Annotated in this window: 49 protein-coding genes and 3 pseudogenes (1 of these 52 running past the window's edge); 25 read left to right on the top strand and 27 right to left on the bottom strand. The window is 70.8% G+C overall.

Translation table 11 applies throughout. From position 1 onward, the window contains the following. The 6 genes and pseudogenes from ATL51_RS00275 to ATL51_RS00240 all read left to right on the top strand — a co-directional run. Positions 1 to 57, top strand: partial view of a PaaI family thioesterase gene (locus ATL51_RS00275; RefSeq protein ID WP_224400935.1) — the final stretch only. It extends 393 nt beyond the left edge of the window; 57 of the gene's 450 nt are visible here — the last part of the coding sequence; its start codon lies beyond the left edge, outside the window; it ends in the stop codon at positions 55 to 57. A 53-nt stretch (positions 58 to 110) separates the two neighbouring features. Beyond that, the gene (locus ATL51_RS00270) at positions 111 to 1,151 is read left to right on the top strand and encodes a BtrH N-terminal domain-containing protein (RefSeq protein WP_208622863.1); all 1,041 of its coding nucleotides are present in this window, start codon (positions 111 to 113) and stop codon (positions 1,149 to 1,151) included. A gap of 417 nt (positions 1,152 to 1,568) precedes the next feature. After that, entirely contained in the window at positions 1,569 to 3,029 is a 1,461-nt protein-coding gene (locus ATL51_RS00265) for a cytochrome P450 (RefSeq protein WP_100877177.1), read from the top strand. A gap of 113 nt (positions 3,030 to 3,142) precedes the next feature. Further along, a pseudogene (locus ATL51_RS29975) lies at positions 3,143 to 3,453 on the top strand (transposase); the annotation flags it as partial. A gap of 846 nt (positions 3,454 to 4,299) precedes the next feature. Beyond that, positions 4,300 to 5,142 (top strand): annotated as a pseudogene (locus ATL51_RS29150) (DUF4158 domain-containing protein). A 54-nt stretch (positions 5,143 to 5,196) separates the two neighbouring features. Further along, complete coding sequence (locus tag ATL51_RS00240; protein ID WP_100877173.1) at positions 5,197 to 5,838, top strand: hypothetical protein; 642 nt, start codon at positions 5,197 to 5,199, stop codon at positions 5,836 to 5,838. Here ATL51_RS00240 and ATL51_RS00235 read toward each other — a convergent pair. The 3 genes from ATL51_RS00235 to ATL51_RS00225 form a co-directional block, all read right to left on the bottom strand. After that, positions 5,801 to 6,286, bottom strand: a complete 486-nt coding sequence (locus ATL51_RS00235; protein WP_100877172.1) for an HIT domain-containing protein — start codon at positions 6,284 to 6,286, stop codon at positions 5,801 to 5,803. The two genes, ATL51_RS00240 and ATL51_RS00235, sit on opposite strands and share 38 nt — an antisense overlap. A 141-nt stretch (positions 6,287 to 6,427) precedes the next feature. Beyond that, positions 6,428 to 6,961 (bottom strand): mycothiol transferase, encoded by a 534-nt coding sequence (locus tag ATL51_RS00230; RefSeq protein WP_208622862.1) that lies wholly within the window; start codon positions 6,959 to 6,961, stop codon positions 6,428 to 6,430. Positions 6,962 to 7,069: 108 nt separating this feature from the next. After that, positions 7,070 to 7,519, bottom strand: coding sequence for a hypothetical protein (locus tag ATL51_RS00225; RefSeq protein WP_100877171.1), 450 nt, complete (start codon positions 7,517 to 7,519; stop codon positions 7,070 to 7,072). Positions 7,520 to 7,698: 179 nt separating this feature from the next. Between ATL51_RS00225 and ATL51_RS00220 the strand changes: the two genes are divergently transcribed. Next, a complete protein-coding gene (locus ATL51_RS00220; protein ID WP_224400936.1) occupies positions 7,699 to 8,910 on the top strand; it encodes a dienelactone hydrolase family protein in 1,212 nt (403 codons plus the stop codon). A 315-nt stretch (positions 8,911 to 9,225) separates the two neighbouring features. After that, the gene (locus ATL51_RS00210; RefSeq protein WP_157818129.1) at positions 9,226 to 10,158 is read left to right on the top strand and encodes a hypothetical protein; all 933 of its coding nucleotides are present in this window, start codon (positions 9,226 to 9,228) and stop codon (positions 10,156 to 10,158) included. A 67-nt stretch (positions 10,159 to 10,225) separates the two neighbouring features. On the opposite strand, the gene ATL51_RS00205 is transcribed toward ATL51_RS00210, so the two are convergent. From ATL51_RS00205 to ATL51_RS27825, 4 genes are all read right to left on the bottom strand, one after another. After that, positions 10,226 to 11,257, bottom strand: coding sequence for an amidohydrolase family protein (locus ATL51_RS00205; protein ID WP_246354011.1), 1,032 nt, complete (start codon positions 11,255 to 11,257; stop codon positions 10,226 to 10,228). A gap of 200 nt (positions 11,258 to 11,457) precedes the next feature. Further along, the gene (locus ATL51_RS00200) at positions 11,458 to 12,486 is read right to left on the bottom strand and encodes a hypothetical protein (protein WP_157818128.1); all 1,029 of its coding nucleotides are present in this window, start codon (positions 12,484 to 12,486) and stop codon (positions 11,458 to 11,460) included. Positions 12,487 to 13,127: 641 nt separating this feature from the next. After that, entirely contained in the window at positions 13,128 to 13,601 is a 474-nt protein-coding gene (locus tag ATL51_RS27830) for a hypothetical protein (protein ID WP_157818127.1), read from the bottom strand. 47 nt (positions 13,602 to 13,648) lie between these two features. Next, on the bottom strand, positions 13,649 to 14,119 hold the full coding sequence (locus tag ATL51_RS27825) for a hypothetical protein (protein WP_157818126.1): 471 nt from the start codon (positions 14,117 to 14,119) through the stop codon (positions 13,649 to 13,651). Between the two features lie 680 nt (positions 14,120 to 14,799). Here ATL51_RS27825 and ATL51_RS00185 point away from each other — a divergent pair. Next, positions 14,800 to 15,024 carry a hypothetical protein gene (locus ATL51_RS00185; protein ID WP_100877164.1) on the top strand — a complete coding sequence of 75 codons (225 nt, stop codon included), beginning with the start codon at positions 14,800 to 14,802 and terminating at the stop codon, positions 15,022 to 15,024. Here the strand turns inward: ATL51_RS00185 and ATL51_RS27820 are convergent. Then, positions 15,009 to 15,443, bottom strand: coding sequence for a helix-turn-helix domain-containing protein (locus ATL51_RS27820; RefSeq protein ID WP_157818125.1), 435 nt, complete (start codon positions 15,441 to 15,443; stop codon positions 15,009 to 15,011). The two genes, ATL51_RS00185 and ATL51_RS27820, sit on opposite strands and share 16 nt — an antisense overlap. Before the next feature lie 726 nt (positions 15,444 to 16,169). Here ATL51_RS27820 and ATL51_RS27815 point away from each other — a divergent pair. From ATL51_RS27815 to ATL51_RS00105, 15 genes are all read left to right on the top strand, one after another. Then, positions 16,170 to 16,688 (top strand): hypothetical protein, encoded by a 519-nt coding sequence (locus ATL51_RS27815; protein WP_157818124.1) that lies wholly within the window; start codon positions 16,170 to 16,172, stop codon positions 16,686 to 16,688. Between the two features lie 23 nt (positions 16,689 to 16,711). Then, the gene (locus ATL51_RS00170; protein ID WP_100877161.1) at positions 16,712 to 18,058 is read left to right on the top strand and encodes a MinD/ParA family ATP-binding protein; all 1,347 of its coding nucleotides are present in this window, start codon (positions 16,712 to 16,714) and stop codon (positions 18,056 to 18,058) included. Continuing rightward, entirely contained in the window at positions 18,055 to 19,335 is a 1,281-nt protein-coding gene (locus ATL51_RS28775; RefSeq protein ID WP_208622861.1) for a glycoside hydrolase family 16 protein, read from the top strand. The genes ATL51_RS00170 and ATL51_RS28775 overlap by 4 nt, the downstream gene beginning before the upstream one ends. Positions 19,336 to 19,402: 67 nt before the next feature. After that, the gene (locus tag ATL51_RS29760; RefSeq protein WP_374107444.1) at positions 19,403 to 21,820 is read left to right on the top strand and encodes a transglycosylase family protein; all 2,418 of its coding nucleotides are present in this window, start codon (positions 19,403 to 19,405) and stop codon (positions 21,818 to 21,820) included. A 45-nt stretch (positions 21,821 to 21,865) separates the two neighbouring features. Further along, positions 21,866 to 22,810 (top strand): trypsin-like serine peptidase, encoded by a 945-nt coding sequence (locus tag ATL51_RS00155; protein ID WP_157818123.1) that lies wholly within the window; start codon positions 21,866 to 21,868, stop codon positions 22,808 to 22,810. Next, a complete protein-coding gene (locus ATL51_RS00150; protein ID WP_100877159.1) occupies positions 22,810 to 23,874 on the top strand; it encodes a hypothetical protein in 1,065 nt (354 codons plus the stop codon). Before ATL51_RS00155 ends, ATL51_RS00150 begins: the two co-directional genes overlap by 1 nt. Before the next feature lie 105 nt (positions 23,875 to 23,979). Then, complete coding sequence (locus ATL51_RS00145) at positions 23,980 to 24,300, top strand: hypothetical protein (protein ID WP_157818122.1); 321 nt, start codon at positions 23,980 to 23,982, stop codon at positions 24,298 to 24,300. Further along, the gene (locus tag ATL51_RS00140; protein WP_100877157.1) at positions 24,300 to 25,160 is read left to right on the top strand and encodes a hypothetical protein; all 861 of its coding nucleotides are present in this window, start codon (positions 24,300 to 24,302) and stop codon (positions 25,158 to 25,160) included. Before ATL51_RS00145 ends, ATL51_RS00140 begins: the two co-directional genes overlap by 1 nt. 11 nt (positions 25,161 to 25,171) lie before the next feature. Next, on the top strand, positions 25,172 to 26,881 hold the full coding sequence (locus ATL51_RS00135; protein ID WP_100877156.1) for a hypothetical protein: 1,710 nt from the start codon (positions 25,172 to 25,174) through the stop codon (positions 26,879 to 26,881). After that, positions 26,878 to 28,410, top strand: coding sequence for an SCO6880 family protein (locus tag ATL51_RS00130; protein ID WP_224400939.1), 1,533 nt, complete (start codon positions 26,878 to 26,880; stop codon positions 28,408 to 28,410). Before ATL51_RS00135 ends, ATL51_RS00130 begins: the two co-directional genes overlap by 4 nt. Further along, positions 28,407 to 30,155, top strand: a complete 1,749-nt coding sequence (locus ATL51_RS00125; protein WP_100877155.1) for an ATP-binding protein — start codon at positions 28,407 to 28,409, stop codon at positions 30,153 to 30,155. Before ATL51_RS00130 ends, ATL51_RS00125 begins: the two co-directional genes overlap by 4 nt. Before the next feature lie 8 nt (positions 30,156 to 30,163). Beyond that, entirely contained in the window at positions 30,164 to 31,318 is a 1,155-nt protein-coding gene (locus tag ATL51_RS00120; protein WP_100877154.1) for a C40 family peptidase, read from the top strand. 64 nt (positions 31,319 to 31,382) lie between these two features. Then, entirely contained in the window at positions 31,383 to 32,759 is a 1,377-nt protein-coding gene (locus ATL51_RS00115) for an alkaline phosphatase PhoX (RefSeq protein WP_224400940.1), read from the top strand. Beyond that, on the top strand, positions 32,756 to 34,645 hold the full coding sequence (locus ATL51_RS00110) for a type IV secretory system conjugative DNA transfer family protein (protein ID WP_157818121.1): 1,890 nt from the start codon (positions 32,756 to 32,758) through the stop codon (positions 34,643 to 34,645). Before ATL51_RS00115 ends, ATL51_RS00110 begins: the two co-directional genes overlap by 4 nt. A 127-nt stretch (positions 34,646 to 34,772) precedes the next feature. After that, a complete protein-coding gene (locus tag ATL51_RS00105) occupies positions 34,773 to 35,519 on the top strand; it encodes a hypothetical protein (protein ID WP_157818120.1) in 747 nt (248 codons plus the stop codon). A gap of 30 nt (positions 35,520 to 35,549) precedes the next feature. Here ATL51_RS00105 and mobF read toward each other — a convergent pair whose 3' ends face one another. Beyond that, positions 35,550 to 39,848 (bottom strand): MobF family relaxase, encoded by a 4,299-nt coding sequence (gene mobF / locus ATL51_RS00100; protein ID WP_167409924.1) that lies wholly within the window; start codon positions 39,846 to 39,848, stop codon positions 35,550 to 35,552. A 1,038-nt stretch (positions 39,849 to 40,886) separates the two neighbouring features. On the opposite strand from mobF, the gene ATL51_RS27810 reads away from it, so the two are divergent. Beyond that, complete coding sequence (locus tag ATL51_RS27810) at positions 40,887 to 41,405, top strand: hypothetical protein (RefSeq protein ID WP_157818119.1); 519 nt, start codon at positions 40,887 to 40,889, stop codon at positions 41,403 to 41,405. Positions 41,406 to 41,610: 205 nt separating this feature from the next. Here the strand turns inward: ATL51_RS27810 and ATL51_RS00085 are convergent, their stop codons facing one another. The 18 genes and pseudogenes from ATL51_RS00085 to ATL51_RS00005 all read right to left on the bottom strand — a co-directional run. Continuing rightward, entirely contained in the window at positions 41,611 to 42,465 is an 855-nt protein-coding gene (locus ATL51_RS00085; protein ID WP_100877147.1) for a hypothetical protein, read from the bottom strand. Positions 42,466 to 42,865: 400 nt separating this feature from the next. Further along, a complete protein-coding gene (locus ATL51_RS00080; RefSeq protein WP_100877146.1) occupies positions 42,866 to 43,147 on the bottom strand; it encodes a hypothetical protein in 282 nt (93 codons plus the stop codon). Positions 43,148 to 43,218: 71 nt separating this feature from the next. Further along, positions 43,219 to 43,374, bottom strand: coding sequence for a hypothetical protein (locus ATL51_RS27805; protein WP_157818118.1), 156 nt, complete (start codon positions 43,372 to 43,374; stop codon positions 43,219 to 43,221). Positions 43,375 to 43,797: 423 nt separating this feature from the next. Beyond that, the gene (locus ATL51_RS00075; RefSeq protein WP_301548827.1) at positions 43,798 to 45,006 is read right to left on the bottom strand and encodes a DUF1173 family protein; all 1,209 of its coding nucleotides are present in this window, start codon (positions 45,004 to 45,006) and stop codon (positions 43,798 to 43,800) included. A 129-nt stretch (positions 45,007 to 45,135) separates the two neighbouring features. Next, a complete protein-coding gene (locus tag ATL51_RS00070; protein WP_224400973.1) occupies positions 45,136 to 46,131 on the bottom strand; it encodes a bifunctional DNA primase/polymerase in 996 nt (331 codons plus the stop codon). Between the two features lie 371 nt (positions 46,132 to 46,502). Beyond that, positions 46,503 to 46,904: a single-stranded DNA-binding protein gene (locus ATL51_RS00065; protein ID WP_100877143.1), complete on the bottom strand. Its 402-nt coding sequence runs from the start codon at positions 46,902 to 46,904 to the stop codon at positions 46,503 to 46,505. Positions 46,905 to 47,327: 423 nt separating this feature from the next. Continuing rightward, on the bottom strand, positions 47,328 to 47,903 hold the full coding sequence (locus ATL51_RS00060) for a hypothetical protein (protein WP_301548826.1): 576 nt from the start codon (positions 47,901 to 47,903) through the stop codon (positions 47,328 to 47,330). Between the two features lie 83 nt (positions 47,904 to 47,986). Then, complete coding sequence (locus tag ATL51_RS00055) at positions 47,987 to 48,580, bottom strand: hypothetical protein (protein WP_100877142.1); 594 nt, start codon at positions 48,578 to 48,580, stop codon at positions 47,987 to 47,989. A 121-nt stretch (positions 48,581 to 48,701) separates the two neighbouring features. After that, complete coding sequence (locus ATL51_RS00050; protein ID WP_100877141.1) at positions 48,702 to 49,175, bottom strand: hypothetical protein; 474 nt, start codon at positions 49,173 to 49,175, stop codon at positions 48,702 to 48,704. 82 nt (positions 49,176 to 49,257) lie between these two features. Continuing rightward, positions 49,258 to 49,689 carry a hypothetical protein gene (locus tag ATL51_RS00045; RefSeq protein ID WP_100877140.1) on the bottom strand — a complete coding sequence of 144 codons (432 nt, stop codon included), beginning with the start codon at positions 49,687 to 49,689 and terminating at the stop codon, positions 49,258 to 49,260. A gap of 290 nt (positions 49,690 to 49,979) precedes the next feature. After that, positions 49,980 to 50,423, bottom strand: a complete 444-nt coding sequence (locus tag ATL51_RS00040) for a hypothetical protein (protein WP_100877139.1) — start codon at positions 50,421 to 50,423, stop codon at positions 49,980 to 49,982. A gap of 101 nt (positions 50,424 to 50,524) precedes the next feature. Further along, on the bottom strand, positions 50,525 to 52,351 hold the full coding sequence (locus tag ATL51_RS00035) for a ParB/RepB/Spo0J family partition protein (RefSeq protein WP_100877138.1): 1,827 nt from the start codon (positions 52,349 to 52,351) through the stop codon (positions 50,525 to 50,527). A gap of 291 nt (positions 52,352 to 52,642) precedes the next feature. Then, on the bottom strand, positions 52,643 to 52,777 hold the full coding sequence (locus ATL51_RS29140; protein WP_255624037.1) for a hypothetical protein: 135 nt from the start codon (positions 52,775 to 52,777) through the stop codon (positions 52,643 to 52,645). A gap of 125 nt (positions 52,778 to 52,902) precedes the next feature. Next, complete coding sequence (locus ATL51_RS00025) at positions 52,903 to 53,889, bottom strand: hypothetical protein (RefSeq protein ID WP_157818117.1); 987 nt, start codon at positions 53,887 to 53,889, stop codon at positions 52,903 to 52,905. Positions 53,890 to 54,207: 318 nt separating this feature from the next. Then, positions 54,208 to 54,594: a hypothetical protein gene (locus ATL51_RS00020; RefSeq protein ID WP_100877135.1), complete on the bottom strand. Its 387-nt coding sequence runs from the start codon at positions 54,592 to 54,594 to the stop codon at positions 54,208 to 54,210. Further along, the gene (locus ATL51_RS00015) at positions 54,591 to 55,796 is read right to left on the bottom strand and encodes a DUF932 domain-containing protein (RefSeq protein WP_224400976.1); all 1,206 of its coding nucleotides are present in this window, start codon (positions 55,794 to 55,796) and stop codon (positions 54,591 to 54,593) included. The genes ATL51_RS00020 and ATL51_RS00015 overlap by 4 nt, the downstream gene beginning before the upstream one ends. 355 nt (positions 55,797 to 56,151) lie before the next feature. Continuing rightward, the gene (locus ATL51_RS00010) at positions 56,152 to 57,096 is read right to left on the bottom strand and encodes a GNAT family N-acetyltransferase (RefSeq protein WP_100877134.1); all 945 of its coding nucleotides are present in this window, start codon (positions 57,094 to 57,096) and stop codon (positions 56,152 to 56,154) included. Then, positions 57,093 to 57,671 (bottom strand): annotated as a pseudogene (locus ATL51_RS00005) (asparagine synthase-related protein); the annotation flags it as partial. The pseudogene ATL51_RS00005 and the gene ATL51_RS00010, both read right to left, overlap by 4 nt.

Below are 57,671 nucleotides of genomic sequence, written 5' to 3'. Positions count from 1 at the left end.
ATCCCAGCTGCGGACACCGACGAACCCGAACTCGTGAAAGGCCAGCCTCTTCCATGACAACGACGACAGACGGGCACGGCTGGATCGGAGTCGAGGACTACCCACATCGTATGGCCGGGCACTGCGGCTCCGGTGCGCTCCGCGACCTGCTCGAGTGGGCCGGTCTGTCCTGGGGCGGCAAACCGCTCAGCGAGGGCACCGTTTTCGGGCTCGGCGGATGCCTCAGCTTCAACTACCTACGCGGACCAGGGCTTGGCACCCCGTTCTACCTCGTCGGCCGTGGCAGCGGTCTGACCGAATCGCTGTCCACACGCCTCGGCATCGCTGGGTTCGCCCATGACACCGACGACCCAGACGAGGGTCGCGCTTGGCTGGACCGCGAGCTCAACGCCGGCCGCCCCCTTCTGTGTTGGGCCGACATGAGCGAGCTTCCCTACCTCCGGGTCCGCATGCAGATGAGCCGCCACGACATCGTCGTCACTGGGTACGAACCTAACCGCCAACAGGTTCGTGTTATCGATAACGACCGTGCCGAACCGCAGGTTATCCCCGCCGCGGCCTTGGCCGCCGCCCGCAGCTCCACAGGCTTCCCCACCCCGACCAGGCACACCTGCTACCCGCTGCGCTTCCCCGACTCCCTGCCCGACCAACGCACCGCCGCCGCGAGCGCTTGCGCGCAATCCGCACAGTCCATGACTGCCCCCACCGACGGCAACATCATCACCGTCCCCGGGGCGCCAGCTGCTGGCCACGGTCTCGGCGGCGTCGCCACCTTCCTCGCCGACCTCGAGGCATGGCCCGACGTCCTCGACCGTACCGGGGAGACCCCCGAGCACGACCTGCACGCCGCCCTGAGCACCCTCGCGGTGTTCATCGAGAAGGCTGGAACCGGCGGCGGCCTATTCCGCCGCCTCCAAGCACAGTTCCTCGCCGAACTCACCGACATCGACGCGCGCGCCCACCCCGCCGCCGTTATCTACGAGGAACTCGCCGGTACCTGGTCAGAGATCGCCGCCCGAGCCGTCGACAAGACGGCGGGTCCCCCGGCCACTCGCTGGCGCAACGTCCAAGACCGCGCCCGCCGCCTGCCACAACTTGAGACCGACGGCGCACATCACCTCCAGGACCTCGCCCGCGTCCTCGCCTCCTGAGGGCTGACCGGCCGCCGCTCGCCGGCCGGACCCCCCTTGGTGCGGTGCCAGGTGGAGGTCACCGACCTTCTGATGATTGGCCATCACGGGCCTGGACGGACAGAGTCGGGTTTCAGGGAATCGGCCGTTCGAGGCGAGATAGGGCGCGCGCAGAAAGGTGCTCATGGGCATCGACTCCGACTAGTTCCACCGCACGAGGGCGCTCGTTGTTCGGCTCAGCTTCAGACAGCGTCGCTCGGTGCCAGGCCCGACTCTTGAAAACAAGTCCGCTGCTCTATCCAGTCTCGGTGATTACTGGGGCGTCGCCCATTCTGGAGGCGGTCGCTACAAATATCCTCCCAGTGCATCGAGCGCATCCGTCCATCTGTTCGCGGTCCAGTTGAAGTCATCGCATGACGTATCGCCGAAGGAGCTCGCATGACCACCCTCACCAACTACGCTCGACGCGCCGTCCGCGAACGAATGTCCTCAGCACTGCTCGCTCCTCTACCTACTGAGATCGATCGGCGCCTGCTCGACCAGGTACGCCATGCGTCGGGCACGCCCCTCGCTGCGCCACCGCCAGGCTCAGGCCTCTTGCCCGTTCTCGGCGATCAGGGCCTGCCTGGGCTCGGCCGCACACTCGAGTACATCCGCTTCGGCTCCGAATTCACTCGTGCGCGATTCGAGCGGTACGGCCCGGTCTCCTGGACCGGGTTCCTAGGTGAGCGCGTCGTCCAGGTCGCTGGACCGGAGGCGACGCACGCTGTACTCACGAACGCCGACAAGGCCTTCTCGCAGGCGGGCTGGCGCTTCTTAATCGACAATTTCTTTCACCGCGGACTGATGCTCCTAGATTTCGATGAGCACCGCTTTCACCGCCGAGTGATGCAGGAAGCCTTCACCGCCGAACGCCTGCGGGGTTACACCGACGAAACCGTTGCCTGCGTCCGGGAGACCGTGCCGACGTGGCGACAAGATGCACCCATCCGCCTCTACCCTGCCCTAAAAAGCCTCACGCTTGATGTCGCCACCCGAGTATTCATGAATGAACGGCCCGGACCGGAAGCCGAGGAGGTCAACAAAGCCTTCGTGGACTGTGTCCGTGCGGCCAGCAGCATCGTGAAATGGGACCTCCCAGGCACACGTTGGCACGCCGGCCTTCGTGGTCGTCGCGTTCTCGAACGGTACTTCCAGGCGAACATCGCCGCCAAACGGGCCAGTAACGGGGCCGACTTGTTCTCAGCGCTATGTCAGGCTCGAACACCGGACGGCGAGACCTTCTCTGATGACGACGTCATCAATCACATGATCTTTCTCATGATGGCCGCCCACGATACATCGACCATCACAAGCTCTGCCGCCGCCTACCTACTCGGCGCGAACCCGGAGTGGCAGGAGCAAGCGCGCGCCGAATCGATTGCGCTCGGAGACGCCCCGCCCGACCGCGCAGCCCTGGAATCGCTGGACACGCTGAACCGCGTGATCAAGGAATCCCTGCGACTTATCGCGCCGGTGCCGGTGGTGATGCGCCGCACCGTGGCGGACACCGCCGTCTGCGGACACCACATACCGGCGGGGCAACTGATCATGGTTGCCGGAGCCGTCAACCATTTCGATCCGTCGTGCTGGAGCGAGCCGGACACGTTCGACCCCGACCGCTTCGCGGAGCCCCGACGCGAAGACAAGAACCACCGAGACGCGTGGATCCCCTTCGGCGGCGGAGTGCACAAGTGCATCGGCATGCTCTTCGGCAGCCTCGAGGTAACCGCCATCATGCACGAGATGCTGCGCGCCCACCGTTGGAGCGTCGACCCCGCGTACCGCCCGCGCTGGGACAACACCTCCCTACCGGTCCCGGCCGACGGACTACTCATGCACCTTCGCCCTCTGCACTGATCACCTCACCTGTCAACCGACCGGCACATGGACGAGCTGCGGTGACTGGGACTGTCCGGTCTTGGATGTAACGGGTCCGACACGCCAAGCGCAGCTCGGCGGGAGGAACAGCTATGACCAGCACGATCGAACTTGTGCCCGACCGCATTGATCAGCGACAACTCGCCCAGCAGCTCGTGGAAGCGGCTCGCGCCGACGGCGTGGAGCTCGTCGGCCGGGCGCGTTGCTCGCCGGGCTGACCAAGGCGGTGCTGGAGACCGCGCTCGAGGCCGAGATGAGCGAGCACCTGGGCTACGAGCCTCACGACCGGGCCAGACACGACAGCGGCAACTCCCGCAACGGCACCCGCGCCAAGACCGCGCTGACCGAGATCGGCCCGGTACGAATCGAGGTCCTGCGCGACCGCGACGCCAGCTTCGACCCGGTCAGGACCCGGGCCACGCACGCCTCCACCACACCGGCCCCGACCAGCAGGAACCACGCTAGCGCGTGATCATCGGCAGCCGACCCCGGCCCCGGACTGGGTCCCCGCACCCCGGACACGCCAGGCAACAACACCAGAGTGCGATAGCTACTCACTTTTCCTTGGTGTCGCGCCCCTTAACGGCACCCCGTCTTGCGGCAACGGTTGGAGCGGTAGCGATGCCGCGGCCAGGACAACACCCGGGCCTCCCACCACTCCGCCGACGACCACTCATCACGGCAGCTCAGCGGCAACCTGTCTCGGTCCCGACGCCACGCCGGGCCCCGTCCAGCTCAACCTGGGGCAGTTGATCTAGCGGGAGTGGAGAGACTCAGTTTGCGCCATCAGGGCTGAGGTCGGGCACGGTGTTCCCGCGATAGATGGCGTGGGCGACCGTCAGGACCAGGACCGCGAGCACGACCAGCTGGACCGTGACCAGGAGCGTCTCATCGTGGCTCTCCCTCGAGTGGCCGGGTGCACGGTGGTGCACCTGTAGGTCTAGCAGATGGGTACGACCGTCACGCCGACCTCGAGCTGTGTCCAGGCGGTGTCGGCGGTGATCGCGGGTCCGGTGAGGCGGGTGGCCAGGGCCAGGCAGCACCGGTCGCCGAGCGAGAGTCCGGCGGTGCGGGTGGCCGGCCACAGGGTGGCGTCGGTGGCGGTGACCGGTTCGATGCCGATCCCCAGGGTGCCTAGCTGGCGCAGGGTGCGGTCGGCGTCGACGCCGCGCTGGGACAGCTTCTGGTAGACGGGTTGCTGTTAAGGAGCGCGACACCAAGGAGAAGTGAGTGGTTATCGCTCCTCTGCGTGATCGGCTGCGTGTCCAGTGAGCGGATCTGCGCTGGGGGCCCGGGATCGGGCACCGGTGATCACGCGCTAGCGTGGTTCCTGCTGGTCGGGGCCGGTGTGGTGGAGGCGTGTGTGGCCCGGGTCTTGGAGCTCGACGAGTTGGTCGAGCACTTCACGTTGCTGGCTGATGAGACGGCGTTGTTGCGCAACAAGGCCGGGGCGACTCGGCTGGGGTTCGCGCTGATGCTGAAGTTCTTCGTGCGCGCGGGCCGGTTCCCGGCGGGGCGTTCGGAGTTCGGTGACGAGGTGGTCCAGTTCGTCTTCGGCCAGGTCGGGGTGCCGGCTTCGGAGCTGGGTTACTACGACTAGTCGAGCCGGACGGCTCGGGTGCATCGGGCCGAGGTGCGCCGGGTGCTGGGGTTTCGGGAGTGCTCGGTGGAGGACTCCGAGAAGCTGATCGACTGGCTGATCGCGCACGTGGCGCGGGCCGAGCGGCGCCCAGAGCTGGTGCGGGAGGTGCTGCTGGGGCGCTGCCGCGACGAACGGATCGAGCCGCCGACACCGGATCGGGTGGGGCGGATCGTGTCGGTCGCGCTGTACCGGGCCGAGGAGACGCTGTTCGACCGGATCGCCGGACGGCTCGCCGCCCCGCAGTCCACGCGAGTTCGCGAGCTCGTCGACGCCGCCGTGGACACCGCGGTGGACGAGGGCGACGCAGCGGCCGTGGTGGAGCTCGACCAGGACGCCGTCGACGACGCAGACGACGCCGGCGCAGCCGGTGATGCGGGCACGGTGACCAGGTCGGACGCGGCGGGTGCGGGTCCGGAGCTGCTGGGATCCGCAGCGAGCAGGGCGCGGTGAGCTTAGAGAGCATGCTCACCGAGATCGACAAGCTGACCGCGGTCCGCCAGGGCCGTGTCGGGTGGGGAGCAGACGCTGCGGGAGCTGGTCCACGAGTACAAGACCAAGGGGCCGGTGTATCAGCACACGGTGCGCACGACGTTGCGCGCCTCGTACACCAACCACCACCGGCGTGGCCTGATCCGGCTGCTCGACGTGCTGGAGTTCCGGTCGTCGAACACCCACCGCCCGGTGCTGGACGCGTTGGAGCTGATCGGGCGGCACGCCGCGTCGGGAAACCGCTCCTACTACCCCCTCGATGAGGACGTCCCGTTCCATCCGGGGCTGGGCGGGAACTGGGAGCCGCTGGTGTGGCGCAGCGACACCCGCGGCCGGCGCCGCGTGGTGCGCAGCGCGTACGAGATCGCGACGTTCCAGGCGTTGCGCGAGCGGTTGCGCTGCAAGGACGTCTGGGTGACCGGGGCGCAGCGGTGGCGCAATCCGGACGCCGAGCTGCTGCCGCGGATCAAGCAGATCAACCGCGTGAAGCTCTACCGCGCTGGCCCCGGACAGACCGACCGCCACCCGAAGCTCGCCCCGGCGATGACCCGCCCGGTCCGCTGGCTCCGGCACCGGATCTGTCCGATCCCGAACAGCGCGATCCGTCCTGAGCAGAGGTTCACACCGGGGAGTCCGACCGTTCCCCCACCGAGGTGAGATGGACGAGTTGCTGGAGCTCGGCGGTCATCGCCTCGCGCAGAAGATGGTAACGATCTGACAGTGCGTAGCGGGGTGACTTGCGGTCGGGGTAGGTCCAGACCGGGCTGTGGCGATGCGCGGGAGGCTCCCACTCGTAACGTGGATGCACGTGTGCGTGAAGATGCTCGAATGAGTTTCCGAGTATCTCGTAGTTGATTCTTCGGTATCCACTGTCGAACCGCTGGCACACGTTCGCCACGGCCTCACCGAGGATGGACATGTCCATCGGGAAATCGGCGCGTTCGACCCTGTCGAGATCACTGAGATGATTGGCCGTGCCTGCATAGAGCAACAGGCTGTAGCCGGGAAGGTGCTGCGTGTCTCCGATGACCGCCCAGCCCGTCGACATACGGATCATGACCGTCGGGTTCTCGCCTCGCTCGGCGGCCGCGATTCTCTCGTACATCCGTCCCCCTTCATGAGGGTTCACCGTTTCGCGCGGATCAGCTTCCACTCTGCCTGCAGTTCCCCGATGCGCAAGGATGCTGACACCCAGCACCGCCGCGCCGGTCCGAGCTCGCGCCAGCTCGAGGTATGCCGGCCGTCGCTATCGACCGACGGAACCGTCGATCTGTTCGCGCAGGATGTCGGCGTGGCCGGCGTGGCGGGCGGTCTCGGTGATCATGTGCTGCAGGATCCAGCGCGCTGTGGCTCTGAGCTCACCGCCCGGCGGCCGCACCTGCACCCGGTCGAGGTCGTCCCAGCAGTCGAGGATCGTCTCGGCTTCGGTGATGGCGTTCCGGTAGTCGGCGATCATGGCGCTGATCGGACGCCCCGCTGGGGGCGCCGACACCGCCGCCCAATCGTCGACGGTCAGGCCGCAGAACCAGAACCGCTCAGACGCTGCGAGGTGAGTGACGATCCAGGCAATGCTGGTTCCAGAGGGAACCCCGGCCCGGCCGCCCGCATCGTCGGAGACATCCAGTGCCTTCCGGATCACTCCGTCCCGCATGTACCCCAGGAACTCCTTCAACGTCGCCAGCTCACCAGCGCCACCGAGAACCTCTGCCGCCTGGTCTCCGGCATCTGCGGCCCAGCTCCGGGTGTCGCCGTCGGCCGGGTCATCCGCGGGGTCGCTCACGCAACGAGTCTGCCTCTACCGGCCAAACATGAGCATCACCCCACTTACTCCTCGATCTCGCCTCGCAGTCCAGGACCCGAAAGCCCCTGACGGTGAGCAGACGCGAGATCAGATGTGGTCGCCCGCGTCCGTCCGGGTCTCCGCGGTCCGGGCGAGTTCGTGCAGGTGGCGGGCGAGTGCGCGGACGTAGTCGCGCAGCTGTTGCTCGTCGAGCTCGTCAGCAGCGCTGAGCAGGCCGTCGCCCAGCCACTGGAATCCCGCCGATGTCGCGAGGTTCGCCGGTACCCGCCCCGGAACGCGCGGTTCGGGGTCGAGGTCAGGCTGGTGTGGCCGCAGCGGGAGAAGTGCGAGCGCGGCGCGGCGCTCGTCGATCAGGCGGCGGGCGATGATCAGCCACACCGTGCGGTAGCCGGGCAGTTCGGTCCCGTGCCCGTCCCACGGGACGAGCTCGGCGGTCTGCTCGCCGGCCTGCTGGTGGAGTTCGGCAACGAAGGCATCGCCTCCGAGAGCCAGGGCGTCCGCGATGAGCGCGTCCTGTTCGTCGGGGGCGTAGTTCATCTCGCGGACCGTAGACCTGCCGCGGGACGGGTCCGCCGCTGCGTCGTCTCGTCGGGGCTCATGTCGCCGAACAGTAGATCTACAAAAATGGATCGACTAGCCTTCTCTGTACCGAAGAATGGATGCAGATGATGCCTGCTTACGGGCGGCGGCGCCGAGTGTCGTCGATCGGTGTTCTGGTGGGGGCTCTCGCGGTCGTCGCGGCCGCGCTGCCCGCAGAGACGACCGGCTCGATGGTGACCCGCACCGCGGGGATCAACGGCGAGAGCCGTCCGGTGTCCGCGGCGGCAGTGGCCCGAGTGGCGGGTCCGCTTGATGACCTGGGTGCCCCGGATCCGCTGATGTCGGACTCCGGTGAGCGGATCACCAGTGCGCGGGCCTGGGAGCAGCAGCGCCCGGAGCTGCTGGCGGCGTTCGAGGAGAACGTCTACGGCACGTCGCTGCCCGCGCCGACGAAAACGACGTTCTCCGAGGCCGGCGGAGGGGGCGGCTCAGCGAAGAAGATCACCATCACGGTGACCGGCCCGGAGGGCGACGCGAGTTTCACGCTGCGGCTGTTCACCCCCTCGTCGGGCACGCCTAAGGGCACGTTCCTGCTGATCGACCACCGCGGCTCGGTCGGGGACGATCCCGGCTCGGGCGGCTACGCGCCCGCGGCGACGATCACCGGCGCCGGGTACGCCCTGGCCGCGGTCAACGCCGAGGAGATCGCCCCCGACGACGCGAGTTCCTACCGCAACGGCGTGATCGACGCCTTCTACCCGGCCGGGCAGGACCTGCCCGCCGACGCCGGGCGCACGATCAGCGCGTGGGCGTGGGGCGCGAGCAGGGCGATGGACTACCTGCAGACCGATCCGGACATCGACCCGAGCAAGGTCGCGGTGATCGGGCACTCCCGGGGTGGGAAGGCCGCGCTGTGGGCCGGCGCCCAGGACCCGCGGTTCCCGGTGGTCATCTCCAACAACTCCGGCTCCACCGGGGCGAAGCTCGCCCGCCGCGACTCGGCGGGGGAGTCGATCTCGGCGATCAACTCCCAGTTCCCGCACTGGTTCCCTGAGACCTACAAGCGCTACGACAGCAACGCCGACGCTCTGCCGGTGGACCAGAACGAGCTGCTCGCGCTGATCGCGCCCGGCCGGGTCGTGGTCGCCTCGGCCGCGGAGGACGGCAACGCCGACCCCCAGGGCGAGTTCCTGTCCTATCTCGGTGCCGCCCCGGTCTACGAGCTCTACGGTCTCGGTGACACCGGGCTGTCCTCGACCAGCTGGCCACCGGCCACCGGCGAGGGCTTCCGCGGGCCGGGCATGAGCTATCACCTGCGATCCGGGGGGCACGGCCTTGAAGACGCCGACTGGGACATCTACCTCGGCAGCGACCTGTTCACCCGCTAGACCACCGCGACGTCGCAGCGCCGCGGCGGTGGCGCTCGTGGTCGCGGCCGTGCTGGCGGGCTGCACCGCGGCGCCCCCGCCGATCCCGGCCGTGCGGCGGTCCCACCTCTCATCAGGCAGGCGTTCGACCCGCCGACCGCGTTCGGGCCACCCGAGCTCACCCTTGGCCGCGACACCGCCATCCCCGTCCCGCAGGTCCTCGACGGCATCCACGGCTGGTCGCTGGCAGAGGGCGGCCTGACCCGCACCGACCTCACCACCGGCGACATGCTCACCGGTGGTCTCCCCCGGTCGCCCTTGTTCGCGGGGCTCGATGTGTCCCGCCCGACCGCGATCGGCGCCCCGGACGTCCTGCGCGCCCCGGTGCTCGCCGATCTGCCCGCCGGGCGACGCGTGCTCGCCGCGTGGCCAGTCGAACAACCCGGCCAGGGCACCACCCCGGCGCGGCGGGGCATCGAGCTGGTCTCGGCCGACCCACAGACCGCCCAGACCCTCACCACGACCACCGTGCCGCTTCCCGACACCTGGCTCGAGGCCTCGCTCACCGGGTTCACCGTCTACGTCGCCGGCGTGGTCGGCACGACCGCGATCGTCAGCGCCGCGGCCACCGACACCGCGCTCACCGCCGCGGTCGACCTGACCTCGGGCAGGCTGGTGTGGTCGGTTCCCGACGTCGCCGCGCAGCTGCTCACCGACGACACCGTCGTGGTCAGGTTCCGTGACCTCGCGAAGAACGAACTACGCGGCCTGGCTCTGGCCGACGGCCGCCCCCGCTGGGCTGGGGTCGCCGGCAGCACCGTCTGGCCGGTCGGGGCGTCGCAGGCGCTGGTGAACCTGCGCACGGTGGAGAACGCCTGGGGCGGCAGCCAGGTCATCGACACCGCCACGGGCCGCCCAGCCGACAGCCCGCTCAACGGGCAACCGGGCTGGTCCTGCCGCTCCGACGAGCAGGACCTGACGATCTGCTCGCTGGCCCCCTACACCGGAACCGACGCCGTTCTCGCCTTCGACGACGACGGCACCGAGCTGTGGCGGATCACCCGCGACTCCGGACGGGCCATCCCGACGGTCACCGCGGCCTGGCACGGGATGATCTACGGCTACACCGACGCCGGGCCGCTGGTGCTCGACGGTCGTACCGGCCAGGACAAGGCCGTTACCGCGTCGACGGCTCCGCTGCTGGTCAACGAGTACTTCGCTGTGGGAGCCGCGAGTCCACCAAGCCCGGAACGGCGACCGAACTACTGAGCCCCGGGGCCGCAGGCCGCGAGCCCCACAGCCGGATGAGGGGTGTCAAGAACGCCACGCTCGACCTCTAGCTCTGCTCGTCACCAAGATCGTGCTGCGAGTACACAACACCCTGAACGATAACCCGATGAGGCCGATGTAAGCAATTGAGGTCGTTGAGCGGGTTGCCGGCCACGATCAGCAGATCGGCCGCCAACCCGACTCTGAGGTCCCCTGTCTTGTGACCGATTCCGAGAGCTTCGGCAGCTCCCGTTGTGACCATGTCGATGATATCGCCACGAGCGAAGCCCAGCTCTTCATATAGCTCCATGCTCAGTTTAAGCTGGTCAAACTTGGTCCCGGGCACTCCCGAGTCTGTTCCAATCAGAATTCGAACATCATTCTCCGCCATCCAGGTGAGCTGACTGCCGAACTTGTACTCTGGAGTTGTGACGTACTTGGCAATGTCGCGCCAAACGGCCGGAGTCGTGTCGCCAGCGACCGTTTTCTGCTGAGCCATCTTTCGAACGGCCGCTTCATTCTGGTCTCTCTGACCGGGGCCCGACCGCCATCCGCAATGCTCGATGGTAGATACACCTGCATCAATGCACCGAACGATCGGCTCGGTACCGTGAGCGTGAGCCGCCACTCGCAGCCCGTATCGGGAAGCATGCTCAACGGCGACCCCAATTAGCTCAGTGGAGTATTGTGCGTCGAACGGGGTAGGCCCCTCTGACGTCACATACCCCCCACCCGCCATGATCTTGATTAGGTCTACATCGTCGGCTGAACGGTCGATTGCAGACCGAATCTCCGCCGCCGAGTCTGCGATCCCGCCTAGATACCAGCAGTGTCCACCTGTGATCGTGATCGGGGTCCCCGCGGAGAGCACCGTAGGTCGCACGCGGTCAGCGTCTGCAGTCGAGTCTCGGAACCTCGCTACGTATCCACCGGCGTCACCGAGGTCTCGGACTGTGGTGCAGCCGGCTCGCAGGCAGCTCCGTGCGTTGGTTCGGATCAGGGCTCGTACGTCGTCGGGCGCGCCAGAGCACAACGTGTCGAACGACGACTTGCTGCAATCGCCACCGAGATGGACATGGCTGTTGATGAGCCCGGGCATAATGCTGTGCCCAGCAAAACGCGAGACGGTCGCCTCGGGATCTGCAGCGATGAGCTCGTTCGCGCTGCCGATCGCGTCGATCCGCCCCTGCGAGACACGCACCGCATCCCCAACTCCGAAATGCTCTCGCCCTCGCGAGATGAGCCGATCCGCTACCAAAATTTGCGCCATCTTGGCACTCACCTTACTGGTTCCTCGCTCTATACTGACTGATTGGATAGCACCTGTGGAACATGGCCCCTCTGAAGCCAGCCCGACACCTCCATAAGGGGCCTGGTCGCGCCAGTCCGTGCCCTCTCAGGCAGATCACTAGGCATCTTCCCGAACTGATCGACAACGACCGTCACATCGTCGCGACCATCTGCGGTGAAGCCAGCGAAAACGTTGTAAAGTCGCGCGTACCCATCGCTGCAGCGCTGCTCACGCAGCTCACATGAAAGTCGAGACGGGAAAATCCAAGCACGTCCTCGCGTTTCGCTGGTTCCTCGACTGCCGACGGGTGCATCTGGCCGAACCAGTTCTGGGTAGAGCGATCGAACGACTCGGTCTAGAGGCGCGAGCCGCACATAGGAGTACATCTGCGCTCCACGGTGCAGAAGTAGCCTTAAGTCGGCGACGGCGCCGGGGTAGAACACCGCTAGGAGCATTGCCAACACGGAGACCCGGATCGCAACCAAGCCTCCGGACCACATGTTGATAGACACAGAGCCGGAGCCAAACAGGACTTGCGCATAGTACGAAACGCGCGCACCCAGCAGGATGAGGTAGACAACGCAGCCGACGGCGAGTGAAACTGCAACAACAAGGAGGTCCCAAGCTCGTTCCTTGTAGAGGCTAACGCTGTCCCGGGAAGCCCAAAATACCTGCGTAATGCAGGCGTACACGAGGTACACACTTACCGACACGAAGAACACCAGAACCGCCGGGTCCTGGATATCACGACTCGTGAAGCTCAGCTCGAACGGCGCCATGACAAACATCGGCACGATCAGGATGACCAGCACCGTAGCAGTTAGCGCCACAATTTCGACGTACCGGCGCTGTCGCGGCCTGTATTCGGCGATGTTGCGAAGGTAGAACAGCTGCATCGACGCAAAAGCGCCGACGATCACAAGATTGCGCACAATGCCAGCTACGTGAGATCCTAGTACTTCGTCAACCCAATTAGAGAAATCCGGACGGTTGAGTAGAACCATCACGCCGAGGCCTGCGCTGAAAAGGACGGACACCCAGGGATCTGGTGAGCGGGGTGCTCTCAATGCATGAATAAGTCTCCACACGAACACGACTCCGCATGCCACTGCCAGAAAGTACGACACCTCCCTCACACTCCCTGTCCGCCGAGAGCTCGACCTAGAGCTCCACCTGTTCGCCCTAGGTCGTCCCACGCCGCGCGGATGGGTAGCTTCGACCAGCTCGACAAAAACGCGCCGAGCGTCTCGGCTTCCCATTCAGATCGCTGACCGTAGTGCGACCCAACTGGGCCATCGTCCTGATTGACTAGGAGAGATCCGCACAGCAGTGGCGTGTCGGTCGCGCCAACGACGAGATGGCCAAGCAGAATGTGCGCGATCTCGTGGTAGATCGTGTAGTTCTGACGTTCTTCCGACAGATCAGTAAGGTATGTAATGAGATACTTATCCGGAAACGGTATAACGCAGCCGAATGACCGGACGGAAGGAAGGCTCCTGCCGACCAACTCGATCGGGTGACCGACACGGCTCGACAGACGCGCACACAGCTCGGCGGGCGGAGGGGTACGGCGATACCCCAAGTCGCGCAGGAGCTCCCGCGCCTTGCTACGGAGTTGACGCTCGTTCATCGAGTTCCTGTCCCCGTCCAGCCGTCCTGCTACGCCTGATGCGTGATCTTAGCGCTCCGACCCGATTTCGTGGGCGCGCGGGGCGACGCTGCTTGTCACGTCGACGAGGAGTTCCAGCGCGGCGACCCGGTCGAACTCACGCATATATGCTCTACACATACGAAACGCAGAAACGCCCATCTTGTCCAGCTGCGCCAGCAGTAGGTGAGCCTCGGACTCAAACCGGGGCTGTGTCAAATCAAAATAGCTCGCAGGTTCGCCGAGATAGCGCAGCACCACATCTAGCTCATGTTCGGATGGTGTCACGTTCACCGTCTCTGAACTGAGGAGCGACGATAAAATGCGCTCCGCGTCATGCAGTTCTTTGCCAGCGCTAAGGCAGGCGGTGAGGTGTGAGCCGAGCGTGACCCAACACGGTGGACCATCGCCCTCCGTGGGTACGCGAACCAGTGCGAGTAATCGGCGCAAACGGGTCTCGACACCATCCGGCTCTTCTCCCGAAGGTGCCGTTCGGGCGGTCATCCCAGTATCATCCCGACGTACAGGCGGCCACTAGATTCGATATCTCCTTACTTATCGGGAGTGCTTCGGCCGGGCGGATTTCCGTCTTTTCCCGTGGTCTGCTCGTACACGATCTGAGTGATAAAATTTGCGACCGCGTGGCGTTGCTCAGGGTCCAGACCAGCGACCCTTGCCGCGATGTCTGTCACCTGTGCCTCACGGAGGGCACGCCGTAGGCGAATTTCGGCCATGACGTCACGGACAGCGTCGGGATCGCCGTGTAAGAAGCCGACTCGGACTGCAAAGAATCGCGCCAAACCATCGATAACCCGCATGGTGGGGTTCGTCTTGATGCCACGTCGCAACTCCGAAAGATGCGATGCTGAAAGTTCGTATCCTCGCTGGCGCAGCCAGCTGATCACCTCTTTCCCGGTGTACTCCGGGCGGTCGCCATGCTCAGGTGCTATCGACGCGAACAGGTAGTTGATGCGTTCAGCCAACGAACCGAGCGCAGGACTCTCCTCGTGAGACTCGGACATCCGCGTCCCCCCTTCTCCTCTGGCCTGCTGCGCAGCGTAGCCGGTGAGACGTCACCCGCCAGAGTCATCGTCGCCTCGGACGCTCATCGCTCCGCGTGCTAGCGAATCTTGCCGCAACGATGCTTCGCTGATATGCATGACAGGTGCTGCTCTCTGACCTCGCTTCACCGGCAGCGGCGCTGTCATCATCGCTGCTGCTCAGATGCGGTGCATCTCCAGCACCAAAGCAGGTTCAGGGCGCACCGAAGTCAGCTCCGCCAGGCCGTTTGCATGGACTCGACACCACGCTCGTCAGACATCCTTCGCTCACACGAATCGATCTTCACCTACATGCTGAGTTCTGCCTGACCATCGCACCGACCTGCGGGAGTTTTCCGATCCTGACCGAGCCCGAGACGAGGTGCACGATGCCGGACGAGGCCCTGCCCGTTCCCCTGCACGCCAGCGAATGGGAGCAAGGCGCCGGGTCGACCGCCGCGGCGCTTCCTGCGGGTGCGGCCGCGCCCGCTGACGAAGCGCGAGGTGCCGAGGCCCGGGATACCGGGCGTCGGCGAGAGCACCGCGCACCGTCGCATCGATCGCAAAGTCCTGCGCCACGGCACCTTGACCCCCCGCGCCGCGAGTCTCCTCTCGGACTGGCATCTCCTGTCGCTCGGCCGGCCCTAGAGCAGAACGGAGGCATGGCCCAGCTGATCAACAGGTTAGAGAGTGAGCTGACAGTGCTGTCCAGCGCAGCCATCCACGCGCTGACCTCAGTCCAGCAGGCGGTCGATGCGACCGATACCGCCGAGCCTAGGGACGAGAGCACGCAACGGTGGCTGACTGTCGCCGCGGAGGCACTCGACCTGGCGATCGTCGCCCATCAGGCGATGCAACGCGTCGCGGCCGTTCAGGAGGAGCGGTGAGCCTGTTCGCTGTTCTGCATCTGCCGCAGGTCGTCGACGATCCGGGCGAGGGACCGGCGAGTCTCGGGGCGCAGCTCGCTGATGCCGCTGATCAGTGCGGCGAGGTCGGGGTCACGCAGCTTGGCGAGCAGCTCGTGTTCGTTGTCGGTGAGGGCGGGATGGGGGTCGTCGAGCAGGTAGGAGACCGAGACCTTGAAGTAGGTGGCCAGGGCTTCGATGGTGCTGCGGCGTGGGTTGGTATTGCGTCCTCGCATCATCGTGTTCAGCGTGGCGCGCGAGACCTGTCCGCCCGTAGCTTCGATCCCCTCGACGATTTCGTCGAGGTAGAGAGCGCGGGTGCTACCGGGCGGGCGAGCGAGGTGGTTCAGCTTCTCGGCCAGCGTCCGCGGCGCGCCGCTGAGGCGAGGCTCGTCTGGCACCAGTCACCTCCGTACGAACACGCCGCCTCCGTGGGTGTGGCACGAGGCGCTGTGACGCTAGCTGCGCCCAGCGCCAGATCCCAGCCGGGGTGCCCACCCGCGGGTTAGGGACCCGGGTCTCGCACACGATCGGTTGACCAGCCGTCGCTCTGCGCGGATAGTGACGTCCCGTCGTCTTGTATTCAAGATGCGTGAATCTATCAGATCTAGTTTTATGGAGGGAGTGTTTGTCATGGCGCCTACGTCTCGACGGCACCGCGCAGGGCGGTGGGCGTGATGCCGATCCGGTCCCGTCCCGCACCGTCCTCCAGCGCGCCGTGGCGTACCGCCCCCGGTTTGGGCTCCGACGGAAGCGCTGCCCCCGTCGGCCGGTCATCGAGCACCGCCCTCGACGAGCGGAACAAGTCTGAGAGTCACGACAGCGACGAGGCGGTCCGCGCGCCTGCTCCTGCTCTGTTCAGACCCCCGCCGCGCGCTCACGAGCACGAGCCCGCGCGGACCGCTCTCGCTCCGGCTGCCGTCGGTGACCTCGACGAGGACGCGCCGGCGCGAGAGAAGGAGATGGAGCCCCCGCCTGCTGAGCAGTCCCGCAACGGCGACAGCGATGCCACCGTTCCTGGACTCGCCGGTGCGCTCGCGCGGCCCCAGGTGCGACTCAACGCCGATCTCCCCCGTGAGCAGGTCGTCCCACCTTGCCGTGGTCGGGCCACAGCAGCCGAGACAGCCGTGACGCGCTACACCGCTGGTCAGGACTCCTTCTTCCGTTCGGTGCGGTCGCTGGAGCCGATCTCGGACCTGGAGGCGGCCAGCTTCGCCGGGCGGTTCGCCACTGATTTCCAGTCCTTTGATGAGGACGACCCGAGTCGTCGGGCAGAGGTGTTGCGGCCTCTGCTCGCTGCCCCCCAGGCGTGCACCTGGGGGTGGTCGGGGGCGGGCAGGCAGCGCGCCGACTCACCACTGCCGGGCCGGCTCTACCGGCCCAGCGACACGGTGGTGTTCGTCGAGGTGATCGTGCGGATCACCACGTACGCGCGCGCCTGCCCGCCGCCCGAGACCCCGCGCCACGCCGGGTCCGCAGAGGCGGAGGTGCCCGGGCTGCTCGGCCCGTCGTGCGCCCCGCCCGAGGCGGACCCGGCGTGGACGGCGGTCGAGGCGAACTGGGTCCGGATGACGGTCCCGATCACCCGCGACGACGACGGCCACCTGGTCGTCGACCCGCACCTGCGCCCCACCGATTCCTCCTGACCCCCACCACGAGGTAGCTGCTGATGTCCTCCCCCACGTCCTCACCGAACGGCACCAACAACACCCCTGCCGCCCCGTCCTGGCTGGACGCGGGCGCGGCGTGGGCCGCCCCGGCCACCGGATACGACGGGGCCCAGGTCCCCGCGACCAAGCCCCCGGCCACGCAGGCGAGCGCGGCGACCACCTCGCCAACCACCCCGCCGTCCCGCCCCGCGCCTGCGCCGGAGCGCTTCCGCGACGAGCCACCGCTGACGGACGCGGCGCCCGCTGCCGAAGCGGCCCGGCCGGCGCCACCGTCTGCGCCGGCGGCGGCGCCGTCGCCGGCGGCCCCCGCGTCCCTCCCCGCTCATCAGGGTGCGGGTCCCTCGGAGGATCCGCAGGCGTTCCGCCCGGCGTGGGACGAGCAGACCGGCGTGCTGTCGGGCGTGGTCCGCGAACGGCGGGCCCGTCCGCAGCAGGGATGGCGCCACGTCGCCTACCAGCTGACCGGCGGCCGCTGGAACCCCGGACTGTCCGAGGCCGAGGCCCGGCTGCGCGACCAGCTCCAGAAGATCCGCACCCCGCTGCCCGGCCCGCACAGCGTCGTCGTCGGCTCGATCAAGGGCGGGATCGGCAAGACCACCGTGTCCGCGCTGCTCGGGCTCGCGCTCGCCGAGTACCGCGGGGACCGGGTCATCGCTATGGACGCCAATCCCGACGCCGGCACCCTCGGCGACCGCCTCGTCGGCGAGACCCTGGCTGCGAAGACCACCGTGCGCGACCTGCTCTACGCCCTGGACGAGATCCGCGCCCACACCGACCTGGCCGGTTACACCCATCTCGCCGGGCGCCTGCAGGTCCTCACCAGCGAACAGGAACCGGAGCTGTCGGAGACGTTCTCCGCGGCCGACTACGAGGCCGCGCTGCGGCTGCTGGCCCGCTACTACAACGCGATCATCACCGACTCCGGAACCGGAATCGTGCACTCGGCGATGCAGGGCAGCCTGCGCCACGCCGACTCGCTGGTCATCGTCGGCGCCCCGACCAACGACGGCGCCTCCCGCGCCGCTCGCACCTTCCGCTGGCTCGCCGCCAACGGATACCGCCACCTCACCGAGGACGCGGTCGTGGTGCTGTCCTACGACCGCCACAGCCCCGACATCGACGACCGCGTCATCCGCGACTTCTTCGCCGAACGCTGCCGCGCGGTGATCGTCCTTCCCCCGGACCCGCACCTGCAGGCCGGCGGCATCATCGACTTCGACGCCCTCACCCCCGCCGCGCGCGACGCCGCGCTCGAGCTCGCCGCCACCGTCGCCGAGGGCTTCCAGGGCCGCCGCACCCAGGGACTGGCCAGCCACGGATTCCGCGGCACCGGTGGCCCCCGGTGATCAGTCCGCACCTGCTGGTGGGCGCCGCGCTGGCGCTTACCACCACCCTCACCGCCTCAGGGCTCGTGCCCGCCGCGGCGCCGGAGGGCGGCGTCGAGTGTGGATGGCGGATCACCGCGGTGCACGTGCTCGCCGAGCTCACCGGGGACACGTCCCCGCGTGCGGAGAAGCTGCGCCGCGCACTGCTCGACGTGGGCGCGAACAAGCCCGGGTTCATCCCGGCCGAGTGCTATGAGCCCGGTGCCGGGGACTCTGGCGGGTCGGCCTCGGGCGGGAACGGCTCCGGCGGGGCCGGCGAGGCCGGGGACGACGGCGGTGGCACAGGCACTCCCCCCGGATCCGGGAATGGCTCCGGGACCGGCGGCGGCTCGGGATCCGGCAGCGGCTCCGGATCGGGCAGCGGCTCCGGATCGGGCGGTGCAGGCGGTCAGTGCAAGACGACCGCAGCGGCCACGCTCGGCTGGGGCAAGCCGAAGGTCGCCGACGAGTTCGAGGGGAGCTCGGTCTCCGGGGACTGGAACATGTACGACGGCCCCGGCCATGGCGGCAACGGACGACGTACCCCCGACGCGATCTCGGTGTCGAACGGGCAGCTGACCATCACCGGGTCGGAGAACGGCGACGCCGGCGGAATGGCCTGGTCGCCCAACAGCCAGCAGTACGGCCGCTGGGAGGGCTGCGCCCAGTCCCCCGCTCCCGCTGCGTCGAGCCTGCACACCCTCTTCCTCCTCTGGCCGACCGCGGAGAACTGGCCCGAGGGCGGCGAGGTCGACTTCATGGAGATCTCCGACGGGACCCGGCAGAAGGTCGAGGGCTTCCTGCACTACGGCTCGGACAACTCCCAGACCCAGGGCTCGGTCGAGATCGACGCCACCGAGTGGCACGCCTTCGCCGTCGAGTGGACCCCCGACAAGATCACCTACCTCGTCGACGGCAAGCCGTGGTTCACCGACGACGACAAGTCCCACAATCCGCCCGGGCCGATGCACCTGACCATCCAGCTCGACTACTTCGGCGGCGACGCCTCAGGCGGCGCAGCGATGCACGTCGACTGGGTCCGCCAGTACGAGCTCACCGGCGGCAGCGGCAACGAGGTGGGCGCCGGGGTCGACGTCTCTGCGGGTGAGGACGGCGTCGACGCCGGCGCCGACCTGTCAGTGGGCGGCAACGGCTCTGGTGGGTCCGGTGGCTCTGGGAGCGGTGATCGGGACCGCGGCCGAGGTGGAAGCCAGGACAGCGGCGACTCCCGCAGCGGTGGATCGCGCGGAGGCGGCTGATCAGCGACTGACCTGAACCGACCCGGTTGTGAGACAGCCCCGCCGATCACATGACGGAGACCTGGACATGCCTCTGAATCGCAAGCGACAGCCCTCGTGGGCCGAGCACCTGCCCCCTTCTCACCGCGGCCCCGCCGCCCGACGTGCTGCGGTCGCGATGCTGACCGCCGGTGCTCTGGTCGGAGTCACCGCGTTCTCGCTGAGCCCGCTGCCGGCCGAGCTCGGTCTGACCGCGCTGGGCTGCAACCAGGGTAAGGCTGCCCACACCCTCGCGGCCGCCCGAGAGACCCGGTCCCAGACCCGCGCGCTGCTCGCCGACCTCGCGGTCAGCAACGACACCCGCGCCCAGGGCCTGGCCCGTGAGATCGCCGGGCTCGGCTTCACCCCGGCGACCCAGCCCGCGGGCTGGCGGCAGAAGGCCGTCGATGTCTCCGACCAGCTCAACGCCCTGGGCAGCAGCAGCGCGACTGCCGACCCGCACCTTCGCCAGGTCGCGGCCCGCCTGGCCCGGGCAGGTCTGGGCCCGACCCCGGCCGACATGCTGCCCAAGCAGCCCCCGCCGCCCGAGCCCGGCCCGATCGGTGAGCTCGGCCAGACCCTCGGCGGGGCCGCCGACGGGGCCGTCGACGCCGTCACCGGCGCCGGCGAAGCGGTCAAGAACGTCACCGCCCCGAAGCCCGCCGCGGACAGCTCGACGAGCGCCTCGGGCCCGGCTGCGCCGAACCCGCGCCGTCAGGCCGAGCCCCCGCTGCCCGAGACCTGCCTCAGCCACGCCGAAGCCACCACCGCCCCGGCCGCAGCAGCGCCGGCAGCACCAGCAGCACGGCCGGCACCGCAGAAGCCGGCCCCGGCCCCGGCTCCGACGGCCCCGGCAGCACCGACATCCTCCGCTGCCGAACCGACACCGACCCCCGAGCCCCCCAGCACGTCCCCGGACGACGACGCCGCTGCCCAGCCCGACACCGGCAGCTCGACCAGCTCCGAGGACCCCCCGGCCGGCGACTCCGACAACAACAGTGACGACAGCACCGACGACACGACCAGCAGCAGCCCCGAGGCCTCGACCGAACCGAGCACGGACTCTTCCGACAGCAGCTCTGACGACACTCCCGCCACCCCCGACGACACCTCCGGGGTCGGCTCGGCCGACTCGGAGTCGGGTGGCTCCTCCAGCTCGACGTCGAGCAACAGCAGCAGTGGCGGCGGGTCCGCTCAGGATCTGGAGAAGGCCCGCGTCGCGATCCAGCTGGTCGGGGAGCTGATGCAGGCCCTGGGCGCCAGCCCTGATCCCGGCGCAGGAGACCTGCGGACCTCGGTCCTGGGTTCGCTGGACCGCGACAAGCTGGAGAAGCTCGGCGCAGACCCCGCGGACTTGGACAAGCTCGACCAGCTCGGCGACCTCACCGACCAGGGCGGGGGCTCGCCCCACTTGTCCGGCCCGGACTCGTCGGAGTCTGGCTCGGACCGGGACTCGACGTCGTCGACGCCGTCGGAGACGCCCAGCGGCGGCTCGTCCGACAGCGAGTCGTCCAGCAGCTCTGACTCCTCCACCGGCTCGGGTTCCAACGACCCCGGGGGGAGCGGGACCGGCTCAGGATCGGCGCAGGAGCCCTCGACCGAGTCCGCAGGGACCGGCAGCGCCGGCGACGCCTGGGAGGCGGGCGCGGAGAAGCTGGCCGAGCAGGTGCACCAGGCGGCCGACGCCGACCCCCTGGCCGAGCAGCTGGCCGAGAAGCTCGACGCTGCGGGGATCGGCTCGCAGAACGAGACCGGCAGCTCCCCTAGTGCCACCGCGGACAGCGGCTCAGCCGAGCCCGATGAGCAGGGCGCGGGGCAGGGCAGCTCGGACGGCGCGGAGCAGCCCTCCACCGGTGGCGGGGACAGCACCGGGACTGGTTCCGGCGGGTCGCAGAAGGGCTCGGGCGCGGCGCAGCAGCCCCAGGCCGGGGACCCCATCCAGCGCCCCGGCGCCACCGGCAGCGGCACTGGCAGCGGCACCGGCAGCACCGGCAGCACCGACGCTGCTCAGCCGCAGGGCAGCCAGGGCCAGGACGACACGACGTCGTCCGGCGACGGCGCCAGCAGCGGTAACGGTGCGGCCGGTGGCGGCGCTGACGGCGCCGGTACACCCCCGGGTAGGCAGGACCAGGCCGGCAATGCCGCCTCAGCGGACGGGGAACAGCCACGCGACCCGGAGAAGGCCCAGGCAGCGGCCGCGGACGACACCGCAGGCGAGGGCGCCCGTGCGGCGACCTGGGACCGGCTCGCGCAGTGCGAATCCGGCGGTGACTGGGCGATCGACACCGGTAACGGCTACTCCGGCGGGCTGCAGTTCGACCAGGCCACCTGGGCCGCCTACGGCGGCACCGGCTCGGCGCACGAGGCCAGCCGCGAGCAGCAGATCGCGATCGCGGAGAAGGTCCGCGCCGACCGCGACGGCTACTCGGCCTGGCCGGCGTGCTCGAAGAAGCTCGGCCTGGCCTGACCCATGACCAGCAGCAGGTGGCGCACAGCGCAGACGACCGCAGTGATGACCGTGGCGATCGCCGCGACGGTCACCGCCGCCGTCGCGCTGGCGACGTGGACCTCCGACGCCCCGCAGGGCGCTCGGGTGGTGGGACTCGGGTCGGCCGCACCGTGGGGGTCGGCCGACCCGAGGACACCCACTGCACCGTCCGGTTCGACAGCGCAGCCGCCGGTGCAGGGCCAGGCCGGACCGGTGGTGGGCGGGCTGTCGGCGACCTCGGTCGGAGTGCTGGTCGTCGACGGTGGCCGCCACCAGTGCTCCGCTGCGGTCGTCGCATCCCGGTCGCGCAGGTTGCTGGCCACCGCGGCCCACTGCGTATGGCTCGGCGGCGCCTGGCGGGTCGACGGCGCGTTCTTCATCCCCGGCTACGCCGCCGGTGAGGAACCGCTCGGGCGATGGACGGTCGACACCGCCTATGTCCCCCCGGCCTGGCAGCAGGCCAACTCCCCCATCGAAGACGTCGCCGCTCCGACCGACTTCGCGTTCGTGACCCTGCTCCCCCGCGACGGGGTCCTGCCTGAGCAGGCCCTCGGTGCCCAAGGCATCCGCTTCACCACCCCCGACAGTCAGCTGCCGGTCGCCGCGCTCGGCTACCCCGCCACCGGCATCTATGACGGCCAGTCGCTGCGCGGCTGCGACGGCGACGCCGCCGCGCAGTCCTTCGACCGGCCCGACCGGCCACCGGGGCAGGTGCTGTCCCTGACCTGCGACATGACCGAGGGCGCCTCCGGCGGGCCGTGGCTGACCGGACCCGACGCCACCCGCGGCCGCGGCCAGGTCGTCGGCGTCGTCTCCGGCGGCGACGACACCACCCTCGTCTCCCCGCGCTTCGACGACACCGCCCGCCAGGTCTATGAGGCCGCCGACTCCGCCGCGCAACTCCCCGACCAGCCCCCCACCCCCGACCCCGCGCTCGCCCGGACCGCCCCTCGAGGAGGGACCAGCTGATGACCTCACCCCGGAACGCGGCCGACCCGCACCACCACTGGGCAAGGCCGGGGGCATCGCCGCCGCGCAGCCCGTACGAGCTCAACCAGCGCCTCGGCGCCGCCGCGCGCACCCACGCGCCGGGCGGGCTGGGCGTGGTCGACACCGAGACCATCGTCGACACCACCTCCGCCGCAGCCGCCGCCGACCAGGGCCACGGTCCAGACCCGATCGAGGCCGCCGAGCAGCTCGGCGCGGCCACCGACGCCGCCCAGGACCGCACCCGCACGGCATTCCCCGAGTCCCGCCCGGTGTCCTGGGCGGCGTTCGGGCCGCTGATCCCCGTGCTCGCCGGGTCCGCGGGCGCCGGCGCCTCGTGTGTCGCGGCCGCGATCGTGGACGCGCTACAGCAGGACCAGCGATGCGCGCTGCTCATCGACGCCGACGACCCCGCACGCTCCGGGCTCGCCGGAGCCTCCTCGGTGGACGGCCCCTGGACCCGGCAGATCAACGACCACCTCACCGTGCGCTACAGCTGGCGCGCCGACGCGCTGCTGGCCCGGCTGGAGACCCGCGACCCCGCAACGCTGCCGACCATCACCCCCGGGATGGTGCCCCCACCCCCGGACTGGCTACCCGACCCCGCACCCGACCCGCTACACGCCACCGTCGTCGACCTCGGTCACGGCGGCTGGCGAGCCGCCGCGACCCCGATCTACGGCGCCGGGGGCTGGCTACGCCGCGGACTGCCCACCCAGCGCCCGATCCTCGTGGTCCGCGCAACCCGCCCGTCGCTGCGCCAGGCCGAGCAAATCCTCGCCCGCCTCGACCCCTGGATCCAACGCCGCCTGGCCACCCCGATCTACCAGCTCGTGGTCAACGGGGCCCGCAAGTGGCCGGCGGGAGTGGTCGGCGCAGCCGGGCCCCGGGTCGCGGCCCTACTGGACGAGGCCCTGTTCGTGCCGCACGTCCCGGCCTGGGAGGTCGGCGGGGTGACCGACGAACCCAGCCCGGCCCGGGCGGTCGACGCGCTACGCCCGCTGCTCGCCTCGTGGCAGCTCATCCCCTCCCCGAGACGGCGATGAGAAGCGCACCGGTCTGACCCCGCTGTGTCCGGCGCCCCCACCCCGGCACCAGCCGCCACGTTCGCCCCACCCCACCGCCCATCACACCCCTGCGGAGCACACGCCATGTCTGCCACCCACGTGATCAGCGAGTCGCTGGCCCAGGCTCACCTGCTGCCGGCCCAGGACATCCCCAACCCGGGCCCGAAGATCCCGCCCGGCGCCCAGGCCATCCAGGACGTCGTCGGCTACGTCATCTGGATCGCCGGGATCTGCATCCTCGGCCTGTTCTTCGGCGGGATCGTCGCCTCCACCGCAGGCCGGATGTGGGACCACCACGGCTCCGGACGCACCGGAGCCCGCATGATCGTGTCCAGCCTCGCGCTCGCCGTCCTGTTCGGCCTCGGCTACACCCTGGTCACCCAGTTCGCCGCCGGAGCCAGCTGATGGCCCGCCTGACCGACCCCCACAACCCGCACCGCCTCGGCCTGCGTTCGGGCGCTCCCGGCTCGGGCAGCCGTCGCCGTGCGGTGCTGATCCTCGGCGCGGTCACGGCCCTGGCCCTCGCCACCGTCCTCGCGCTGGTCCTGTCGCTGACCGGCATGCTCTCCGAGCGGCAGGATCCGTCCGCGGCCGCGCCAGCACAGCCGGCACCGATCGGCACCGGTGACGGGGAGTCCGGGCCTGCAGCGGAGGCCGAGCTCGCCGCCCGCCCGATGCTGCAGGTCCCCCTCGCGGCGATGCAACCCCACGCCCTGTCCACCCGGACCGCGGGCCCGCCGATCGCGCTCCCCCAGCCTCAGCAGTTCGTTGCGACCCTGGTTCCGACCGGGTTCCCCGACACCCCTGAGGGCGCGGTCGCGCAGCTGGCCGAGCTGATGAAGGCCGGGATGTCCGGCGGTGACCCGGCGGTGTGGGCACAGGTCTATGGCTCCCTTGCCGAGTCGGGAGCGCTGCCCGCCCGCGAGACGTGGCTCAGCCGCGATCTGGTCGACCTGCGCCGTGGCGCGCACTTCAACACGACCGGGCCCCTGCGCAACGGCATGCGGATGTCGTGGACCCCGACGAGTGCGATGGTCAAGGGCAGCACCTCCGACGGCACCTACACCGTGGCGTGTGTGCTCGGCGAGTTCGTCGCCGACTACAACGGCCGGGTCGTCACCGCAGGGTGGGGCAACTGCCTACCCATGCGACGTGTGGGTGAGCAGTGGAAGGTCGCCTCCGGCCCCACCGCCGCACCGGCACCGTCGGCGTGGCCGGCCAGCGACGAAGCCGTCGCCGCCGGATGGCGGGACATCCAGCGATGACACCACCCCACATGACGGCACCGACGCAGCCCCCGCCCGCGCCCCCAGGCGGAGGCGGCACCGGCGCCGGCTTCTCACTGACCGACCCGATCGGCTCCCTGGCCCAGTCCGCGTTCGACGCCGCGATGCAGAAGGTATGGGACGCCGGGGTCTGGGTGCTGCGGGCGGGGTTCGAGCTGGCCGACCAGGTGTCCTGGATCGACCCGAGCACGATCACCGGCAAGACCGAGCAGCGCCCGAACTCCCCGAACCCCGCCACCGCCGTCGACGCGGCCACGGCCGGAGCTGATGGGCAGAGCTTGTCGTTGTGGTCATCGCTGATCGGGCTGGCCACCCTGATCGCGCTGGGCCTGTTCTTCTACCAGCTGATCTCGGTCGCCCTGCGCGGCGGGCGGGGCATGTTCCGGGCGTTCACCGGGCCCCTGCAGTTCGGGATGGCGATCGCGCTGACCTCCGGGCTGGTCGCGGTCCTGCTCGGCGCCGCGGACGGGCTGACCACGTTCTTCCTGTCCCAGCTCGGCGGCGACGGCACCTTCGGCGCAACCCTGGCCAACGACACCGTCACCGCCCGGATCGGGGACAACCCCGACCTCGGTGACACCGAGGACAACGTCCGGTCGATGATCCTCGGCCTCGCCGCGCTGTTCGGGGTCATCCCGGCCGGGATCGGCTTCGCCCTGCAGATGATCTTCCGCCAGGCCGCGATCCTGGTGCTGGTCGCGACGATCCCGCTGCTGGCCGCGATGCTGGTCGCCGACTCCACCGCCCCGTCGTTCTGGCGCGGCGTGCGCTGGCTCCTCGCCGCGATCCTGATGAAGCCCGCCCTCGCGCTCGTGCTACTCATCGGCGTCTCGGTCATGGGCAGGGCGACAGGAGTCGCTGGGCTGCTGGCGGGGACCGCGGTGCTGCTGGTGTCGCTGTTCTGCCCGATGGTGATCTACCGGCTGCTGGCCTTCGTCGACCCGGGCACCGGCGCGGGGATGGCGCTGCGCTCCGGCGGCGGTGGGCGTGGCTCGTCGGCGCCGGGCGCTGATGGCGGCACCAGCGAGTCGATCAACGTCGCCCGCATGGCCCGCTCGGGCGGCAGTACTGACGGTGCCGCCTCGGCTGGGGGTGGTGGGGAGCTCGGCGGCTCGACCGCCGCGTCTCCCGCGGCCGCAGGCCGTGCCGGCGGTGCCGGTGCCGGTAGCGCTGGTGGTGCGGGTGCTGCCGGTGGTGGATCGGCCGCGGGCGGCGGCGCAGCTGCCGGTGGCGCGGCGGCAGGGATCGGCGCGGTGGGTGGTGTCGCGGCCGCGGCGGTGGTGGGCGGCTACCTGGCCACCAAGGCCGCCGCGGGCGCCGCCGGCGGCTATGGGTCCTCCCAGATGGCCCAGACCGGTGTCGGGCACCCCGGACCCGCCCCCGCCGCGAGCGGCGGCGACATCGGCTCGGCCGCGGGCGGCGCCTACGCCGGGGCGACGGCGACCACGGGCTGGTCCGGACAGGCCGCGGGCGGCGACCACGGCCCGATCGAGGCCGGCCACACCACCGCCACCGACGGAGGGCCTGGTGCTGATCCCAGCCCTGCTCCTGAGCCACCGGTCGTCGACCCCGGACCCCCCGAAACGGGACGCCCGGACTCGGGCACCGGACCCGACCCGGACCCGACCCCACCCCCCACGACCACGACGGCGTGGGCGCCTGAACCCGACCGCCCCGAGCGACAGGACGGTGACCGATGAGCGCGATGCCCGAGACCCACGGCCCGCGGGTGTATCGCGGGCTGAACCTCAAAGAGGGCATGGGCTGGATAGCCGGCCTCACCCCGGTCCAGGCGTTCCTGGTGATCGCGGTATGTGCTCCGTCGCTGATCGCGATGTCACGCAACCAGTGGTCCACCGCGCTGAGCTGGGGTGTGTTCGCCGCTATCACCGTCGTGCTGATCGTCGTGCCCGTCCACGGCCGCCCCGCGTTCCGCTGGCTGGCCGACCTGATCATGTTCCAGACAGGAGTGCTGATGCGCTGGTCCCCCTGGCAATCACGCGCCGCGGCCGGGCTGGCCGGTGACCGCAGCGAGCCCGACCTGCCCGGCGTGCTGTCGCGCCTGGAGTTCCCCGACGGCCCGGAGTTCCACGGCTCGCGGATCTGCCTGATCCACGACACCGACCAGGGACGCTGGGGCGCCACCGCGAGATTGACCCACTCCGGTGTCGGGATGCTGTCCGACGACGAGTGCGCCGAGCTCGCCCGCCGCCTCGGCTCGATGCTCGTCGGACTCGGGCACCGCGAGGTCGTCGACCGCATCTCCCTGCTCGTGCGCACCGTCCCCGACGACGGCACCGAATACGCGGTCTGGCGCGAGCGCCACCAGCGCGCCGACGCCCCCACACTGGCCCGGCAGGTGACCACCGAGATCGACCGCGACGTCGCCTCGGTCTCCGTGCGGACCGAGCTGTTCGTGACGGTGTCGGGCACCGAGGACGCGCTGCGCCGCCCTGCCAAGGCCGCCGGCGGCGGTGTCGCGGGCCGCGCATACGCGCTCTACCGCGTGCTGGAGGCCGTCGCCGACGGGCTGCGCGGGCTCGGGGTGCAGTCAGTGACCTGGCTGACCTCCACCGGGGTCGCCGAGGCGATCAAGACCGGTTTCAACCCCGCTACCGCCGCCTCCCTGCAGTACCAGCACCTCATGCGGCCCGACCCGGACGGCTCGGTGGGGCTACCGATCTCCCAAGCCGGCCCCGCCCTCGCTCCCGCTCCGGCTGCCCGGGCCTATCACCACGACGGGTTCTCCTCGGTCTCCTACGCAGTGCAGCCCCCGGAATCCGGGACGATCTTCGGGTCGCTCGGCCCGCTGCTCGCGGTCCGCACCGCAGGAGAGCGCCGCACCCTGCAGATCCACTACGAGATCCTGTCCCAGGCCGCCGCCGCCCGAGAGGTGCGCTCCCAGCGGTTCCGCAACAACGTCCTGGTCGATGCCAAGGCCCAGCGCGGGTTCAACACCACCGCCGTCGACACCCGCCGCCAGACCGGCGCCCGTGAGCAGGAGGCCGCCGTCGCCGCCGGGCACGCCCTGGTCCGCTTCACCGTGGCCTCCTCACTCACGGTGCCCGCCGAGTGGAACCTCGAAGATCACGCCGCCCGCCTGGAGAACGACTCCTCAGGTCGTTTTCGATTGCTGCGTCTAGAGCTGGCTCAAGATTCGGCGTTCGTCGCCGCGGCGCTGCCGGTCGGGATCGGGCTGCCCCGTCTGACCAGGGCGTTCGACTCATGAGCATCTTCGGTAAGCGCCGCCCCGTGCCGCCGCGCACCACCAGCGACCTGCTGTCCCAGTTCACCGACCTCGACGGCATTCCCCTCGCAACGCCAGCCACTCCAGCCGAACTCGACGACCGCCCGGCCAAGGGGCGGGTCAACCAGGCCAGCGCCCCCCGCCAAGGGCACCGTGAGCCGGGTCGCGGGTGGGCCGCGGTCGACGCCTCCCGGCGCGCTCCGGTCTACCGGGCCACCACCGCCGAGGTCGGCGGACTGTTCCCGCTGCTGGCCTCCAACGGCGTCCCGGCCATCGGCGCCCGGCTGGGCTACGACACCCAGTCCGGGGGCGCCTTCTACGTCCACCCCACAGAGTGGGTGCTGCGCCAGATGGTCACCAACCCGAACCTGGTGGTGTTCGGCGAACCGGGCCGCGGCAAGTCCTCCACCGTCGTCGCTTTGATGCTGCGGATGATGCTCTTCGGCGTCCGCTCGCTGATCTCCGGTGATGTGAAGGGCGAGTACACCCCGCTGCTGCGCTCGCTCGGGATCACCCCGATCGCGCTCGGCCGCGGTAGCCACCACCGCCTCAACGCCCTGGACCTCGGCCCCATCCGATCGAGGTGGGGCACCTGGAGCACCGAGCGGCAGCGCGAGGAACTCACCGGCATCCTGGCGCGCTGGACGCGCCTGCTGACCGCCCTCGCGGAGGCCCAGGGCTACGACCCGACCGTCACCGACGAGCACGTCCTGTCCACCGTGCTCAACCGGCTCGTCGGCGCCGAGCACGGCGCCAGCGAGCTGCGCCCGATCACCATCCCCGACGTCGTCAACCAACTCGCAAGGCCTGATGACGACTTGTGGCAGGCCACCCGCTTCGCCTCCCACCGCCAGTTCCTCGACCACACCCGCCAGATCACCGACGCCCTGTCCAACCTCGTCGTCGGCCCGCTGTCGGGGTTGTTCGACGAGCCGACGAACTTCGACCTCGACTGGGACGCCCCCGTGCAGTCGATGGACCTCTCGCTGCTGCGCAGCAGGGGCGATCAGGCCATCGCGGTCGCTCTGACCTGCCTCGGCTCCTGGTCCTCGATGATCACCGACCTGCAGGACGACGGCGACGTGCGCATCGTCGTGCGCGACGAGGTCTGGCGGCAGATGCGACTCGGGCTGCGCGCGGTCCAGGCCGTCGACTCCGACCTGCGCCTGTCCCGCGCCGAACGCAAGATCCAGCTCCTGGTGATGCACAAGCCCTCCGACCTGCTCTCCGTCGGCGCCGCCGGCTCCCAGGAGGTCTCCATCGCCAAGGACCTGCTCGCGCTGTGCTCGACCCGGATCCTGCTCGGCCAGTCCACCCGGGTCGGCGACGAGCTCGCCGACGAGCTCGGACTGTCCGAGCGTGAACAGGCCGTGCTCACCGGCTGGGCGATGGAAGGCCAGGGCCGTGCGCTGTGGAAGCTGGAGAACCGCCCCGGCATGAAGATCCAGACAGTCCTCTCCCCCACCGAGCGGGCCATCTTCGACACCAACGCCGGCCTACGCAAACGACCCGCTCCGACCGCGGAAACACCACCTGCTCAGGCCGGATCAACGCGTTCGCGTCTGGTATCGGTACCCACCACCGCCGCCGACAGTGCAGCCTCGGAGAAGCCTGCCGACAGCGGCGTCGCGGCGGTTCCTGCCGACGGCGTCGTCGCGCCGGCCACGGGGCCTCTGGCCGAGATGAACGGCCACAGCCGGGCCAACGGCGCCGCCCCGAACCGGTGACCTGACCGGTGGACCAGAAGAAGGGCACGATCGCGCTCGCCGCCGTGGCCGCGGTGCTCGTGTTCATCGCGACCGCGTTCAGCATGGGCATGGCCATGCTCACCGTGGTCACCGACGGCGCCCTCCCCGGCGGCGGGTGCAGCGGCGACGGCGGCCTGGGCGGCGGGTCGCAGTCCATCGGCGGCACCGACTGGAACGCCGAGCAGACCGACAACGCCGCCACGATCGTCAACATCGTCGCCCAGCGCGGCCTCCCGCGCCGGGCCGCGGTCATCGCGATCTCCACCGTGATCGTCGAATCGAGACTGGTCAACGTCGGCCACGGCGACCGCGACTCCCTGGGCCTCTACCAGCAGCGGCCCTCCCAGGGCTGGGGCACACCCGAGCAGATCCTCAACCCCGACTACGCGACCCGGATCTTCCTGGACCGCCTCATCGCCCTGCCCGGCTGGGCGACCATGCCACCGGGCACCGCCGCGCAGGCGGTGCAGCGCTCGGCATTCCCCGACCGCTACGCCCCCCAGGAAGCACCGGCCGCAGCCCTGGTCGACCGGTTCTGGGTCGGCCCGGACAACCCCGTCCCCGCCACGCCCGGTGCCGCACCGGACGTGCAGCTGGCCTCGACCGCGTTCGCCTGCCCCGACCAGGGCGGCGCCGGGGTCCCGCTGGCCCCGTCGAACATCGACCCGACCAAGCTCCCGCCCGGCTTCGTCCCGCCCACCGACCCCGCACAGCGCGCCGCGGTCACCTACGCCCTGGCCCAGCTCGGCAAGCCCTACATCTGGGGCGCGAAGGGACCCAACGGCTTCGACTGCTCCGGGCTGATGCTCGCCGCCTGGGCCGCCGCCGGCGTCCCGATCCCCGCCGGGACGGTCAACCAGAAGAACGCCGGCACCCCCGCCAGCCCCGCGACCATCGCCCCCGGCGACCTGGTGTTCATCCCCGGCTCGCTCGGCTCCCCCACCAACCCCCGCCACGTCGGCATGTACATCGGCAACGGCCTGGTCGTCAACGCCTACGACTCCAGCACCGGGGTCATCCTGCAGCCCCTCTCGGACTGGGCCGACAAGATCACCCACGTCCGCCACATCGCCGGACCCGCAGGCGTAGCCGCCCCGGCCGGACCGGTCACCGCTGCACTCGCCGAGGCCACAAGCCCGTGACCCCATCTGGCATCACCAGCAGCCGCTCCCTGGAGGACCTGTGCTGATCGACCGACGACGATTCTTGCGCCGCACCGGACAGCTCGGCCTCGGCATCGCCGTGACCGGCCCCGTCCACGGCCTGCTCGGCGCCGCAGGCATCGCCGCCCAACCAAGCGCAGCCACCGGTTACGGGCCCCTCGTCGACGACCCGAACGGCATGCTCGCGCTGCCCGAGGGGTTCTCCTACCGAGTGGTCACCCAGGCCGGGAAGACCCGCCTCTACTCCGAGCACGCCTCCCCCGGGATCCACGACGGTGCCGCCGCGTTCCCAGCCCCGGACGGGAACGTGCTCGTCGTGCTCAACCACGAGGTCCGCGGCGGCCCCGACGACGGCGGCGCCGTCCCGCACCTGCGCGGCTACACCTGGCGCGAGGACGCCGGCGGCGGCTGCACCGTCGTCAAGACCACCCCCGACGGCGAGCTCATCTGGGAGACCGTCGCACTCGCCGGGACCTCCACCAACTGCGCTGGCGGGGTCACCCCCTGGGGCACCTGGCTGACCTGCGAGGAGACCGACAAGGACGGTCACGGCTACGTCTTCGAGGTCGACCCGGTCGACCTGCAGGCCAACCGAGACCCGCAGCCGATCAAAGCCCTCGGCCGGTTCGTCCACGAGGCCTGCTGCGTCGACCCCGACACCCTCACCATCTACCTGACCGAGGACACCTCCAACCCCTACGGCACCGTCTATCGGTGGACCCCACCCACCGGGTTCCGCGGCCGCAGCGGCGCGCTCAAGGCCCTCGACGTCGACGCCGGTGAGCTCGCCGCGATGGCCGCCACCGACCAGGCCGGGAACCTCGTCGACGACCTGGACCAGGGCGACACCGTCGGCACCTCCTACACCGTCGAGTGGGTTCCCATCGCCGACCGCGACGCCGGGCAGGGCTCGGTGCGCTCGATCGATGGGATCACCCGGGCGAAAAAGCTCGAGGGCGCCTGGTGGGCCGACCACGAGGGCGCCCCCGGCGCCTACCTGGTCTCCAGCTTCTCCGACTCCCACCACGGCCAGATCTGGCACTACGACCCCGCCGCCTCGACACTGACGCTGACCACGGTGTTCGCTGTGGAAGCGGATGGGGAGACCGTCGAGGCACCGGACAACATCGTCGCCGCCCCGTTCGGCGGGCTGATCGTGTCCACCGACGGCGACGGCGACGACCACCTCGCCGGCGTCGCCGACGACGGGACCGCCTACCCCATCGCCCGCAGCCAGATGGGCTCGGAGTTCACCGGCCCCACCTTCTCCCCCGACGGGAAGGTGCTCTTCGCCGGGATCCAGCAACCAGGGGTGCTGTTAGCGATCACCGGCCCCTGGCAGCCCGACCGACCTCCAGGTGGGACATCTGCGCAGCGGCCCTTCGAGACCGACTCGACCCCGACCAGGAGCGCCCGATGACCCGAACTCGCGCTCCCCGGCCCTGGGCCGAAGATCTCGCGTTGCCGGTGACCGCGCTCGGGTTCGCTCTGTTCGCCACACTCGTGGTCGAGATCGCCGCGGTGATGACCGGGCTGCTGTCGGGCGCGCCCCGGCTGCTCCTGGTCGGCTTCGGCGACCTGACCGCGCTCATCCGCTCCTCCCTCGGCGCCACACCACCCCCGGACAGCACCCTCGCGTACCTGACCCGTCAATCCACCCTGTTCCTGTCCTGCACCGTCGCCGCCGCGATCGTGCTGGCCGCCGCGGCCGCGGTGCTCGGGCGGTGGTGGTGGCGCAGCTGGGGACCGACCAAGCCCGGGCACGCCACCCGAGCCCAGATCCGCGCTGAGCTGTCCCTGCGCGCATGCCGCACCTCCGCGACCCGCCTGCGCCCCTCGTTGACCCCGGCCGAGATCCGGACCGCCGCCCCGGGGGAGGTCGGGATCCCGCTGCCCACCGGCCCGACCGGCCCTCTGTGGGCGCCGCTGGAGACCACCACCGGCACCCTGGCACCGACCCAGACCGGGAAGTCGCGCCGCTGGCTCACCCCGCTGTGCCTGGAAGCGCCCGGCGCGCTGCTGTGCTCGACCACCAAGCCCGACCTGCTCATGCTGACCGCGCTGGCCCGATCCCGGCGCCCCATGCCGGGCCCGATCCTGGTGTTCGACCTGACCGGCACCGTGAACTGGCCGGCGAAACTGCGCTGGTCACCGCTACGCGGCTGCGACGACGACATCACAGCCTGGGACCGCGCCCGCATGCTCGTCGAGGCATCCGCGCTCGCGGTGGAGACCGGAGACGGACGCGGCTCGGGCAACGACCGGGTCTTCCGCCAGCGCGCCGTCGGCGTGGTCGGCGCCTACCTCCTCGCCGCCGCCCTGTCCGGCGGCGACCTCGCCCGCCTCGCCGCCTGGGCCACCGACCGCGAGGCCGCCCGCTCCGCGGTCACCATCCTGCAGGGCCATGTCCGCTACCGGGCCTACGGCGATGCCCTCGAGGCCGAGTTGAACATGGTCCCCCAGACCGCCGACGCGGTCTGGCTCTCGGTCCGTCGCGCTCTGGCCCCGTTCGCCGACCGCCGGATCCGCGAGCTCTGCAACCACTCCCCCGCAGGCTCCTATGACGTCGAGCGGTTCATCGCCTCCGGCGGATCGCTGTACCTGGTCGCCGCCGAGAACGACGCCCATGCCGCACCCGTCATGACCACCATCGTCGCCGAATGGATCGACACCGCCCGCGAGATGGGGCTGCGCTACCCGAAGAAGCGACTCGACCCACCCGCCACGGCTGTCCTCGACGAGCTCCCCGCCGCCACACCGGTACCGGACCTCCCGACCACCCAGGCCGACTCCCTGAGCCGGGGCGTCATCATCCACTGGGCAGCACAGTCCAAAGCACAGCTGGAAACCACATACGGGCCGCAGAAGGCGGTCACGCTGCTCGACAACAGCTCGCTGATGGCCGTCTGGGGAGGATTGAAGGACCCCTCCACTCTGCAGTGGCTCTCCACCATCCTCGGCGAGCACGAACGCACCCGGCTGCAGGAACCGACCGGCGGGCTCTGGAACGGAGCCCGCGGCGCGACCCGCAGCCACGAGCGCATCCACACCTACCAGCCGGCCGAGGTTCGTACCCTCGACCGCGGCCAGGTCCTGCTCGTGTTCCGCCACCTGCTCGCGATCCAAGCCCGCACCGTCGACCCCTTTGACCGCCCCGACGGAGCACAGCTCCGCCGCGACGTCGACACCATCGAAAGCGGCAGAATCCCCATCGACGCCCACGGCTATCCCGTCTCGGGGACGCATCTGCCCCGGCCCGAGCCCCGACCGAGCCCCTACCCCGGCAGCCGGCCGCTCCACTGGTGACCGGACACAGCCTCGGCAGGGAGAGCGTTCACGGAGTGATCGTTAAAGGATCGGACGGAAGTGTCGGTGGCTCCCGCTACGGTGACTGGTTGACCGTGCTGGTGACGATCGGGGAGGAGGGTTCACGATGACGTTGCGAGGGCTTCCAGCCGTAGAGTTTCAGCAGCCGACGAACAAAGCCGTCCCGTTGTTCTCCTACCCGCACGAACAGCCTCCCGCCGGGGCCCTGGACATCCAGGTCACCGCGGCGCCGACGCTGTCGCTGCTCTATGACCGGCTCTGCGGCCAGGATAGCCCCGCCGACCTCGACACCTTCCGTGCGACGATCGACATCGCAACGCAATCGACGGTGCGCGAGACCCAGCAGCTCGGCGGCTACGTCGCCCATGCGGGCCGGGCCTGGCCGTGCCACCTGGAGATCACTCCGGTCATCCACCCCGTCGTCCCTGGAATCCCCGGCAGCCGTCTGCACCTGCATCTGCTGGTCGGGCCGACCGCGATCGCGGTTCACGACGGCCGCCGGTATCCCATCGACCGGGGCTCGATCGACGACGTGGTCGACGACATCTACGTCTCGTTCCGGGGCGCGATCGAGTACCACACCACCGACCGGTTCCGCCGCATCGAGCTGCACTGGGGACCGCCCCGCGCCGCGGCCCCGTTCGAGATCCTCAGCCCACCGCTCCACGAAGAACTGGCCTCCACCGACTACTTCATCGGACCGTGCACCGGCCTGTGGAGCAGCGAGCACGAGATCGTGCTCGCCCCCGACGCCGAGTACCGCGACTTCGATCGCGAGATCCAGCGCAAAGCTGCACTGCAGCCCTGGGCCGGCCCGGCCCATCCCGAGGAGCGCGTGTACCCCTTCGGCTGACCCCCCGGGGGCGGACTCCCCGGTGCGGGGTCAGCTGTGGCCGAGGCCTTGGCCCTGGTCGCGTCCGGTGTCGCGGCTCCGGTCCTGGCGGGCACGCCGCGCGGCGTCCTCAGCCCGGGTCCGTTCCGCCGCCCGGCCAGCCTTCCGGTCACCGGTGTCACGACTACGGCCGGTGTCCTGCCCCCGACCGCGTTCGGCCTGGCTGCTGTCTCGGAGCCTCCGCAGGATCTCGCGGGGGTCGGTCGGGTCGTTGCTGCCCGCGGCCGCGGCGGCCCGCCCGGCCTCTTCGTTGCGGCGGATCACCTCACTCACCTCCGGCCGCAGCTCACCATGCTCGCCACCACCGACAGCCGAAGCCTGCATACCTTGACGCTCTCCCCGGTCGGGGTCGGTGTACTGCTCGGGCTCGGGGTCGACCTGCCAGTCGCGGCCACGGCGACGCAGCTCCTCCGCCGCCAACCGCGCATCGTCGGCGACCTCGCGCACCCCCTCGTACCACTCACTGCGCCGCTGGTGGGCGCCTGTCCAGCGGGTGACCTCCCCGTGGGCGATGCGCACCATCGCCTCGGCGCCGTCTGCGCTGACCCCGCTCAGCTCCCGCTCGACCTGGACCGCGTGCGGGTTGTCCCGCTGCGCCCCAGCCAGGGTCGCGACAACCTGGGCCTCGTGCAGGCGGGTGTGGGCACCGGCCAGCAGGTCAGCGGCATACACCGGACCGGTCGACCGGGTCCGCTCCCATGCCCGGACCTTCTCCACCAGCTCAGCGTCGGACCGGGAGTGATGACGCGGCATCGCCGTCTCACCGCCGAGCGCGACGACCGCGCGGGTCCACCACGCCCGCGCCTGCACATCCTCCGCCGCGGGCGCCGGACCGAGCGTCGTGGACTCCGCGCCGACACCGGCGTACTCGCGATAACCCGCCGCCACGCCGGCCCGCTCGACCCACCGCTCATACAGCTCCGGCTCCGCCTGGGCATCGGGGACAGCGCCCAGCGGTCCGACCGCCCACTCAGGCTGCTCGGCTGCCGCCTGCTCACCGAGTTCCCGGGCCCGGGCGGTGATCAGCGGGGCCAGCCGGTTCCGCTGCACCGAGTACACGTCGTCGCCCTCGACGGTCCAGGTGACGAACTGCTGCGCGGCCGACGCGTCGTCGGCTACTCGTGTCGGGAGCGTGCGGGCGATGCGCCAGCGCAGCACGTCCGACACGTTCTCCGCCGAGTCCAGCTCGCGGCGGTCGGCGACCTCACGCAGCAACCGCTCCGGGTCATGCCCCCCGACCTCGGCCTCAGCGAGCACGGTCAGCAACGAACCGCGCCCCGACTCACGCTCCACCCGCCCGGCCACCGCAGACCCGAGCCCACGCTCCAGCAGCCCCGCGGAACGCTTCTCACCCTGCGCGCGGGCGAGGTCGAACCAGTCACCAGCCAGCGTCACCAACGACCGCGCCCGCCCCTCGCCCTCCTCCGCTGTAGCCAGGGCCGAGACCTGCGCACCGCTGTGCTCGACCAGGGCAGAGAACCGGCTGCGCGCGGTCTCATACATCGCCTGCTGGTCGTGCTCATCAGCCGGACGCTCCGACACCAACCACACGTGGTTGGACTCGCGTCCCCGGGTGATCGCCGGATAGGCCGCGTGCCGGCTGCTGCCCTCGTCCGCGACGAAGTGCCCGGTGTCCACGGTCAGCGACTGCGAGGCGTGCACCGTCACCGCATACGCCAGCGTCAGGTGCTCCTCGGCGTAGGCGGCGGGGAAGTGCGCGATCGCGCCGTGCCGGTCCCGCCCCAGCACCGTCCCCTCTGACGTCGCGCCGACCACCGTGTAGATCTCCCTGTTTGTCACCGGCTGCACCACCCCGGTTCGACCGTCGACGCGCACAGCCGGCTCCACCAGCAGACCGCGGTCGTTGCGCCGGGCCTGCACTCGGTCCCCGACCGACACCTTCTGCCCGCGGTGGATTCGGCTCACCGTGCGCCCGTCGACCCGCCCGAGTCGGATGAGTTCCTGGCGCAGTCTGCGCGACAGGTCCGCAGCCTGGTCGTTGGTTCCCACTATCAGCAGGGACTGCTTGCCCGCGACGGTGTCGGCGAGCCATGCCTTCCCGGCCTGTGCCTGCATCTGCTCCAACGTCCCCGCCCGCAACCGGCCACGGGTCAGGTACTCCGCCACCGCGGCGGTGTCCCCACCGCGCACCAGCAGCGACGCCGCGCGCTCCCAGGACTCGGCGAAGCGGTGCACGACCACCAACTCCGACACGCTCGCCGCGTGCCGGGTCAGGTGCTCGAACAACCCGCCCGCCTCGACCGCGCCCAGCTGCTCGTGGTCACCGGCCAGGACCACCTTCGCGCCGGCCTCGGCGGCCAGCCGGGTGATCAGGTGCAGGTCTATCGTCGACGACATTCCGGCCTCGTCCACGATCAACAGGTCCCCGGCAGACAGCCGCTGCCGAACGTGTCCGGTTTCATCCGGGGTGAACCGGTGCTCGAACATCGTCGTGTTGATCGCCGGGATCCCGTCCCCACGCAGGTTCTCCGCGGCGACCTGTGAGGTCGCCAACCCCAACACCCGGCCACCGATCTCCCGCGACCAGATCTCTGCGAGCGCGCCCACGGTGCGGGACTTCCCCGCACCCGCCGGGCCGACCAGGACGTCCCCTGCGACCCTCGACGTCAGGATCGCCACGACGGCGTCGACCTGGTCGCCGCTCATGCCCTGCCCGACCAGCTCCTCCCGCACCGCAGCCGCCCGGCCTGCGGCCAACCCCACCTCCAGCGGTGCGCTCACGCGAGCGACGACAGCCTCCTCGCGCCCGACGTGTGTGACCGAGGAGTAGCGCTCCCGATGCGCCCCGCGCAGGACGTAGCCACCATCACCGTCGCGCCGCAGCCCGCCGGGAACTTCCACCGGTTCGACCATCGACACCTGCACCACGTCCGCGCGGCGGACCGCGTCACGGGCGAGGTCCTCGAGCGCGGCCGCGCGCTGCGCCGGCGTCGCCTCCCCCAGCCCGAGACCCACCCACCGGTCCCCGACCTCGGCCTTGATCGCCAGCGTCAGGTTCCCGATGTCCCACACCGCGTACCGGCCCGTGACCCGCTCCACCGCCGCCCCCAGCAGCTCCTCCCGGTCGACCGGCTCCGCTCGCTCACCCCGCACCGGCTGTCCCTGCGCGGCGGCCTCAGCCGCGTCGGACAATGCACCCTGCAGCTCCCGCGAATGCGCCCGCGCCCAGCGCCGCAACGCCTGCGGCCCGGCGTCCGCGGACTTCGGCGCCCGGGTGTCCAGCACCGCCATCCGCGCGATCCGGTGCATCGCCGCCGCACTCGGCGCCCGCCCAGTGCGCGACCGGAACTCCTCCACCAACGCCGCGATCCGCGCATCCACCTGCCCGGTCCGAGTCGACGCCGCGTCCATCAACGCCTGGTCGACACCGGCGATCTCCCGCGCATGCCCGTCCGGACGCTCCCGCCACGCAACCCCTACCGCGGCGGTGACCAGCTGCTCGAGGGCTTGCTGATACACCGCATCCACGGCCTGCTTCAACCCTCGGAACGACGCCCCGTCCAGGGCCGTGATTCGGCCATCCGCGGTCGCGGTCCGGTTCAACAACGCACCGTGGGTGTGCAACTGAGGCTCGTCCTCACGGTTGGTCGAGTGCCCCCACAACGTCCACGTCGTCCCCTGCCCCCGCTCGAACGTCCCCATCCCCGCCCGCGACCGCGGACCCGAATGCCGGCCCGTCCGCGTCACCGCAACCCGCTCATCGGCGAACGACACCGCCGTCTCCACAGCCCGGTCGTGCGCCGCACGCACCGCCGCGGCCTCACCATCCGCACCGGCCGCGAGCAACGCCGCGTAGAACACACTCACCGACTTCGGCGCACTGAACGTCCAGTCGTAATACGCCACACTCCGACGCGTATCAGCCTCCGCCGCCCGACGAATCTCCTCGACCCGCTCCTCAGCCGGCACACCCGCCTCACGCCTGATCGCCCGCTCGACCCGCTCCTCCACCGCCCGGTACTTCCGCGGCCGGTTCCCCAGATAAACCGGGTCCTCCTCCGAAGACTCCGGGCGACGCAGCTGACCGAACACCGCCCGCACATCCTCAGCCACCACCGCCTCACCGGCAGCGAACGGCAGACCCAGCGCCACGATCCCCGACCCAAACCAACGGCCCTCCGGCTCACCGTGCTCGACAGCCGCGGCGTAGTAACCCGGCCCATCCGTGCCCTGCTCGGCGCCCTGCTCAGGGCCGCGGTGCGCGGCACAGCCGGAGCCACGGAGCAGGTACTCGACCGCCCCCGCCCCGACCGTGTTGATCCGCAGCATGATCCACATCTTACCGCACCCAACCGAAGATCATCAGTTGATGCATAGGTCTGTTAGCGGAGAAGCGGTGACGATGACTGGTGGGATGGCAGCATGGGTGAGGTCGGGCGACGGCAGGCAGCGCGGCGGATACGGATCGAGCGGACGATCGGCGACGGGGAGCGAAGGCGACGTGCGGGACGGCGACGAGCGCGAGGAGGAGCTGCGGCCGGTGAACGCGGACGACCCGATGGGGACGTTGCTGGCCTCGCCGGGCGTAGTCCACGACGAGCGCACCGGTGAGGTGGCGGCGACCCTGACGCTTGCGCTTAGCCGCGACATCTGGGCGGCCGATCCGCATCGGGGCGCAGAGCTGGTCAGCGTGCTGGTCTCCGCCATGCTGGGGCGCGGCTGGGCACTATTGACCGAGACTCATCCGAGCGCGGTCCGCGCCCTCCCGCGCCCGCCCGGCTGGTCGGTGGAGATGCCGCACCCCGATGGAGGGATCACTATTGGCACGGCCGGCGAGGTGCTCTACGCCGGCGATCTGGGCCCGGCGGTCCCGCCCGGCTGGGTGTCGGCAATCCGAGCCCTGGACGATCAGCTCGCGGTCTGCGTGGCCACCGGTGTGGATCTGAACCGCCGCGACCTTGCCGACCATCTGGCGCGCGCGCAGCCGCGGGCAGGTCGCCGCCGCCGTCCTGCCGGTGGCACTCCACGACGGCGCACCGGACTAGGTGACCGCCACGGCCGACACGCCCTGTCCTCTCGCTGTGCTGGCACGGCCACACTCCCTCTCGATCGCCGCGAGGGTCACGGCCACATGCCAGGCACCGACCGCCACACGCCCGGGCAGCGTGTGCCCGAGCGGGGGGCGGACTCATGCACCCGACGGCCGCCCCCACCTCGTCTGTCAAACGAGATCACTTGCCGTGTACTTTCCATTATGTTGTCAGGGCGGGATAGAACCCGCGCAGGGAACGCGGACTGAGGGGGCAAGCAGTCATGGCCAGGCAGAGAATGCGGCAATCACGCCAGGAGCGAGACGACATCGCGGGGATGCTGGCCAAGCGAGATCAGCTCGACCGTGACCAGCAGCAGCAGCGCCAGCGGGAGGAAGTAGCGTTCGCTCGTTACGCGCATGCCCAGCTTCGGGTCACGGAGATCGACCGCGAACGTGCCGATGCCATCGCCGAACTCGATCGTCGACGGGAGCAGGTGATGACCGACGCGCGCGAGCAACTTGACGCCGTCACGGCCGACCAGTGCGCAGTGCTGGTCGAGCTGCACGTCGACGGCCGGGGCCGGCGCAGCGCGGAGGACCTTGCCGCGCTGTTCGAACTGCCGGTCAAACGTGTCCGCGCGATGCTCAAGCGAGCTCGTGCCGATGAGCCGGCCGGCCAGGACTCAACGACACCGGCACCCGAGGGACCCGCACGCGCCGGTGGCGAGCCCGGCGGCGCCGCTACCCCGGCTCCGGCCAAGGACGCTTCCCCGGCCATCGACGCCGAACGTGAGATGGAGGGTCCGCCGGTCCCCTCCGTCTCAGGCCCTTCCGTCCAGTCGGTCGAGGACTGACCCCTTACGAGGTCCGTGTGGCAGTGCAGCGACTACCTGACCTATGGCAACCGCGGCAGGCCAGGCCAGGCCTGGCTGCTGCGTCGTCGCGGATGATGCTGTGCCGCCGAAGGCGGGTCCGCTCCGCGCGCGGCCCGGCGCGGCCCTGAGCGCCACCCGGCACCGGCGCGGTCCCGCACGACCGTGCCGGTGGGGCCCGACGCCGTCACATGCCCTGCGCCTCGCGCCAGTCGACCACGGCGAACTGGTCGGTCCGTCGCATCGCCCGCCAATCGCGCCTCATCCGGGCATCGCGCTCGTTCGGGCTGGTCGAGGTCGCCGCGATGTAGTCGCACCGGGCGAACAGCACTGCCCGCGCGTCCGCGTCCGCGGCCGGGATCGCGATGCCGGGAACGCCGTCCTCACGGCAGTCCTGGCACAGTCCATCGTCATTGGCGCGGCGCCGGTCGGTGGCTGAGCGTTCCACTCCACACGCCACGCACCCGAGCCCGGCCATCGGCGCCAGCGCGGCCCGGTCGTAGTCGATCCGGTCATCACGCTGCCGCTCGTCCTCCTCGGTGCTCGGCTCGACCCGGTCGGCGAAGTAGCGCCGGGCCACCGTGTCGGACTCGACCGTGCGCGGGTCGCGCCGCTCGCGTGGGTTGGCGCGGCGGCTGGTCAGGTTCCGCGCGCGGCGGGCCGCCCGGTCGCGATCCTTGGCGCGGTTGTCCTCTGCGATGCGCGCGGCATCGCGGGCCTTCTCCGCGCGCCGTTCCGCGGTCGGCGCGAGCGCCTGCACCAGTGCGCGCCCGTCCTCGTCGGCCCGACGCCATTCGTCGCGCAGCCGGTGAAGGGCCGTTGTCGGGTGCTCGGCCTCCAGCGCCTCCACGCAACGCACCATCAGCAGTCGAGTCGGCGCGTCGACGCTGTCGAGCAGGCGGGCAAGACGAGCACGCGCGCCGCGCACCGCGCCACGCTCGATGATCTCGGCGATGACGCTGAGCTCCGCGGCCGCCGCAGTCATCACAGCGCCGGTGTTGTCGACATCGTCGGTGCTGGTGGTCTCGCTGGCAATGGTCATCGCGGTGCCTCTCCGTCGCTGGCGGTGGGTGATCGGGGTGGGTGGGGCTGCTGGCCCGTGAGGGGCAGCGGGCGTCGTCCCCGCTGCCGCTTCGCGGCGATCGCTCGGCCTCCGAGGCTCGACGTCAAGGGCAGCCCGCCAGGGCTGTCGCCGTGGCGACGCGGAGCGCCAGCGGAGCGCCCTTTACGTGGAGTGAGGCCGTGCTCAGCTCTAGGGCCGGCAGGCCCACCTCCCGCCGAAGGCGGTCCACCGGGGTTCACGGCCCGGCGCGGCCTTGAGCGCCCCCACCCGGCCGCCGGTCGCCCCTCCCGGCTGACACTCCGCCCGGCTTGGGCGCACCGCACCGGAATCCGCCACGCCGCGCTGGCCCTCCCGCGGGGGGCCACGCAACTGCGTTCGCTCAGGTGACCGGTGCGGTCTCGCGGACAACGACGATCTTGCGGTCCGGGCGGGCCTCGAGGACGGCCCCTCCGTCGAGCACCAGGGTCACCGGTTCGTGGCCATCGACCCCGCGGGTGGTCGCGGCCCGGTTCTCTACCGCGACCACCCGCGTACGGCGGTTGGTTTCCACCCGCACGGGCACGCCGTACTCGTCGTGGCGGATCCGGTCGATGGTGTCGGTCGGCAGCCAGTCCCCCGGCCGGATCTTCGTGCTGTAGGTCTGGTGGATCTCGATCGGCATCAGCCGGACCTCCTCACGCGCACACGGGAAGGGGCCCGCCCGGCGGGCGGGCCCCGGAGGGCGGACCGCCCTCAGAAGGGCGGCTCCTCGCCTTCGGCGATGCCCGAGCCATCGGCCTCCACCGGGCCGGCGGACTCCCAGTCCGCGGCCAGTGAGCGGAAGATCCGGGCGTCGCGCTCGGTGTAGCCGTCGGCGATGTCGAGGGAGTCGAAGATGGCGGCAGGCATGGCGGTCCTCCGGTGGTCGGTGCGGCTGGAACGCGGCGCAGCCTCAGCACGCCCGGTGGGGGTCCCGAAGGGACAGCGGGGCCTGCTGCTGGCCCGTCCGGGTGAGACTGCGAACCCGACCCCAGCTGACTCGGCCCCCTCGACCCCGGCCGTCGCGGCGCGACCCGGCCCGACCCACCCCGACCACCTCGTGACCGCCACTGCCGCACGCAACAGGCCCACACACCGCCGACCACCTCGGTAACAGCAGCCCCCGGCAGTCTCACCCGGACGGGTCGGCAGCAGGCATCGGTGCTCCGCCCCCGCCGGGTGTGCTGACCTTCGGGCGATCCAGACGCACCGACCACCGGAGGACCACGCGAACCCGTTCCGGTGTGGAGTGGTCGACTGCCCCAGTGCGGGGTTGACCTCGGCGAGGCGCGGTCAGGTCGCGGTGTGCAGGCGCAGGTCCGGTAACCGATCGCGGACGTCCCACTCGATCAGCGGTGTGTCCGTGCTCCGGTAGTGGCTGATCTTCGCCTGCTTGCGCGCGGTGTAGTCCTCGCGGTCGAGCATGCCCCAGACCTCGACGAGGGTCGCCGGATCGGTGTCGGTGAGGACGAAGTCCGGCAGGACCGCGGCCTCACCGTCGTAGCGCAGGGGTTTAACGAAGGTCCGTTTCGCCGCCGTCAGGGCATCGGCCATGACGACCTCGTGTGTGGAGTCGGCCGGGATGAAGTCGGCGTTGGTCAGCATCACCGCGGCGCCGACCGCGGACAGGTTGCCCTGGTCGCTGCGCGAGACCAGGGCGAGTATCACCTGCTCGCTGCCGGCCGGGCGCTGGTCGGTCATCGCCGGCGCCGCGGCCCGGCGGATGCGCTTGTGCAGCGCGGTGGAGAAGAAGATCGGTGCTCGGTGATGGCGCAGGTCGCAGCGCTGTCCGTAGGGCGTCGGGGTCCAGGAACGGACCGCGCCGAGCAGCAGCCCCCGCTGCACTATCCCGTTGCGCTCGACCATCCGGTCGGTGAACCGGGTGAACGCCGCATCGTGTTGGTCAGGGTGCGCGGGGTCGAACGGTGGGATCACGTAGCAGCACCAGCTCAGCGGCAGGCCGGCTGAGGTCACCCCGTCGGTCGCGGCTCGAACGAGCGGACTGCACCTGGCCCACCCACGCCGGCCGGATCTGGGGTTATCGGGTGGGCTTGAGCGGGTCAGGTCGGCGCGTTCCCACAGGTAGTGCAGCAGCCCGAGCAGGCCCATCCGTGACCGCGCCGCCCCGGCATCGCGGGGGCTCGAGGTGGTGCCCGACGCCGCGGGGTCGCTCGTGCGAACGTGTAGTGGCAGCGACAACGCCACGCTCGCGCTGCCGTCGTCAGTTTCCTGCAGCGCGCCGTCCTGGTACTGGCTTCGCCCGGACCACTGGCCGGTGGTGTTGTGGAACTCGCAGTCGCGGGCGTGCTCTTCTCCACCGCTGGGCCAACAGGCCAGGTAGTAGACCCCTGCGCGGTGGCGGATCACCAGCCGCGGGGCGGGGTCAGTGCACAGGCACCACGCACAGCCGTCAATGATCTTGGCCTGCTCGACCACCGCTCGGTAGACACTGGGTGCGCGGCGTAGCTGCCACAACGCGACTTCGCGCCCGGCCAGCCGCACCCGCGTCCGAGACACCGCGTGCTGGCCGTGTCGGTGTCCGGAGACCGGCGCCCGCCCGCGTCTGAAGGTCATATCGGCTCTCCCTACCTCATCCGCACCGCGTTGTCGGGTAGTTCAGCATCGCGTGGGCTACGCCTCGTCGACGTGGTTGTCGGCGCCGGCGGTGCCGCGGTCGATGGTGCGCGGGGCGCGCATCCCGAAGGTCATCCCACGGGCGATGGTGCGCTCGGCCTCGACACGGGTGAACCCCGCGACCCCGATGTGTACCCGGGCGGCGTCGAGCAGAGCCGCGTGAGCGTTGTCGGCGTCGAGCTCCCCACCGCCGACAAGCTGGCCGAGGACCCGGGCGGCGCCGAGCAGGGTGATCTGCCGCGTGCCCGCCTGGGAGTGTTCGACCTTGTCCAGTTCGTCGGCCTGGATCGCGGCGATGTAGGCGTTCGCGCGCTTGGTCGACAGTCTCCTCGCCGGTGTGGCCAGCGAGCTCGGCGGCGGCGGGGTGAGCAGGGTGGTCAGCCAGGTGGGTAGCTCGGCGACCTGTCCGTGCTCGGCGACCTGGTACGCACCTTCGGGGCGGATGCTGCCGGCGCCGACGACGAATCCGCCCCCGGCGCGGGTGTCGATCAGCGGGCCGAGGCTGTGACCGTGCCCGCCGATCGTGTTGCGCAGCTGGAGCCCCTCGGGCACCCGGAAGTAGAGGTGCTCGCCATCAGTTGGCGTGCGCACCGCGTAGGTGTCGGGGAGGGTCTCGCCGTGCCGGGCGGCGAGCTGGTCGAGGACCTCCCGTCCGGTGGTGGCCCCGCCCCATGCCCGGATCGGCTCGGTGCTGGTGTCCAGATCGATCACCACGAGGCCGGAGGGCCCGCACGCCACACCGACGTTCCATCTGGTGGTGTTCGACCACCAGCGCCGGATCTGGACGCGGTCGCGGGTCGCGCGCTGCTCCCAGCCCTGGTGTCCTTCGGCGCACACTCCACGGCGCCGGCACCGGGTCTCGCCGTGGAAGGCCGGGACCTTCGTGCCGGCCCGGACCGGGAACACGAACAGACCGGCGGTCGCGGCGTCGAGCGCGACCTGCCGCAGCCGCGCCACCTCACGTTCGAGGCGCGGACGAGCTCCTCGCGGCATGCGCGCCGTGTCCTCCCGTCTGGTCCGGGCACCGGTGTCGTACGCACCATCGCATCGCTCCCCAGCAGTGTGGGTGCTGTCGGCGCTGGTCGTGACGGTCATCTTGTGCTCCTCGCGTGGTTTAGGGACCGGTGCCTGGCCGGCCCGGGATCCGTCCGTCCCTGCGGTAGTCGATCTGCACATCTGCAGCGACTCCGGCGAATCCGTGTCGCTGCCACGGTCAGATGCTGCGGTGGCGGGTGCACAGGCCGGGCCTGGGTCGCGGTCGGTCGGAGCAGGCCCGGCGCTGTGCGGTGTGGTCACGGGGGTGGACGAGCCCGAGGGGCCGGGCGCAGTCGTGGGCGGCGCCCGGGCGTCGCCCACGACTGGGGTCAAGGGGCGATGACCTCAGGCGCGGTGGTCGAAGCGGGACGCCCGTTCTTGTGGACGGTCGCTGTCGCGAAGCTGAGTTCGACCCCGGCGGTGTCGGCGTGCAGGGTGGTGCGCACGACCCGGCGGGTCTCCCCGGCAGGTGTGAAGGAGTCGTCGGTGAGCCGGCCGGTCACTGTCACCCGGGTACCGGACTCCACCGAGTTGTAGACGTTCTCGGCGAGCCTGCCGAAAGCGGTCACCTGCTGCCAGGCGGGCTCGGCGTCACGCCACTGCCCGGTGTTCGGGTCGCGCTCGCGCTGCCTGAGAGCGAGGGAGAAGTTGAGGATTGCGGTGCCGTTGGCCTTGCCTCGGACCAGGGGCCGGATCTGGCCGATGTTCCCGGTCAGGGTGATCTCGTTCATGGGGTGCCTCTCGGAGTGGTCGGTGCTGGTTGGTGACGCGGCTCTGCCTCAGCGCGGTGCGGTGTGGCCCCGCAGGGGGCGGCGGGGGTTGCCGCTGGCCCGACCGGGCGGGAACCCGCGAAGCGGGTCCGATCGAAGCGAGGCCCGTCCCACCCGGTCGGTGTCGGCAGGCGTCCATCGCCGCGAACCACGCCGTGCTGTGCTGACCTCCGGGCGTCTCCCAACCCCGGGCTCTGACCACGCGTGCCCGCACGTGTGCGACCGTCCTGCTCCGGTGGTCAGACCCAGGCGATAGTTCGCTGTTCAGGCCGAGCAGGTGATCTCGCGCGAGGTAGGAGGAGCCGGGCCCTGCAGATAGCCCGGGGCGGCGCCCCATATGGATATGGAGGCCTGGTTGCCGAGGTCGTACCGACGCGTCGGGGGTTACGCGGTGCGTGCGACAGTCAGCAGCAGGCGAGCCGGCGTGCTGAACCAGGCGCGCACGACGTCGGTGGTGTCGTGATGGGCGAAGTGCTGGGCGAGCCGTTCGAGGGCTCCGGGGATCCGGCTCTCGACTTCGGCGGCGAGCGTGGCCACCGGGTAGGCCAGCCCACTCGCACCGTGTAGCTCGGCATGCTCGGCCAGGGCCAGGTGCTGGAACAACTCCTCGTCTCCGAGGTCCTGCACGCGCGGCACTGCGTCAGTCTCAGCCGCGAAGGTCGCCCCGGTGATGGTGCGCCGGTAGAGGAGGCCGTCGTTGAGCATGACCCGCAGCGGCGGAGTGTTCGGGTAGCGCTCGCCGAGGTCGGTGGTGTCGATCGATACGTGCAGCGCCCCGTCGTCGCTCCAGTAGGCGAAAACCAAGGCGTCACCGACCCTCACCGCGGGCAGCTGATCGTCGCTGGTCTGAGGCAGGAACTCGGCGGCCCGGTTGAGCTGCCCGGGGCTGGCCGCCGAGCGCGGTTGGGTGTCGTTGGTCCGGTCGGTGTTGGGCCGGTGGGATGGCATGAGCATCTCCATACGTCGGGGTGTCGGTCTGTTGATCGCTCCCGCGAGGCCGAGGTGGCGGTCGGGCCGCCGTCGTCGGTCGGGGCCGTCGCCGCTCATCCGGCCCAGGACAGACCGTGATCGTCGAGTGCGGGGAACTGGTGCAGGAACAGGCGCTGGTCGTCGCTGGCACGGTCGCGCCAGTCCTGGGCGTCGTAGTCCCAGGTGGAGTAGCCGCCGATGAATACGCACGGTGTGCAGGTCGGCCGGCCTGTGCGCTGCCCGAACGTGGCGAGCGGGCGGTCGCCGCCGGGGTGCGGGTCGCGGTGTTGGGCCATGACCTCGAAGACCGTCAGCATCACGCGGTAGGCGGGCGACCACACGGGCTGGTACTGCCCGAACCCGTAGGCCACGTCCGGGATCTCTTGCCATCCCTGCCTGGCTGCCACGTTCAGCGCCCGCACGATGTCGTCGGGCAGCAGCACGCACGGTGCGCACCGCCCGCCGTGGCGAACGACGACGCGCACGTCGTCGTGGTTGATGGCCGGGACGTCAGCGATGTAGCGGGCCTGTTTGCCCATGCGCGATTCCTGCTCCCAGTCGAGGTAGTAGGACAGCGCGGAGGCGAAGGACTCCCAGTAGGACACGGTGTCGTCGGTCATGCGCTCGCCCCAGGCGGGGTATCGCGGGCTGTGGGCGGTCGTGGTCATGCGTGGCCTCCGGTCGGTCGTCGAGGGGTGGCGACGGCGTCCGGCGGGCGCCGGTGGGTGGTCACGGCGCCGACCGGGCGAGTGGGGCAACCGTCCGCTCGGCCGGCCGGCCGCGGCAGGATCAGCTGATGGCGGCCGGTGCGCGGTCGGCGATGGTCGAGAGCCGGGTGCTGATGAGGACCGAGTGGTAGGCGGTCAGGGCGTCGCCGAGGGTGCGGCCGTCGTCCTGGGCGTTCTGCGCGGCGCGGGCCGCGGCCGTCACAGCGTGGGGCAGGGTGGGGACGATCAGCAGGTCTAGGACGGCGTCGGCCAGGGCGCCCTCGTGGTCGGCCAACAGGTGCAACGGCATCCCGGCGCGGTGCAGGGCGGCGCCGATCAGGCACATCGCCCGGTGGCCGTCGGCGCTGACGTAGCGGCACGACGGCACACCGTTCTCGCCGCTGTTCTCGGCGAACAGCGGGTGCTGATCGGCGGGGTCGACGTAGGCCTCGGGGTCGGTGTCGATGCCGGGGTAGGTCCAGTTCAGGCCGCGTTCACCGGCCACGGCGTGCAGCGCGGCGGTGAACTGGTCCTCGGTGACGGCGATGGTGTGCATGGGCGAACCCCTCTCGGGCAGTAGGCTGGCGGGGTGCGGGCGGCGCGGAGCCCCGCCGGGAGCGGGGCCCCGCGGCGGGTTGTCAGCGGTTGAGGCAGCGGCGGTGGTAGCCGGCCAGCACCGCGACCACGGGCGCGAGATCGACGCCGGGTTCGAGCAGGGGCTGCAGGTCGCATCGGACGGCGTCCGCGACGACGGTGTCGGGGTAGCAGATCCCGACGGTGACCTCGTCCCCGGTGAGCTCGCAGTCCTCTCCGATCTCCTCGTAGAGGCGGCCGGGGCCCACCGGGTGGGCCGAGTGCAGCACCACCGAGGGCCCGAACGGCCCCGACGCGTTGCGCGGGTCGAGCCAGCGCAACTCCACCGCGCCGTCGTCGTCGGCGACGACCAGCCGGATCCGGTGCGGATCCGACGCGACGCTCACCCGCAGGCCGTCGACGACGATCGGGTGGGTCTGCAGCCGGTCCAGGGTCAGGGCCGCCTCGCTGGTGGTGGGGGTGTTTGTACTGGTCAACGGGGCCTCCGCGGATCGGTGGGGTTTGCGCTGGATCGCGGCTCTGCCTCAGCGCGGTGCGGTGTGGCCCCGCAGGGGGCGGCGGGGGTTGCCGCTGGCCCGACCGGGCGGGAACCCGCGAAGCGGGTCCGATCGAAGCGAGGCCCGTCCCACCCGGTCGGTGTCGGCAGGCGTCCATCGCCGCGAACCACGCCGTGCTGTGCTGACCTCCGGGCGATCTGGCACGAGCTCCACCGGCCTGCGGCGTCGCGCGCCGGACCGCAGCGCCACACGTTCTGGTCCGTCGGTGCTTAGGCGTTATCGACGGCGGCGAGGAGCCGCTGTCGGAGCCCGGGGGTCTCCAGCGCTTCGGCCCAGACGATCCAATCGGGAAACGCGCGGGCCAGCGCTCGCCGGTGAGTGGGCCCGGTGACCGCGATCAGCTCACCGAGGGCACGCCCCCAGGGCGACGGGATGGTTCCGCCGGAGAGGCCGTAGGTGGTGAGCAGGCTCTGCAGCGCGTGCTGCTCGTCCTCTGCCAGGTCGTGGCGCTCGGCCCGGCAGACCCATTCCTCGATGGTGTGCTCGGCTTCGGCGGCGCGCCCGGGCGGGGCGGCACGTGGGCCGGGGTGGGCGGTGCCGAGGCTGAGGGCTGCGGTGATGTAGCGGGCCTGCTCGTGGTGCGAACGCCGCCGCCAGTGGTCGGTGTCGGTCTCGGCGAGGACGGCGGCGAGCAGGTCGATGGAGATGTCCACGATGTGTGCTCCTGTACGACGTAGGGGAACTGCGGATACAGCGCGGTCGGGCGCAGGGGCGAGACGCCCGCGGGCGTCTCGCCCCTGCGGTGACCGTGCGGTCAGCCGTTCGCGGCGGCCTCGCTGTTCGCGGCGGCCTCCGCCGTGGTTTCAGTCCCGCCCTCGGCGGTTGCCGCGGTGCCGGTCGCTGCGGTGTCGGGCTCGGTGGTGTCCGCTGTCTGGTCCTCGGCCGCTGCCTCGCCGGCGCTGTCGGTTACACCGCCGTTCTCGGCGGAGTCCGCCTCGGTAGTGGGGTCCGGGACGGTGGCATCCCGCGGTGTGGTCTCGGTGGCGCCGGTCTGGTCGGTGATGACGAGCTGCTCGACGTCGGACAGGTCGTAGCCCCACTCGCGCAGCTGGGTGATGTAGCGCCGCGTGGCCGGGCTGGGGTTACGCCAGCTGTTGCGGTGGGTGCCGTCCTCGTAGGCGGCGAGGACCACCGCGAGGGAGAGCATCGTGGCCCGGGCCGCGTTCGACGTGCCGGCGGCTTCGGCGATCGGGTGGGTCGGCCCACTGTGGAGGCCGTAGACGCCACGGGGGGAGGCGGCGCCCAACCCCAGCAGGGTCGCGGCGAGGGCGTTGCGGGACTCCATCGCGCGGCGTAGGTCGTGATCGCCCCGGGCGATCTCGGCAGCGACGAAGATCGCTGCTCCCTTCGGCGCCGCCTTGCGGGTGAACAGCTCGCGCAGCCAGTCCCGGCGCACGATCTGCGCGGAGTCCCATGCCTTGTTGTTCGCGATCACCGTGCGCCGTTCCTGGCGCGCGGCTTCCCGCTCGCGGTCCTCGCGGGCCTGGCGCTGCTCGTCGGTTTCCCCGACCGGCGCAGTGGTCGTGATGCCTGGCTGGGACCGGTCGTAGAGCTCGGCGTGGCCGTGCTCGATGGGGGCCAGGCACATCCACACCGGCTGGGCGATCCTGCCTGCCTGCTCGAAGTCCCAGCGGGTCATGACGGTGGCGGCGTGGCCGGGGCAGTCGCGGTGGGCCTGTTCAGTGAGGTCGGTGCCCTGCGGGTCGTCCGCTGTGGGCCGCAGCCGAGCGATCGAGGACGCGGTGTCCAGGCGGTCGTCGTCACGGCTCAGGACCGTGACCCCTGAAGCGCGCAGCTGGTCCTCCACCGCTGTGCACCGGGCGCGGTCTGCGCGCTCGTCGCGCAGCCGCTGCGCCTGGTGTGCGAGCTGTCCCGGTCGGGTCAGCGCGGTCTCGGTGAGCTGCTCGACCGCGGTGTCGTCATCGGCGAACTCGGCGATCACCGCCATCTGGACCAGGTCCAGCTCGTGACAGGACCCGATCTCGAGCGCCCGGGCGCTGCGGGCGACCGCGGTGGTCTGTCGGACCCGCTTGGCTGGGGTCCGGGTGGTCCGTGCGATCTGCCACGCCGTCATGCCTAGCCCGAGCAGCTGCTGGTGTGCGGCGACCTCGTCGGCGTCGGAGATCCCGGCGCGGTGCTGGTTCTCGCCGAGCTGGTCGATGATTCGCTCGGCCTCGGCGACACGCTGGGCCTGTGCGGGGTCGGTGAAGGCCTCGGCGGCGTCGGTGGCGGGGGTCTGGGGTTCGACCAGAACTCGCACACGGGCCAGACCGGCCTTGACTGCGGCAAGGGTGCGGCGCTGGCCCTTGCGCACGACTAGGGCGCCATCGGCGGCGCGGCGGTAGACGTTGATGGGTTCGCGCACGCCGCGGTCGCGGATCGAGGCGCAGAAGTGCGGGTCGAGGTGGGCGTCGGTGCGGGTATTGACCTCGAGGACCAGTGTGGAGGGGTCCGCCCAGGCCAGTTCGCCGAGCTCGTCGACATCGCCGAGGAGCTCCGCGGTCACCGGCGCGACCGGGGTACCGGTGGTCTCGGGCTGGTCGTCGACGCGGTCGGTCGAGTCGGTGGTGGTGTGTCTCATGAACGGGGCCTCTCCCTGGCGGTGACCGCCCGACCCGCTGGTCGGGCGGTGCGCCCCCGCTGCCCGGGGGTGCGCTGCGCGTCCCGGGCAGCCCGGCCGGGGGGCCGGAGGGGGATCGGCCGTGGTCACCCCGGTGTGGACCCGCCATGGGAGTGCCGCAGCGCTCAGGCGTCAGCGGGGCGGGTTCACCCGTGGGGGACCTCGCGGCCGAGGCATCGTCGGCCCGCCGGTCGGGATGCCAGCGTGTGTCCGCCCCCTGGCCGGGGCGGACACACGGCATACCTGACCTGGCTATGTCCCCGTTTCGCCAGCGAAGTTGTTGATGCCGCTGCGCATGACCTCGCGGGGGTCCCAGCCGGCCTCGGTCACCAGGTGGAGGAGGTCGGTGATCAGGTCAGCCACGCCCTCGGCTGCCTGCTCGTCCACCGCGGCGATCCGCTCGGGTGAGGTCCCGTCCGGCCGGTACGCGCGCAGCGCCCCCCAGCGCACGCTCGGCCGACTGACGGGGAGTCAGCCCATCGTTGAGGCGTTGGGCTCCGATGTCGTCCACCTCAGCCCTCCCACGTGCGGCTCTGCCCGAGCAGGTCGGGGCGGCGCGGAGCGACAGTCACCAGGGCCTCGTAGTGCGCGTGCTCGGACGGTCCGCACGCGTGACCGTCGCCGGTCTCGGGCTGGACGACATCGTCGAACCATCCCTCCACGCTCTCGCCGACGTGGGGCGCACGGATCACGGCCGCGTACTCGGACTCGTGTCCGCACGAGTAGGTGTTTTCGACCCTGACGGTGATCATGTCGGCGCCTCCCACCTCGTGCTTTCTTGCGAGGCGGCCGATGAGGCCCTCGGGGTCTCTGTGATCGGTGTGGTCGTGACCGTGTCTGCACTGCGGCTCGTGGGCGTGCGGGCACTGGTGGGCAGGTACTGAGGTGATGTCCGATGCCCAGCCGAGCACGGCGAGGGCTCGGGACAGGTCGGGTAGCAGCCGGGGGTGTACCCGCAGCCGGACCTCGGTGTAGCTCGGGAACTGCGCGTCGAACTGGCCGGGGCGGATCTCGTGGCGCAGGGAGGGCTCCACGACTTGCACCGAGTCGATGGGACCGGTGTGCGGATGATCTGAGCACAGCCGTAGCGCCCCGCGGTCGCCGTGCTCGCCTCGCGACACGAGCGTCGGGAGGCCGGAGAGGTTGGAGCGGACCTCGGCCAGGATGGCCTGCTCAGCGGCGGCGAGGGCGTCCGCGGCGCGCCGCCAGTCCCGCGCGGCCGGGCGGGCGTGGCGGTACGGGGTGACCAGCCGCCGGTGCAGGTCTGCGGCGATCCGGGCCGTCGGGCGGGTCGGATCGACGGTGGCTCGGGCTCTCAGCGCGTCGGCACCGGGTACGTCCCGCGCGTCCGGCGGGGGTTCGCAGACCACGAGCAATCGGCCGGACTCCGGTCCGTGGCGGGCGATGCGGACTCGCAGGGCCGCACCGTCGGTGGCGGTGAGCAGCATCCCGCTGGGGTGTGTGCTCGTCGCCCAGGGGTGCTCGTCGATCGCGGTCAAGGCCTCAGCGACAGCTTCGGCGACATCGCGGTTCCCCAGCTGCGCTGCGCCGGTCACGATCGCGCCTGCCCGGGGTGGCCGGGCGCGGTGTCGGCCCGGGCGGCGCCGGTGAGCAGGAGCGGGGCGATGCCCTGCTCGTGGAGTAGCCGATGGTTCTCGGACGACGTGATCATCGGTGGTTCCTCGTCTCGAAAGGTGTGCACAGCACGAAGCCCTGGCTGGGGCGATCCACTGCGCAGGGCAGGCCGCACCAGCCAGGGCTCGGGTGGTCAGGTGGTGGGATGGGAGTTCGGTGGCGTTGGCTCGACGCGCGCGGGATCAGGGACGGGCGGCGTGGCGGACCGACATGACCTGCCACCAGCCGTAGGCGACCTCGCAGCACGGTGCGTGGCCCCGGGTCGGGCACCACCCGCAGGGACAGTGCTCCGCCTCGCGAAGGTGGCAGACGCTGCAGTCGCCGGGCAGGTAACGGGTCATCATCAGGTGGAACGGCCACTCCGGTGAGGGCGCCACGAGCAGGTGCACCGCCGGCCACAACTGCTCATCGGTGGCCCCGTCCCTCAGCACCCGCTGCGACACCGCCGTCCAACGCTGGTCGTGCCCGACCAGCCGGGCCGCGGCGCGAGACGCGGCCGCGCACTGGGCCAGCGTCGGCGCACTGTAGTGGTCGAACGCGAGGGGGTTCACCGTCTGCGGCGTGCTCACGCGACGCGACCGGTGGTGAACGCGGCGGAGAGCCGCATGGCCTCGATACCGCGGGCCTCGACCTCGTAGGCCTCATCAACGTCGGCGATGCCCTGAGCGGCCGCGGTGACCGCGTGCAGTACCCCACCGGAGGTGCGCAGGCCGCCGTCGATGAAGTGAGACAGGATCGAGTTCTGGGCCTCGATGGAGAACCGCAGCTTCTTGCTGACGTGCTCGATGGTCTGCTGCGGGCGGGTCACCTCGATCCCGGCGTCGGCCTCGATCTCAGCGATCCGCTCGGCGACCCAGCGCTCGTCGAGGAACGAACCGATCGCGTCGCGGGTCATCTTCGTGACCAGCTGCAAGCTCGCGGCCTGGGTGTCGGAGGACCAGTTGATCTGGCCTGCGGCGAGGCGCCCGCCGACGTGGACCTCGTCGATGGCGTGGCGGGTCAGGGTCATCCCGTTGTTGCAGATCTGCACGGTCAGCTGCGGGATGAGCCGGAACTTACCCTGCCCGGTCTCGGAGTTGGTCAGCACGAACCCGGCGAACACCGTCGGGTTGTCGGCGCCGCGCGCGCCGGAGAACGGGGAGGTGTAGCCGGCCAGCAGCGCCGGGGCCATCGCCGAGACCGCGGTCGAGCGGATCTTGACGTACATGCGGGACTCCGACAGGTCCGCGGAGACGATGTCGACTGGGTGTCCGGCCGCGTGGACGCCTTCCAGGGCGGTCATCAGGACGTCGAGGTTCTCGATCGGGCGGTATCGGTCCGACAGCAGCGCCCGCATGACCCCCTGCCCGCCCTCACCTGCGGTGAGGCCGCGGACCAGGAACCGGCGGTTCGGGTCGTGGGTGAGCCAGCCGTTGACGTTGTCGTCGTAGAGCTCCACGTTGTGCTCGCGGGTCCGACGCAGGTAGGCGGTGGGGATGCCGAGCTTGTCGGCGATGCCGTTGTCGGCGGTGCGGGTCGGGGCCAGGGAGAGGTCACCGCTGGTGACCCCGTCCATCGACAGCTTCACCGGGCCGGCGCCGCGTACGACCACCCTGCCGGCCCTGGCCTGCAAGGCCGAGGCGGCGACGACGTGGTCGGACTTCGCGGCCTGCTGGGTACGCAGCAGCTCGACCATGTCGCTCAGGTCGGCGTTGCGGGTCGTCAGCGCCACCGGGCCCGGTCCGCCCTCGTTGTCAGCGCGCGAGGTGTTGTGCTCGATGTTCTGGCTCATGACGTGAGTCCAATCTGTGCGGCGTTCGTACCGGCCCCGGTGGAAGTGGGGCCGGTGCGGTCCCGACCGCTGCGGTGGGACGTGACTCGCCCGCACCACGAACTCCGGCGCGCCGGGGGCGTGCGCTCGCCCGACCGGCGTGACACCACCCGACCGCACCAACCGGCCGGCCGACGACGCAGAGCCGGTGGTGTCACCCGCGTCGGGTGCGGCAGGCGCGGCATCGGCGGGCAAGCCGGAGAGCGGGGTGCAGAGTCATCACGGCCCACCCATGTAGCGGGCGGGACCTCGCCGGCTTCTCTTCCCCCGCGAGGACCAGTCCGTCCCTACGGCCCGCGTATCGCTCGCCCGACGGTCAGGACCGAGTGAAGGTGTGGAGACGGTCGATCGAGCGGAATCCGTACTTCCGGTAGAGGGCTGTGGCTGCTGTTCGGTCGCGCGCGGTGCCGGGCTCATCGTCATCGACGTAGAGCACCGCCTGCTCGGCTCCGGCGCGCCGGGCGCGGCCCAAGCCCGCTCGAAGGAGGAACCGGCCGAGTCCAGCGCCGCGGTGGCCGGGGTCGACCTCGAGCCACGCTATCCGGGAGATGCCCTGGGCAGGGCCGTCGATCTCTATCTCGCCGACGAGGTGCTTCCCCTCGTGGACCGCGATACGCCAGCCCAGTCGCCGCTTCTCGATCCGGGACGTCAGCGCAGGGCTGAGCTTCGATGCCGGGGCGTCGAGCAATTCGGTCAGCGCATCCGGTGGCAGCAGCATGTAGTTCCACAGGTCGGCGCTGGCGAATCCGGCTGCGACCAGGACATCAGCCGTGTGACGCCGGTGCGATACCGGCAGCGCCTCGAGTCCTAGGTCCAGTGCGGTCGCCATGCCGAACGCCTCCGCCTTGGTCGTCGAGAAGCGTGCCAGGGCGGCGTCGAGCAGGGCGGACAGGACGGCGCTGTTCTCCCGCGCGTGCATCCAGGTGAGGACCGCGGTGCTGTCCCGGGCGCGCCAGCCGGTGGCGATCACGCCAAGCACATTGCCGAGGCTGTCGACGGCGACGTCATGCCGCAGGTCAGTCAGTCCCGCCCACAAGGCGCCGTCGATGGGCGAACGTCCTGCGAGAGCCTCGCGCAGGTCGGCGGGGGCGGCTTGGGGTTGTCCAGGCAGCCGGTCGGCGTCGACGAGGTCGAGTACTGCCTGGTGCTCGTCGCGGCGTACTGGGTGAAGAGTGATGGTGGTGAGTCGGGTCGACGGCCTCCCCTGCATGAGACCAGGATGACCCAGCAGGGACGTCGTATCGAGGTGAGTGCCGGTCATGGGCTCACTCCTGGGATCCGGGCGCCGCGGACCGATGCGGCACGGAGCCAGCTCTCGGTTGCGGCGATCGTCATCGACACCGCGGTGTCGGCAGTGTCGATGCGGGCGGGATCGATCAATCCGGCCGCCGTGAGCAGCCGGGGGTCGCACCGCTCGACGAGCTCGCGCAGCGCGGTCTGGAAGTACTGCTTGGCCGGCGGCAGTACCTGCCGCTCTCGTGGGGCGAACAGGGAGACCACCGCAGCCTTGTTGCGGTGGTATGCGGTCGGCAACGCCGGGTCATAGCGGTGTCCCGGGGAGAGATCCGCTGCTGCGGCGAGGACTTCTGGGTCGAGGAACGGCGAGCGCTCGGCGAGCCGGCCGGCCCCGATCAGTGGGGCGTGCGGCCAGATCGCATCGTGGGCGAACTTCTGGGCCCACGACGTCGACGCGTGGTCCTGGTCGCGGCGCTGGGCCAGCCAGCGTTCGCTCCAGTCCCGCAGCGGGTCGTGGTAGTTGTCGGTGACGGCCGCGGGGACTGCAGCACCCATCGTGCTAGCCCAAGTCGCCGCCCAGTACATGCGCCAGCTCGCCTG

The sequence above is a fragment of the Pseudonocardia alni genome (assembly GCF_002813375.1).
Taxonomy (GTDB): domain Bacteria; phylum Actinomycetota; class Actinomycetes; order Mycobacteriales; family Pseudonocardiaceae; genus Pseudonocardia; species Pseudonocardia alni.
Note: the sequence above shows the minus strand (reverse complement) of the source record. Positions and strands in the feature narration are given on the sequence as shown.

Excerpts from the sequence above, each read along its gene's own strand:
- ATL51_RS00270 (WP_208622863.1), top strand. The coding sequence starts at position 111 with ATGGCCGGGCACTGCGGCTCCGGTGCGCTCCGCGACCTGCTCGAGTGG.
- ATL51_RS00265 (WP_100877177.1), top strand. The coding sequence starts at position 1,569 with ATGACCACCCTCACCAACTACGCTCGACGCGCCGTCCGCGAACGAATG.
- ATL51_RS00235 (WP_100877172.1), bottom strand. The coding sequence starts at position 6,286 with ATGTACGAGAGAATCGCGGCCGCCGAGCGAGGCGAGAACCCGACGGTC.
- ATL51_RS00225 (WP_100877171.1), bottom strand. The coding sequence starts at position 7,519 with ATGAACTACGCCCCCGACGAACAGGACGCGCTCATCGCGGACGCCCTG.
- ATL51_RS00205 (WP_246354011.1), bottom strand. The coding sequence starts at position 11,257 with ATGCCCGGGCTCATCAACAGCCATGTCCATCTCGGTGGCGATTGCAGC.
- ATL51_RS27830 (WP_157818127.1), bottom strand. The coding sequence starts at position 13,601 with ATGACCGCCCGAACGGCACCTTCGGGAGAAGAGCCGGATGGTGTCGAG.
- ATL51_RS27825 (WP_157818126.1), bottom strand. The coding sequence starts at position 14,119 with ATGTCCGAGTCTCACGAGGAGAGTCCTGCGCTCGGTTCGTTGGCTGAA.
- ATL51_RS00185 (WP_100877164.1), top strand. The coding sequence starts at position 14,800 with ATGGCCCAGCTGATCAACAGGTTAGAGAGTGAGCTGACAGTGCTGTCC.
- ATL51_RS00170 (WP_100877161.1), top strand. The coding sequence starts at position 16,712 with ATGTCCTCCCCCACGTCCTCACCGAACGGCACCAACAACACCCCTGCC.
- ATL51_RS29760 (WP_374107444.1), top strand. The coding sequence starts at position 19,403 with ATGCCTCTGAATCGCAAGCGACAGCCCTCGTGGGCCGAGCACCTGCCC.
- ATL51_RS00155 (WP_157818123.1), top strand. The coding sequence starts at position 21,866 with ATGACCGTGGCGATCGCCGCGACGGTCACCGCCGCCGTCGCGCTGGCG.
- ATL51_RS00150 (WP_100877159.1), top strand. The coding sequence starts at position 22,810 with ATGACCTCACCCCGGAACGCGGCCGACCCGCACCACCACTGGGCAAGG.
- ATL51_RS00145 (WP_157818122.1), top strand. The coding sequence starts at position 23,980 with ATGTCTGCCACCCACGTGATCAGCGAGTCGCTGGCCCAGGCTCACCTG.
- ATL51_RS00140 (WP_100877157.1), top strand. The coding sequence starts at position 24,300 with ATGGCCCGCCTGACCGACCCCCACAACCCGCACCGCCTCGGCCTGCGT.
- ATL51_RS00135 (WP_100877156.1), top strand. The coding sequence starts at position 25,172 with ATGACGGCACCGACGCAGCCCCCGCCCGCGCCCCCAGGCGGAGGCGGC.
- ATL51_RS00130 (WP_224400939.1), top strand. The coding sequence starts at position 26,878 with ATGAGCGCGATGCCCGAGACCCACGGCCCGCGGGTGTATCGCGGGCTG.
- ATL51_RS00125 (WP_100877155.1), top strand. The coding sequence starts at position 28,407 with ATGAGCATCTTCGGTAAGCGCCGCCCCGTGCCGCCGCGCACCACCAGC.
- ATL51_RS00110 (WP_157818121.1), top strand. The coding sequence starts at position 32,756 with ATGACCCGAACTCGCGCTCCCCGGCCCTGGGCCGAAGATCTCGCGTTG.
- ATL51_RS00105 (WP_157818120.1), top strand. The coding sequence starts at position 34,773 with ATGACGTTGCGAGGGCTTCCAGCCGTAGAGTTTCAGCAGCCGACGAAC.
- mobF (WP_167409924.1), bottom strand. The coding sequence starts at position 39,848 with ATGCTGCGGATCAACACGGTCGGGGCGGGGGCGGTCGAGTACCTGCTC.
- ATL51_RS27810 (WP_157818119.1), top strand. The coding sequence starts at position 40,887 with ATGCTGGCCAAGCGAGATCAGCTCGACCGTGACCAGCAGCAGCAGCGC.
- ATL51_RS00085 (WP_100877147.1), bottom strand. The coding sequence starts at position 42,465 with ATGACCATTGCCAGCGAGACCACCAGCACCGACGATGTCGACAACACC.
- ATL51_RS00080 (WP_100877146.1), bottom strand. The coding sequence starts at position 43,147 with ATGCCGATCGAGATCCACCAGACCTACAGCACGAAGATCCGGCCGGGG.
- ATL51_RS27805 (WP_157818118.1), bottom strand. The coding sequence starts at position 43,374 with ATGCCTGCCGCCATCTTCGACTCCCTCGACATCGCCGACGGCTACACC.
- ATL51_RS00070 (WP_224400973.1), bottom strand. The coding sequence starts at position 46,131 with ATGCCGCGAGGAGCTCGTCCGCGCCTCGAACGTGAGGTGGCGCGGCTG.
- ATL51_RS00065 (WP_100877143.1), bottom strand. The coding sequence starts at position 46,904 with ATGAACGAGATCACCCTGACCGGGAACATCGGCCAGATCCGGCCCCTG.
- ATL51_RS00060 (WP_301548826.1), bottom strand. The coding sequence starts at position 47,903 with ATGGAGATGCTCATGCCATCCCACCGGCCCAACACCGACCGGACCAAC.
- ATL51_RS00055 (WP_100877142.1), bottom strand. The coding sequence starts at position 48,580 with ATGACCACGACCGCCCACAGCCCGCGATACCCCGCCTGGGGCGAGCGC.
- ATL51_RS00050 (WP_100877141.1), bottom strand. The coding sequence starts at position 49,175 with ATGCACACCATCGCCGTCACCGAGGACCAGTTCACCGCCGCGCTGCAC.
- ATL51_RS00035 (WP_100877138.1), bottom strand. The coding sequence starts at position 52,351 with ATGAGACACACCACCACCGACTCGACCGACCGCGTCGACGACCAGCCC.
- ATL51_RS00015 (WP_224400976.1), bottom strand. The coding sequence starts at position 55,796 with ATGAGCCAGAACATCGAGCACAACACCTCGCGCGCTGACAACGAGGGC.
- ATL51_RS00010 (WP_100877134.1), bottom strand. The coding sequence starts at position 57,096 with ATGACCGGCACTCACCTCGATACGACGTCCCTGCTGGGTCATCCTGGT.